Consider the following 57,671-nt stretch of genomic DNA (forward strand, 5'->3'; position numbering starts at 1 on the left):
GGTAGTTTTCAAACGCAATATGTTAAGTGAAAATACAGTTGCGATGGATGTGCAAAACACAAAGAAAATGGTTGCCAAGTCAAATGCATTTCAAACGAACGGCACGGTCCTTCAAGTAAAACGTTCCCCGGATTTAATCGTTTCGGACAATCAGTTTTACGGCAATATTTTAACGATACGTTCTGATCAAGATCGGTTACAGCTTGCTAATAATTTTTATGATGATTATAGTGGACATGATTATGACGGGGACGGTATTGGTGACACGGCTTATATTGCAACGAATTCATTTGGACAATGGCTGGTGAAAAAGCCGGTGTATCAGTATTTTATGGAATCACCGAGTGTCATTGTACTGAACATGATGGACACAGAGGTAACAGGAAATCATGCACTTATTGTGACGGATGACCGTCCGAACATGATGAAAAATTCGTTTGAATGGTCATGGAATATCAATGGTGTACAACTTTTATTCAGTAGCATCGTATTAGTAGCAATGCTTGTAGTGAGGAGAAAATTAATATGAAACTTAGCCGAATTTTACTGGTAGCGATGAGCATTCTTTTTTTAGCTGCCTGTAGCGAAAAAACGTATGAGCCGCGCGCGGTCAACCCTGAAACCGATGTGTGCCAAATTTGTAATATGAGCATTACCCATGTGGATTATGCCGCGCAGACTGTTCTTAAAAATGGGGATCCGATTGTCTTTGATGATTTAGGTTGTTTAATGGATTACATTTTACAAAATGGTGAAGGGGACATTGGTGCGAGCTATATTCGTGCAACGAATTCTTCGGATTGGCTGAATATTAAAGAGGCGGTCTATGTGTACTCGAAGGATTACTGGACACCGATGAATTACGGTGTGCTGGCGTTTTCTTCGCAAGACGAAGCCGAAAAATATATGAATGAGGAGCCAGGTGAGCTACTTCAATATGATGATTTACTCACGCTGAACTGGGGCGTACATGAGCACGAATGAACGGACAAATGATTTTACTCGAATGTAAACAGTTATTACGTAGCCGCTGGATTCAAATCGTCACATTGCTCTTTGCGATTGTGTTTAGTGCGATTTTAATGATTCAGCATTTAGCCCTGCCAAGTACGGGTGGTTTCACGCGTCAAACCGCATCACTGTTAAATATTTTATTGTTTTTACTGCCATTATTTATGTTGACAATCGGGAGCATGAATCTTGCCAGTGACAAGGAAGCAGGCTGGCTCGGACTTTTATCGACGTATCCATTAACAATGGGGCGTTATGTTGTGACGAAATATATTGCACTGTGTCTTGTATTTTCAGCTATTAGTATCGTGGTGTTCGCGGTGGCGCTTTTTGTGGGCAGCTTTTTTGGTGGTCTGAAATTACCTGCCTTCGCGGTCTATATTACGGTGCTGATTATTGTAATCTTTAATGCCGTGAGTGTACTGCTCGGAACGTTAGCGAAATCGCGTTTACACGCACTAGCGATTGGGCTTGGTACATGGTCGGTTGTCAGCTTATTATTTTCCTATATTATGATGGCGATTGGTACCGTCTCCTCAGAAGCGTTATTAAAAAAACTTGTAATCATTATGATTCATGTCAATCCGCTTGAATGGATTCGTTACGGTTACTTTGTTTTTTCTGAGCAAACTGCTGTGTTAGGGCCAGCATTTTATGGCATGTCGAAATTTTATTCTTCACCACCAGGCTTCGTTATTTTCGGCGTTATTTCATTATTTTGGGTGGTGCTGTCGCTAATGCTATCGACAATTTTACTGAAGGTGAGAGGAAAACGCGTATGACGATTGAATTGCACAACGTAACGAAGGCGTTTAAAGGCGGGCGCGGGATATTTGATGTCAGCTTTTCTTTAAGGCCTGGGCATATTACGGCTCTTGTTGGTTCAAATGGTGCAGGGAAAAGTACGATTATTAATATGCTTACGAATTTATTAAAGCCTGATCAAGGGACGATTGAACGGAGCTGTAACGATGTACGTTATATGCCGGATGATATTAGCTTTCCGGATACATTGACAGCAGAAGAAATTATTAAATTTTTAGGCGGCTTAAAGCAAGTTTCACCTAAAAAACAAGAGGCAATCTTAAAACAAGTTGGATTAGCAGATGCGAAAAATATGAAGGTGGGCCAATTTTCTAAAGGGATGCGCCAGCGTTTAAATTTAGCGCAAAGTTTAATGGGGGATAGTTCACTCTATATTTTAGATGAGCCGACAAATGGCCTCAATCCGTACTGGATTGCACAGGTAAAGGTGATGCTCGAGCAGCAGCGCGATAATAATCAAATGGTGCTATTTTCAACGCATTTACTGAGCTTAGCGGAGGAAATTGCAGATGAGGTTGTCTTGATTCATCATGGAAAAATTTTGGCAACTGGTTCAATAGAAGACTTGCTAAGTGAATATCGTTGTCAAACACTAGAGCAGCTTTGGTTGCAGCTAACGAATCAAGGTGTTGTGCAATGAGGAAATGGTTAATCGGCATTGCTGTTGCCGTTGTCATCGGATTTGTCGCTGTGGAATTGGGTTCTACATTTCAGGATTCACAGCAGCGTGAAATCGTTCGTTCTGTTCAAGCGACGGACTTTACACTGCCAACACTTGATAATAAGGAACAATCGCTTTCTGAGGCACGTGGAAAGGTCGTCATCTTAAACTTTTGGGCATCATGGTGTGAGCCATGTAAATCCGAAATGCCACACTTCCAAACCTATTATGAACAGCATCAAAAAGATGTTGAGATTCTCGCAGTGAACTTCACAAAAAAAGATCAAATCACCCAGGTAAAAAAATTCATAGAACAGCATGAGTTAACGTTTCCAATTTTACTAGATGAAATAGGAGAAACAAGCGTAATGTATGGTGCCTTTGCATTGCCGACAACCATTATCATCGACCGAGAAGGTAAGATTGTTCATGAAATTTTAGGGTCGTTGGATGAAGCGTTATTAGACGAATATATCGAACCCTTACTAAAAAAAAAGGCGCTACTTCAACATGTGAAGTAGCGCCTTTTTTTAATAATTATGCATGTGTAGCAACATTAAATGTGCTATTGATTTTTTGCATAATTTGCTTTTGAACTTGTGTTTTTGATTGCTTTAATGCAAGCTCTAACACATCATAAATAAGCATTGAGATTTGGTGCAGCATTTGTGTGTCTTGAGAAGCAAGTTTTTTATCTTGCTGCTGTAAGGCAAGCTCTTTACGTAACAGTGTATTCATAAGCTGTGCGATTTCAAGGTGATTGTTGCGGTTTAAGATTTCATTGTGGAAACGTTGGCGATTTGTATTACGATCGTCCCATTCGTTAGCATCATTAGCGAATGTGTCCATAATTTTACCAGCTTCTTCAGACGTAATTAGTCTTTCAAGTTGAGAATTATCACTTTCAACTGGGTGATAAAGGGTAACGCCTGGTCGTAATTTAGATTGTAGGACATAGTACTGCATCGGCGTTCCAGTAAAGTTTTGTTCTACAATGCTATCAATTTGACAAATACCGTGAGATTTATAAAAAGTAAGGTCACCAATTTTGTACATTTTTTATCTGCCTCCAAAATGTTGTTATCTACTATTTTAATTGAAAAATGATTTTGCGTCAACTAAGTTGACTTTGTAGTAGAATACATTTGTAATCACCTAGTTGGTTTAGTATGATTCTTGAGAATGAATTGATTGGACGTTAGGAGTGTTATCGATGATTGATTTAATAGAACTACTCTATCGACAACATAAACAGTTGCGCTATGCGGCAGAGATGATGTGGAATGACAAATTTGAGCTACATTTAACAAGCTCAGAGTGGTATGTTTTAAAAAGTATTGCTGAAGGAAAAGTGACGGTTCCTGAGTTAGTGGAGCAATTAGATATTACAAAGCAAGGGGTACACAAGTTTTTACAGGCCCTTCAAGATAAAGGGCTGATTTCAACTGAGCTTATCCAAGGGGCAAAACGTCAGAAAATCGCCCATTTAACGGATCGAGGAAAAACAGTCATGTGTAAAAGTTTAGCACTGGACAATGAAATTTCAGAAAAAGTACGTTCTTCTATTGGCAATGAACAATATGAACAGCTTATTTCGATTTTAGGAAAACCGTTAATTCTTAAATAAATTGACACCTTTTGTTGGAACGGATCGTATTACTACAAAAGGAGTGGTGTGCTGTGAACGAAAAAGAGAAAGAATTTGTGACAGAAGAGCATATTGCAACGCGTAATAAGTTTCGGACGATCGGTCCACTTATTTTAGGAGCTGGCGTCATCTGCATGTTGATTAGCTTAATCGATTTTTTTACATTTGACCCGTTTTATGAAGAACCGAAATACTTTTTCTTAGGCTTTGTCGGACTACCACTTATGGCAATCGGATTTTCATTAACGAGCCTTGGGTACGGGGCGAAAGTAGCAGCCTATCAAAGTCGTGAGATGGCACCGGTCGCAAAGGACACGTTCAGTTATTTAGCAAATGAAACGACCGACAGTGTTGAAAAAATTGCACAAGCCGCTGCGAGAGGGAAAAGTAAAGTCGTCGAGGCGAAGCAATGTAGTAGTTGCCACGAATTAAATAAAATCGACGCGAAGTTTTGTAATGAATGTGGAAAAGCGATGTAAATGAAAGAAGTGCCTGAGTTTGATTTCAGGCACTTCTTTTTGATTGGATAGGGTTTTTAAAGAATCCCTTTATCTGAAAAAACAGCATCAACACCGAGCTGCTGCATTTGCTGCGTGATCTTCTCGTCATTGACCGTATAAGCACGAACCGTCATACCTTGTTTAATCACACGCTGGATAATCGAGCGCATGCCGTAATAATACGGAATATGAATGGCGTTACAATTAAATTGGCGCACATAATCTTCAAGATTAATAATGAGTGAAGCAAATAATAGAGCACAGTCGACGCTTGGCATCATTTGCTGGAAACGCATGATTGTTTCATGGTTAAACGATGAAACAATAACACGGTCTTTTAGTTGAAAGGCCTCGATTTGATTGGCAACGAGCATTTCAATGCCCGGGTATTCAAAGACATCGGATTTGATTTCGATATTGATTTGATGATGGGTGTTTTTAAAAATTTCAAGGACTTCTGCAAGCGTCGGGATTTGTTGCCCCGCGAATTCGGGTGAAAACCATGAACCATAGTCAAAAGTGCGCAGCTCCTCAAGTGTCATATCCTTCACAAAACCTTTGCCATTTGACGTGCGGTTAATCGATTCATCATGAATAACAACTAACTGGTTATCCTTCGTTAAATGGACATCAAATTCCACACCCCAACAATCGAGCTTGGCTGCTTGTTGAAAGGCAATCAATGTGTTTTCAGGATAACTGGCACTTAGTCCACGGTGAGCAAGAGTTTTCATAGGGCGGTCTCCTTAGCGTTCGCAAGCGATGCCATCATTGTCACGATCGCTCTTTTTGTTTAGTTTGTAAACTTCAGCTGAAACGAATGGAGCATGGTTTGTTTTGCCGCCAACATTTTTTACCTTTGCATCTTTTGCCACGCCGCCTTTATAAACAGCATTTAATGCTGTACAGTTTTTATAGGCTATAGCCTTCACTTTTGTATTTGCCTCTGCTTCAATTGTTGGAATCGACAAGCCTCCGATTAACGCAACACTGAGTAAGATTGGGGAAATATACTTTTTCATGTCAAAAACCTCCTGAATTGTTCAATTTCCAATAGTTTATCATAAAAAGAGTGAATTCACAGAAATTTGCGAATTCACTCTTACTTGAATGTTATAACTCCGTATCTTTCCCTTTTCCTAAAAGCTTATTCGACACAACGAGCCCAATTGCACCAATGACGATAAACGAAATTGAGCGAATGAGGATGTCGAGTGCAGATAAGTCAAAGAAAATCATTTTGACGATGCCGAAAAATAGCAGCCCAATCCCAGTAAGCTTTAAGTCTCGGTAGCTACGTTTGGCCGCTAAAAACAGTGCGAGGCAGGACGCAATGAAAATGGAAACGGTATTTAAGATAACAGCGGTACTCCAGTTAATTAACTCATGGAAATTCATAAAGTTCGTTAAACTAAAGAGCGCAAAAATTGAAATAAGGGTACTGGCAATCAGTAGTTTTTCGGTATTTTGTTCTAAAATGTGCGCGTAATTTTTATAAATGGCCCCGTGTTTCCAGACATCTACTACAATAGCCCAAGCGAGACCGATATAAAGAAGGCGCATCATGAAGGCGATACTGACTGCTTGTTCGTCTACCCACACACTCGATAACATTGTAAGTGCAGCCACCGCGTAAACCGTAGCTGCGATAAGTGGCAATAGACTACCGACTACATCACGCTTGATAAGTAGTAGCGCGACAAAGGAAATCGCAATCCCCGCGTACACTAAATACGTCATCAAATGATTCGGCATATACGCTGCATCAATTTTCCAAATATAAATCAGTGCTGCCACATAAATGAGTACGGGCCAAACATCTTGTTGGATCACCAGTAGCTTCGATTGGTTAATAGTCGCATTTTTCGTTCGAAGAAATGCGCGGTACAGCAGCACTAGCATGATAATAACCAAAAGATTCGTCACATGTGAGATGGACATAAATGGAGAAACCTCACAGAAGGCAAGCACGAATAGTACAAGCATCGTAAAGACAAAGCTATATACAAATTTCATAAAAGTAATCGCATGCTTTATCGCGAGCATTAACCCCGCAAACGCCACAGTGACAAGTAATAATAAAATCACATCACGAGACAAATCGAGCTGTGCAATTAAATTGAGCAAAGTAAGCACTGTTAATGTGGCTACAACATCAAATAGCATCGTAGTTTTTCGTTGCCATAGCACGTTCGTCACGAAACATAAAATACCAAGCATAAGAAGTAGCGCAACTGAACGCATCGCTTCTTGATTGACTAGCATACTATTGATTGCAACGAGCACCGCTATCGTAAAGCTAAAAAGTAGGCTTGCGTGCCATTTACTTTTGGTGTTAGAAATGCGCAAGAAGCTTGCTAAAAATACGCTATATAAAAGCACAATAGCGAATACAAAAAATTCTACCTGTTCCACATGGAAAGTGGAAACAATGATAAGTGCTAACAACGAAAACACCAGACCAATAGAAAGTGCGTTCTGTTGTTTGTATTTTACAATAACAATTTGCACGACAATAAATAGCAAGACAACAAAAATGCCAATAATGACCGCACTAAATGCCATATATTCCAGTAAATACGGTAGCAGTAGGGAAGTAAACACAACAAGCACGGTTAATGCCTCGTTTTCTTTTACATAGCTGATCCATACACCGTACACGATATAAAGTAGCGCAATGATAAGCGCTGCATAAAGACCGAGCACATCATACAAAATGGCACCGGCAGCAGTTGTTAAAATCCCGACGATAAATGCGCCACCATAAAGCGAAAGGGCGACAACCCGCGATTTTTGCTTTTTCTCCATGAGCAATGCACAAGCAGCTAAACCGAATGATAACGCAAATCCAGCAATGATTTTGATACTATCCGATAAAATGCCATAATCACTGACAAGTTTTAAGCCCCATAATACGCCGAGTACTAAAATGACCATAAAAATTCTAGGGAGTGCACGTGTCAGTGTTTCTTCAAGTGAACGTTTTTCCTGTACTGGCTTTGGTTCAACCGGCTGCACAGGTGCTACTTTTACACGAACATCCTCCTGTTTTGGCGAAATTGGTGTCACTACTGGTAGTTCTTGTTCTTCTTTGACAGCAGGTTCTAAGTACACGTGTTGCTTTAAATGCTGCACTTCACTACGTAAATTCCGAACTTCCTTTTCAAGCGCACCAATTCGCCTTAACAGATTCTCTTCTTCTTTCATGGCATTCAACCTCTCTTAAATGTTGTTCTTTGTTATACGTAAACCCGTTTAGAATACAAAAGCGAATTCACAAGGGAGGATGTGAATTCGCTATGTATTATCCCATTATATTGTAACCGCTATCGATATAAATCGTTTCGCCTGTTACACCACGAGATAAGTGACTTAGCATCACAATCGTCATGTCGGCCACTTCCTCTTGATTGGTGTTGCGTTTAAGCGGTGCGGTTTCCTCGATTTTGTGCAAAATTTGGTTGAAACTTGGTACACCTTTTGCGGCTAATGTACGAATCGCCCCAGCAGAAATCGCATTGACACGAATATTATCTGCACCAATATCTGCTGCTAAATAGCGCATTGACGCTTCTAATGCTGCTTTTGCGACACCCATCACGTTGTAGCCATCAAGCACGCGTTCAGCACCTAAATAAGACATCGTGACGATTGAGCCACCTTCCGTCATATAAGGTTTTGCCGCTTTTGCGACTGCGATTAATGAATACGCGCTCGTATCTTGCGCAAACGCATAGCCTTCGCGTGATGTTTCTACAAAGCGATTACGTAAATCCTCAGCATGCGCAAACGCAACCGAGTGCACGATGCCGTGAATGACGTTAAACTCGTTGCCAATTGTTTCGAATGCCTGTGCGATACTGTCGTCACTATTGACATCACATTCAACGATTGCTGTTTTATGTTCTGTGTAATTCGCGATTTGTTTTTCGATTTTTCCTTTTGAACGTTCTTTACGATAGGTGAAAATCACATTTGCACCTACATCGAATAGTCGCTTTGCAATGCCCCAAGCAATACTGCGCTCATTGGCAACTCCCATCACGACAATATTTTTTCCCTTTAATTGTAACAAATCCATCATGACACCCCTGTATAATAGTTATTGTTAGTACCTACTACTAATAATAACTATAACATTGAGTAATCGAAGTGTAAATCATTTTCTTAGACAAATTAAAAAACGATTTCTTGAAAAATCTCAAGAAATCGTTTGTGTACAGTTATTCAAATTTTAATGCGTCGCCTTCGAATGACTCGTCTGCAACCTTGATTGAATCTGTTGGGCAGCCTTCAACTGCATCTTGCATGTCTTCTAGTAGATCCTCTGGAACTTCAGCAGTACCCATGTTATCATCTAAAATAACGATTGCAATTCCTTCGTCATCATAATCATAAATGTCAGGTGCAGCAGCGCCACAAGCGCCACAAGCGATACAAGTATCTTTATCTACGATTGTATATTTTGGCATTGTTACCTCTCCTTTGTACGTTCGCTTCCGTAAAGCTCTTATTTATTCTAATTGTGTTCTTCACACATTTCAACCTAATACTACGAAAATGAGGGATTTGATTTGCTAATTCAACAAATTCTTTTAAAAGTCTTACATATTTTTCAGCAGGAGCGCACCGTATCTGCAGCCTTTCATCTATTAAAAGGGAAACGCTCTGGTCAAACAATTCAAGATGTGGGGCTTTATAAATTGTACCCGTTTTTTGGTCTTTTACCAAAATTAACACGTCAAAATTTTGAGCAGCACATCGATTTACTGTTTGCAAAAAATTATATTGATATTGATGAAAATGGCTATTACAAGATGAGTGAACAAGGACAAGCGCTCGCCAAACAGCCGCTAGATGTAACCTTTGATAGCTGGCATTATCGGGGCAATGAGCACGTATTTTTCGGACGATTATCACTTGTCGTACAAAGTTTGTCACATCAAATCAATAACCAACAAGCATTTATTCCGATTGAACGTAATGAGCAAATTCAACATTGGGTGCGTCAATTTTTAATCGCCAATCACTTTCAACACCGAACGTTACAGCCGTTATTATATGATGAAATGTCTTTGAGTTTAGAAAAGCTTTCGATAGAGGAAAACGTGAAAGAGCTTTTAATGTACCGTTTAACTGGCTATAACGAGCCCGGCTTTACATGGCAGCAGCTGGCGTTTGGCTATCAGCTGCAGGAAATGGATGTACAGCTCATGTATATTAGTGGCTTACACGCATGGTTAATTGAAATTGAACAACAGAAACCGACCTATCCGCTTCTTGCAAAAATGGCTGAAAACATTCGTGTGGAAGCGTTACTAACCAATTCTGCTCTTGAAACGGCCCAACTGTATAAAAAGGGACGTTCACTTGAAGAAATTAGCCATATCCGTCGTTTAAAAATGAGTACGATTGAAGATCATGTTGTGGAAATGGCCATGAATGAGCCGAACTTTTCCATTGATGATTTCGTCCCACTAGAAGCGCAACAGCAAATTCTACAAGCGATGGAAGACTATGAAACAAAGCGTTTAAAAACATTGAAAGAAATTTTACCGCATGTCAGTTATTTTCAACTGCGTATCACGTTGGCGAAGGGAGCGACAACCGCATGAATGTAGAAGCCACACTAAGGCAACAATTTGGTTATGAAACATTTCGACCGGGACAGCGTGAAATCATTGAAGCACTAGTTGCTGGACAAGACGTTGTTGCGATTTTACCGACGGGTATGGGGAAATCGCTCTGTTATCAGCTACCAGGCTATATATTTACAAAGCCGGTACTCATCGTATCGCCACTATTATCTCTCATGCAAGACCAAGTCGACCAGCTAAAACAGCGCGGTGAAAAGCGTGTTGTCGCGCTCAATTCATTTTTAACCCCAGACCAGAAGCGGTATGCCCTGCACTTTTTGCATGAGTACCGGTTTATATTTGTGTCGCCTGAAATGCTGTTGCAGCCGCAAGTGAAAGCCCGGATTGAACAAATGGAGCTGTCACTCATTGTGGCAGACGAGGCACACTGTATTTCGCAGTGGGGCTTTGATTTTCGTCCGGATTATTTGCGCATTGGTGAAGTGTTGCCACAACAAAAGCGTCCACCAATTTTAGCGTTATCGGCAACAGCAACGGAATCGGTATTGCAGGACATTCAGCATTATCTACAGATGCAAAAGCCGTTTCATTATATGCATTCGGTCAACCGTGAATCTATTTATTTAGTGAAAAAGACATTTTCAATGAAAGAAGAGAAGATTGATTGGATTGTCGATCATGTTTCAAAAACTGCGGGACCGGGCATTATTTATACGCAATCGCGTGCGAAAACAGAAGCAATTAGCTTGCTACTATTAGAAAAAAATATTGCCGCCGCTGCCTACCATGCAGGGAAAGACGCGCAGGATCGGCAATTTATTCAGCAACAGTTTTTAACGGATAAGCTAGAATGGATAGTTGCGACAAATGCATTTGGAATGGGTGTACATAAAGAGAATGTTCGCCAAATTATTCATGAAACAATGCCGGCAACCTTATCGAATTACATGCAAGAAATTGGTCGTGCTGGACGTGACGGCAAAGACGCCGTTGCTTTCTTACTGTATGCAGATGGAGACGAGCAGTATGCGAAGTTTATTGCAACCGAGGACTTACCGAAGGATGCACATATTGACCGCTTCATGCAGGTAGTAGCAAGTGGCGAGCAGCCGAATGTGTTACTGACGCGCGGCGAACTGTCAGAAGTTGCATTTCGCGTATTAAATTACTGGCTTCAGCAAGAATCACCGGAACTTGTGAAAAAACGCATGCAAGAGTTACAGTTTAAGAAATTTGCAGAAGTGAAGCACGTATTAAAATTAATCGAAAGTACAGATTGTATGCGCGAGCAGGTGGTTCAATACTTTGGACAAGTACTTGAAGAAAAACAAGAGAACTGTTGCACCAATTGTGGGATTCAGGAGGGTGCGTTTTTAGCAGAGCGTAAGACGCAAGAGCAAACACAAATGACTACTTGGCAACAACGATTACAGCAAATATTGCTACGAAACTAGTAAACTTAAGGTGAACCGTTTACTTTTTTGTAGAAATTCGTCATAATATGTGTAAATGTTTTAGTAGTTGGAGGGTTGAATAGGCCATGACAAAAGAAGATTACCGTGAAAAGGTAGAAGAACATCGTCAAGAGATTGACTTACATAATGAGTCAGGTTCGAAATTGTCGCGTGCGAGCCGACATCAGAAAAAAGGTAAGAAAAAACAATCGAATCCAGTTATGAAGCTACTAGTCTTTATCTTAATTTTCATTCCATTAAGTATTTTAGGCTATGTGTGGCTCTTTTATGAACCAAGCGCATCAGAGGCTGGAAAAGTAGCTGTGGAAGATAAGAAAGATGATGTCGTTGTAGAAATTGTAAAGCAAGATTCGGATTCAGCAAAAGCTGCGGCTGAAGATAATGAAGATAAAGATGAAAAACCAGATGCAGAGGCTGTGAATAAATCCGAGGCAGAAAAGCAACGTTTAGCTGCTGAAGAAGCAAAGATTGCTGAACAAAAATTAGCAAAAGATAAAGATGTAGCAGAGGCCAAAAAAGCAGAAGAGGCTCAAAAAGTAGCCGCGAAAAAAGCAAAAGAGCTAGAAGAAAAGAAAAAAGCGGAAGCAGCGGCAAGTGCAGAGCAAAAAACACATACCGTACAATCGACGGATAATTTATACCGTATTGCCATAAAATATTATGGAGATGGTAGCCCTGCTAGTATCGCAAAAATTAAAGCGGCAAATAATCTAGGCTCAGATAGTATTTCCACTGGGCAAGTGTTAATTATTACGCCTTAAAGGTTTATTTCTTTTAGCTGTATAGTGAATTAGGAAAAGACGAATCGTGAATGCGCTCGTCTTTTTCTTATTTGAATTGGAGGTAGGCATATGGTTGTTATCACATTATTGGCGCTCGCTTGCCTAAGTGTTTTACTGTATATGTGGAAGCAGGCGTGTGAAAATAACGTTCGTATGCATGAAGTTACGGCAACTGGTCATGGTGAACCAGTGCAATTATTTTTTATTTCAGATACACATGCTCGAAAAATCAATAAAAAGATGATTGAATCCATACCAGGTAAGGTGGACGCAGTAATTATTGGCGGCGATTTTGTCGATCGTCGTACGTCGCAACAAACATTGCTTGAGAATATTCGACTGTTAAAAACGCTCGGTCCGGTTTATTTTGTGTGGGGCAACAATGACATGGAAATTGATGAACAACTCTTACGTAAATTATTTTCGCAGCATAACGTCACTTTGCTAGAAAATGAAGTGGTGCAAATAGGAAAGCAGCAAGATTTTTATTTAAGCGCGGTTACTTTTAGCCCAGACAAAGAAAATATTAAGCGTGCCCTAGCAACATGTAATTTAGAGAAAACGGCGTTTATCGCCCATAACCCAGATTTGTTTAAAAAAGTGCATAGTCAGTTCAAGCCGTTAGTAAGTATTGGTGGACATTTACACGGAGGACAAATTCGCCTCGGGAAATGGGGCATTCAACCCCATGGCTATTTTAAGAAGGTTGGCAATCGCTACGAGCTTGTCAGTAATGGCTACGGTACAACGTTGCTACCACTTCGACTAGGTGCAAAACCGGAATGCCATATCATTCAAATAAACTTTGAATAAACTAAACGCAAGTAGAAAAATAGCAGTATAATAAATGCATTGAACCAATTTAAGGAGATGTTACTATGCAAAAAGTAGAAGCCATCATAGTTGGGGGAGGCCCCTGTGGTTTATCTGCTGCGATTGAGTTGCAAAATATCGGTTTAACACCGATTGTTATTGAAAAAGGGAATATCGTAAATGCAATCTATAATTACCCAACACATCAAACGTTTTTTAGTACGAGTGAAAAGCTAGCGATTGGCGATGTGCCGTTTATTATTGAAGAGCGTAAACCAAAACGTAACCAAGCCCTTGTTTACTATCGTGAAGTGGTAAAGGCGAAAAAGATTCAAGTTAATCGTTTTGAAGCCGTACAACGTGTTGAAAAACACGGGGACCTATTTACGGTTACAACGGATAAAGAAACGTATGAAACACCGTATGTTGTCATTGCAACAGGCTATTATGACAATCCGAACTATTTAAATCTTCCAGGCGAAAACTTACCTAAAGTACATCATTATTTCAAAGAAGCGCACGAATTTTTTGATTTACATGTTTTAGTGATTGGTGGAAAAAACTCTGCCATTGATGCTGCACTCGAATTAAATAAAGCAGGCGCACATGTAACGGTTGTCTACCGCGGTGAAGACTATTCACCAAGCATTAAGCCTTGGGTGTTACCAGAATTTTTAGGCTTAGTACGTGAAGGTGAAATCGCGATGCATTTTAATACAAATGTCAAAGAAATCCGCGAGCAGGAAGTTGTACTTGATGTCGATGGGATTGAACAAACTATAGCAAACGATATTGTCTTCGCGATGACGGGCTATCACCCAGATCATAGCTTTATTCGTGCAATGGGCGTAGAGATGGACGAGGAAACAGGTCGCCCAACATTTGATGCTGAAACAATGGAAACGAATGTCGACAATTTATACATTGCCGGAGTATTAGCGGCTGGTAATAATGCCAATGAGATTTTCATTGAAAATGGTCGCTTCCATGGGGGCATGATTGCCAATAAAATTGCACAGCAAATGAAATAAGAGGTGAATGTATTGAAAAAAAAAGTGGCGTTAATTACAACAGGTGGAACGATTGCCAGTACACGTAATGAGAAAAATAAATTAGAATCAGGCAAGCTTGATGGCAAGGCAATTTTAGCGATGTGTCAGCTTGAAAACGAGATGGATATTGAACTAATTGACTTATATCAAGTGCCATCGATGCATATGACCTTTGATAATTTAAATCAATTAAATAAAACGATCCAACAAGTATTTCAAGATGAATCGGTGAGTGGCATTGTTGTTACACATGGGACGGACAGCTTGGAAGAGACGGCGTACTTTTTAGAGTTAACGATACATGATACGCGTCCGGTTATTGTAACCGGTTCACAAAAATCACCGGGCGATATCGGCACAGATGTCTATTCGAATTTACGTAATTCTTTACTTGTTGCCTCAAGTGATGAAGCGAAAAATATCGGGACATGTGTTGTGTTTAATGAAAAAATTATTCACTCAAAATATGTGAAAAAGGTCCATTCTTCAAGCATTAACGGCTTTGGTGCAATTGGCTATGGCATGCTTGGTTTTATCGATAATGATGAGGTCGTTATCTATCAAAAGCCGACGCATAAAGAAGTTTATGCCATTCAAGAAAGTTATCCGGTAGTAGAGATTGTCTTAGCCTATTTAGGAGCAAGCTCGATCATGTTAGATGCTTTAGTTGAAGCGGAAGTAGATGGTGTGATTCTTGTTGGTGCAGGACGCGGACAAGTGACACCCAAGATGACAAGTGTGATTGAAAAGCTCTGTCAAAAGGGCGCAAAGGTCGTGCTAACTACGTCTACAGAAGAAGGACGCGTTTTCCCAACCTACGATTACTATAGCAGTGCCAATAATTTAAAAGATAGCGGTGTATTAATGGGTGGCGATTTTGACCCGAAAAAAGCACGTTTGAAACTCTTATTAATGCTGGCAAATGGAAATACAGACTTTGATACGTTTATGCATTAACTCATGAAAACTCAGCTATTGTGGCTGAGTTTTTTGCTTTATCTAGGCTAAAGCGCTTTTGTTCTGGGATTTAAGTATCAAAATCTTGTGATACTTCACCTCACTGAACTAATAGTGCTATAATAATTGTAGTTTATTTTTAGGAGAAGGGGGCCTGGTGACATGTTCATACTTGTATCTGCAGCAATTGCACCGGGTTTGGCCCTACTCAGTTATTTTTATTTACGCAATCAAATGGACACCGAGCCAAGACGTGCACTTTTACATGCTTTTATTTATGGGGCGATTATTACATTCCCAGTCATGTTCATTCAATTTGTGTTACAAGAAGAACAAACATTTACCGATCCATTTTTTATTAATGTCATATTTACGAGTACATTTGAAGAAGTGATAAAGTGGCTGATTATTTTTGCCGTGATTTTGCGTCATGTGGAATTTGATGACCCGTATGATGGCATATTATTTGGCGCTGCGGTATCACTCGGATTCGCAACGGTAGAAAATGTCATCTATTTATTGTCATACGGTATTGATCAGGCGTTTATGCGTGCGCTCTTACCGGTTTCAAGCCATGCGTTGTTTGGCGTTGTAATGGGCTATTATTACGGGAAAGGGAAGTTCTCGAGTGATGAAATTCAGAAGAAGTATATATTCTTGGCTTTAGTAGCGCCGATGGGATTACATATTATGTATAATTCGATTTTAATGCTTGAAGACAACTTTATTTATGTCATGCTGCCGTTTATGTTGTTTTTATGGTGGTTTGCCTTACGTAAAGTAAAGCAGGCGCATGAGCATTTAATTGAGCATTTATCAAAATATCATGAACGGTTCTGATATACCTGGGCGGAAAGTATTTACTTTTCGCCCAGTACTTCGTTCATATGTTATTTAACCGCTTTAGGGCGGTGTTTTTGCGGTGGTCAGAAGTAAGAACGAATGCTAAGTTTGTCACATCCTGTGACAAACTTAGCATTCATGACCAGCATCGTGCTGGCCTCCATCCTCGGCGCAAAAGGTATTGTCCAGAAAACATTCTGGACAATACCTTTCTCTATGTATAAGATTTATTTTTTTCACCATCCTACGTATAAAGGAGTGTTTGATGTGAAAAAAATTGTTTTGTTAGGCATGTTGTTCGCGCTATCACTTGCACCAACGAGTTCAGCCTTTACGAATCAAGAAATCCAGCGCGGTGCATTTGGAGATGATGTCATTGAACTACAGGCCAGATTGCAGTATATCGGTTTTTATAATGGCGATATTGACGGCAAATTTGGCTACGGGACGTATTGGGCTCTTCGAAATTTCCAAGAGCAGTACGGGTTGCCGGTTGACGGAATTGCAGGGCAAACAACAAAGGAAAAATTACTGAATAACTCAGATTACGACGAAGCCTATGTGCAAAAGCAAATTCGTGCAGGCAATCGTTTTACGCATTACGGCAATTCCCCGCTCGATCAGCAAGTAAAGGAAGGGGGCGGTTCGAATTCAACTACTTCGATGCAGCTACCACCAGGTTATAGCGAGCAGGATTTGCAAATTTTAGCGAACGCGGTGTACGGAGAATCGCGCGGTGAACCATACGAAGGGCAAGTGGCGGTTGCTGCAGTCATTTTAAATCGTTTAGAGTCTCCAGAATTTCCAGATACGATTTCTGAAATTATTTTTCAACCATTAGCGTTTACTGCGGTTGCGGATGGACAAATTTGGCTGACACCAAATGAACGTGCAAAACAAGCGGTACTCGATGCGATTAACGGATGGGATCCTTCCGAAAATGCACTGTATTATTTCAATCCAAAAACGGCAACGAGTAAATGGATTTGGACAAGGCAGCAAATCAAACAGATTGGCGAACACATTTTTTGTGTATAGGCAGGTGACATGATGAGAAGTTTAACCTATTTATTGGGATTATTTGTTGTTATTTTAGCCTTTGTGTCCATTGATTATTACAATCAAAACAAGCAGCTTGAGCGTGCTGTATACGCTACGCAGACGCGTGATTTCTCAGCCGCTACAGAAAAATTATCCTTGCTGCATACAACGGTTGAGCAATCATTACTTTTTAAAGATGAAAAAACGTTGTCAAATGAACTAGATTCGATTTGGCGGATGAGCAGTGAACTTCGAAAATCTGTTGCCAATTTACCATTGCAGCAGGATGTACAAAATGATTGGATGCGTTACTTAGGTAAAGTTGGTGACAATGCCAAGCAAGCCGCTAATAGTGGGGATTACACCGAGTGGCAAAACAAAATGGGGACAGTCGCAACGAATTTGCAAGCCTTTGCTGAAGAATGGAATGTCGCAACAGTCGCCTTTTATAATAATGATACAGATTTAAAGAAATGGACGAATAATCAAAAGCTAGAGCTCGGCGATTCACCATTTGTTAATGTCTCGAAGCAACTGAAGTCCTATAATGAAACGGATTTCCCGCTAACGGCGAGTGAATCAGATTATGAAAAAAAGCGAGACTTACAGCATTTAAAAGAGCAAAAGATTACGAAAAGCGAGGCCATCCAAACGTTTAAAATGTATTTCCCTCATATTGATGATGCCATCGTAACGGTTTCAAAAAGTAAGGATGATGCACCATACCCGTTTTACCATATTCAATATGTGCGCGGTGCCAGAATTGGCTATGCGGATATTACAGAGAATGGCGGGCACTTGCTGTCATTTTTAATGGAGCGTCCGGTGACAAAAAATCCGAGGTCGCATGAGGAAATCACAACAGCTGCACAAAACTTTATGAAACAGGTAGGCTATGAAGACGTGACGTTAAGTGAATCGCGTGAAAATCACGAAGCGTGGCACTTTGTCTTTACGCGCACGTTAGACGACGGCGCACTTGTTTACCCAGATAGTATTCAAGTGAAAGTAGCGAAGGATAACGGTGAAATCATGGGAGTCAATGCGATGGAATATATTCAAGAAGAAACGATTCCAACGCAAGCTGAGCTACCGATTCAGTGGGAAACCTTTTTTGCAGATCATGTGACAGTAGAGGAAGTGAAGAAAATTTATACGGCCAATGCTGCACTGGAACTACGCAAATGCTATGAAGTAATTGCCCGTGTAAATAATGCGAAACAAGACACATTTCGAATTGTCATTGATAGCGAAAAACAAGAGGTACTAAAAATTGAAAAATTATACTAAGGAATTTGAAAATTTCCTTTACAGTCTCTAGTATAAATATCCATCCCGTGAGATAATAGTGGTAATTATCGGATTGGCGGGAGAGGCAAATGGAACTAAAACTTGGTACTCAATTGATATTAGAACCTACTTACACAGAACGCAACGAAAAATTCCGTTGCCGTGTAGTAGAAAAAATCGGAAACATTATTTATATTGATTATCCGATTAATTTACAAACAAATAAGACTGCATTTTTAATTGATGGCGCGCAATTTCGTGGTTATTTTAATACAGAAACAAAGGAAAGTTATTGCTTCAATACGGAAGTTTTAGGCCGTAAAGGGGGCAATATCCAAACGATCATGCTAGCGTGTCCGCCAAAAGATGAGTTTATCAAAATTCAGCGTCGTGAATATGTACGCGTCGAGACGCCAGTAGATATTGCGATTGAATTTGAAGGACGCAACTATCAGTTTGTTGCTGAAGATATTAGTGCGGGTGGTACAGCGATTCACATTAAAACACCAGTTGGCTTTACAGAGGGCGACGAAGTGCAGCTAGTGGCGGTCTTGCCGTTTTCAAATGGAGACATACGCTATATAGAAACGAAAGCAATTGTCGTTCGGATTTTTGAGCGAGATCAAATGCAAGTGGCATCGATTCGCTTTACTGATACAGATGATATAGATCAGCAGCACATTGTTCGCTTCTGTTTCGAGCGCCAAGTGTTAATTCGTAAAAAAGAATTAAATGAATTATAAAAAATAAGGAAAGCGTACTTTGAAAAGTTTTTTCAAGGTGCGTTTTTTCATTGTAAAATAAGGTATATGAATTAATTAATTTTATGCAATATGATACAATATCAACGGAAAGTAGGGATTATTTTATGGTGAAAAAAATTCAAATTGCAATTGACGGTCCGGCAGGGGCAGGTAAAAGTACAATCGCAAAAATCGTAGCGGAAGCACTTGGTTTTACATACATTGATACCGGTGCAATGTATCGCGCGGTAACGTATAAAGCGTTAAACGAAAACATACAATTACATGACGCTGGAGCAATCGAAGCCATGCTACAGGAGACAACAATCGCATTAAAGCCTTCAGAGCAAGGGCAATTAGTATTTGTTGACGGAATCGATGTGTCACAGGCGATTCGTTCAAACGAAGTGACATCGAATGTATCGGAAGTGGCAGCACATGCAAATATTCGCGAGATCTTAGTAGCGATGCAGCAAAAGTTAGCAGCTGATGGTGGGGTTGTCATGGACGGCCGTGATATCGCAACACATGTGTTGAAGACAGCAGAGCTAAAAATCTTCATGTCTGCAACAGTAGAAGAGCGTGCACGTCGTCGTTTCTTAGATAACGAACGTCGCGGGATTGAGTCAACAATCGAATCTCTACAACAAGAAATCGCATTACGCGACAAGTTGGATAGTGAGCGTGAAGCGTCGCCGTTAATTCAAGCTGAAGATGCATTATTTTTAGATACAACAGAGCTATCGATTGACGAAGCAGCACAAGAAATTTTAAAGCTTGCACAGCAAAAAATGCATTAATCTGGCGCTCATTTAATGCGCAAGTGAGAAATTTCTGAAAACAAAGGGATATATTTTGTTTTTGTGGAACTTTTCGAATAAAATAAAAAGTGGAATATGCGAAGGAGGGTTACATATGTCTGAGGAAATGAATTTAGGGTCAAACCAGCAATTTCAAGAAGGAGATATTGTAAAAGGTGTTGCTGAAAAGGTAGATGAAAAGTCAGTAACGGTTTCGATTGAGGGTGCACCTTTCGACGGAATTATACCGATTAGCGAACTTTCAAGCTTACACATTGAAAAAGCTTCTGATTTAGTTTCAGTTGGCGATCATTTAGATTTAATGATTACAAAGGTAGAGGAGGAGAATTACGTACTTTCTAAGCGTAAGGTCGATGCGATTTCTGCATGGGATCAGCTTGAAGTGAAATTCAAATCCGGTGAAGTGTTTGAAGCAGAAGTAAAAGATGTTGTAAAAGGCGGGCTTGTCGTCGATTTGGGCGTGCGGGGCTTCGTTCCAGCTTCACTTGTTGAAGATTATTTTGTAGAAAACTTTGATGATTACAAAGGCAAAACATTGAGCTTTAAAATTACAGAATTAGATAAAGAAAAAGGCCGTTTAATTTTATCGCACCGCGCCGTTTTAGAAGCGCAAAAAGCTTCGAAAAAGCAGCAAGTCATTGATACGATTCGACAAGGCGACATTTTAGAAGGTACTGTCCAGCGTCTAGCGAACTTTGGTGCTTTCATCGATTTAGGTGGCGTCGACGGGCTTGTGCACATTTCACAAGTGGCACATGAGCACGTAGATGATGTATCAAAAGTGCTTTCAGAAGGCCAAGCTGTGAAAGTGAAGGTGCTTTCGATTGATCCAGCAAATGAACGTATTTCGTTATCCATTAAAGATACGTTACCTGGACCATGGACGGACATTGAACACAAAGCAGCAAAAGGGTCTATTCTTACGGGTACGGTAAAGCGCTTAGTAACATTCGGCGCGTTTGTGGAATTATTCCCAGGCGTTGAAGGACTTGTGCACATTTCACAAATTTCACATAAGCACATCAATACACCTCATGAAGCGTTAAAAGAAGGTCAAGAGGTGGAAGTGAAGGTGCTTGAAGTGAGTGAAGGTGAAAAACGCCTAGCGCTAAGCATCAAAGCGTTACAAGAAGCAGAACAGGCAGACGAAAACTTCGATTATGAGCTACCAGAAGAAAATACTGGCTTCTCATTTAGCGACGTTATTGGCGACCAGTTAAAAGGCTTTAAATAATACACGTAAAATACAATCTTTCTCTAATAAGAGAGAGGTTGTATTTTTTATTCCGTATAAAGTTGTTGTTAGAGGGAATATATACACCCCGCATAAATTTATTAAATTGCTGAATTGGTGGGCCTCGCAAACGGCATTAAAGACAGTAGTATGGACATGTACCAAGTGGCCATAATGCTGTCATGCCGTAGCCCATCAATAAAAAAGTAAGACTTTATTCAAACATCACTCATATTGATAAAAAGCCAAATACATTTCGAATAGTGTGAAAAAATGATATAATGGACGAATTCGTGTATAATACAAGAAGATAGAGTTTGGAAGGATGAAGTACAGATGACAAAACCAGTAATCGCCATCGTAGGACGTCCGAACGTAGGTAAGTCGACAATCTTTAACAGAATCGTCGGCGAACGTGTATCAATCGTGGAAGATATTCCAGGTGTAACACGTGACCGTATTTATAGTTCGGCTGATTGGCTAGCACATGAATTCAATATTATCGATACAGGCGGTATTGATATTGGAGACGAACCATTTTTAGAGCAAATTCGTCAGCAAGCAGAGATTGCTATTGATGAAGCAGATGTAATTATTTTCATGACAAATGGTCGTGAAGGTGTAACAGCAGCGGATGAGCAAGTAGCAAGAATCTTATATAAAACAAAAAAACCAGTTGTCTTAGCTATCAACAAAGTCGACAACCCTGATATGCGTCATATGATTTATGATTTCTATTCATTAGGTTTCGGTGAGCCTTGGCCAATTTCAGGTTCACACGGTTTAGGTTTAGGGGATTTATTAGACGAATGTGCGAAACATTTCCCAGACCAAGATGAAGAAAACTATGACGAAGACACGATTAAATTTTCATTAATCGGTCGTCCAAACGTAGGTAAATCATCATTAGTAAACGCATTCCTTGGTGAAGATCGCGTAATCGTAAGTGAAATCCAAGGAACAACGCGTGACGCAATTGACTCACCGTATTCATTTGATGGACAAGAATATGTCATCATCGATACAGCGGGTATGCGTAAAAAAGGTAAAGTATATGAAACGACTGAAAAATATTCAGTATTACGTGCATTACGTGCCATCGAACGCTCTGACGTTGTTTTAGTTGTTCTGAATGCGGATGAAGGTATTCAAGAACAAGACAAAAAAATCGCGGGTTATGCGCATGAAGCGGGTAAAGCGATTGTGATTGTTGTAAACAAATGGGATGCGATTGAAAAAGATGAAAAAACAATGAACCTGTTCACTGAACAAATTCGTGAGCATTTCTTATTCTTAGATTACGCACCAATCGTCTTCGTATCAGCGAAAACGAAACAGCGTGTACGTAACATCTTACCGATCATTAGACGTGTAAGTGAAAATCACGCAATGCGTATTCAATCATCAATCTTAAATGAAGTAATCGAAGACTCTGTAGCACGTAACCCGGCGCCAACAGATAAAGGCAAGCGTTTACGTATTTACTACGCAACGCAAGTGGCAATTAAACCACCGACATTCGTTGTGTTCGTAAATGAACCAGAAATGATGCACTTCTCATATGAGCGCTTCTTAGAAAATCGTATTCGTGAAACTTTCGATTTCGAAGGTACACCAATTCGTTTAATTACACGTGCTCGTGACTAATAATAAAAATGGCGCTAGTTTATGAAAATGAACTAGCGCTTTTATTTCATATGGATTTGACTTAAAGCGGAATCATTTTAAGTGAAATTGGGGGTTATTTAATGGAAAATGTAGTAGTTTTAGGGGCCGGTTCTTGGGGGACGGCACTCGCAATCGTATTAGCTGAAAATGGACATAACACATTAATTTGGTCGCATCGTGAGGACCAAGCAACAGAAATTAATGAGCACCACACAAATAAAAAGTATTTACCAAATACCACGTTACCGCAAAACTTAAAGGCAACAAGTAACCTAGAAGCAGCAGCGAAACACGGTTCAACAATTGTCATGGCGGTGCCGACAAAAGGCATTCGCGGGGTATGTACGGAAATTTCACAATACATCGAACAGCCCGCATTATTCGTGCATGTATCAAAAGGCATTGAGCCAGATTCGTTAATGCGTATTTCAGAGTTTATGGAACAAAGCTTAGCAGAACATGTGGTCAGTGATCTTGTCGTATTATCAGGCCCTTCTCACGCAGAAGAGGTTGTCTTACAGCATCCAACAACGGTTACGGCAGCTTGTAAAAACTTAGCAGCAGCTGAAAAAGTACAAGACTTATTCATGAACCATTATTTCCGCGTCTACACAAATGACGATGTTGTGGGTGTAGAAATCGGTGGCGCACTAAAAAACGTCATTGCACTAGCTGCAGGGATGATCGACGGCTTAAATTACGGCGACAACGCCAAAGCAGCACTCATTACACGTGGCTTAGCGGAAATTACGCGCCTTGGTGTCAAAATGGGCGGTAATCCATTTACGTTTGCTGGATTAACGGGTATGGGTGATTTAATCGTTACTTGTACAAGTGTGCACTCACGTAACTGGCGTGCAGGCAATATGCTTGGTAAAGGCATGAAGCTTGATCAGGTGCTTGAAGAGATGGGCATGGTCGTAGAAGGTGTACGTACAACGAAAGCGGCACATCAATTAGCCCAGAAATATGATGTAACAATGCCGATTACGTCAGCGCTTTATGAGGTGTTGTTTAACGACATCGAGCCAAAAGTGTTAGTGGAATCATTAATGCACCGTACGAAGAAAAGTGAAATTGATGAAATGAGTTAATGGAATAGATTTAGGAGGAACACGTTGCCAAGTTTTTGGCAGCGTGTTTTTTTGTTGGAGTTCTGAAAATTAGAAATAATGATTTTAACGACTACTAGGAAACTCAATTAGTCGTTTGTTTATTATTATACATGTTCAAAATTCATAAATTAAAAGTAGAAAGAGGTAAAGAGGTATTCAAGTTTTGATGCCTTCATTAGATATATGAATTTGAACATACCTCCATATTTTTATACTATTAAAGCACTCTATTAAAGAATCTAACCCCATCCCTAAGCAGAGTGGCGCGGAGTGAAGGCGGCAGACTCCTGCGGGAACAGCACGCGCGTAAAATCCATTTTTTGTGCCACCGTCAGAGGCACAAAAAATTAGTTGAAGCCGTGCCCGCGGAAAGCGTCCGCCGTAACGCAGCAGAACGGACTTGTTTACAAGAGCTCACTCGTTCATACCAACTTTATAGCAAACACCGCCATAAAATTTCACAATTTGTCACAAATCAGGAGGTGTATCACGACACCTTCTGTATTTTTTTGACTAAAAAGGCTATAATTATTACCGGAATGAACGTGAAAATAATAGAAAGGCGGTTTTAACGTTGCAACACCTTATGCAATTGAATCCATCAGCATTTATTTTAGCATCGGCGCGCGGACCACTTGCGACCATGCATGCACTTGATGTCATGTGGGTGTCGTTTTATTCAATCGGCTTACTGCTTGTGTCATTGTTAATTATTTCGGCAGTTCGCAAATGGGTACATAATGTTTTATTATCCTTCCTTTTAAAATTAGTCGCGTATGTCATGTTTTTTATCGGAACGCTATTAATGGTACTCGTTATTTTAACGTGGCCTAACTAATGAAAGAGGGATACATATGAAAAAGTTCACGAAATGGCTTGTCGCCCTTTCCTGCGTCATCGTGTTGTTAGCAGGCTGTGGCTCACCAACAAACTTTGATCAGTCAAGTATGCGTCCAGATATCGACATGCTTGCGGGCGTGCAGCGTGCGGTACTTGAATACCAGCAAGACACCGGGGTATTACCAATCAAAACACGTGATGAAGATACCGATATTTTTATTAAATATTTAATTGATTTTGAAAAGCTTGTACCAAAATATATTGGCTCACCGCCAGCGAATGCGTATGAAAAGGGTGGGATTTTCCAATACATGATTTGGGATGCAGAACAAAATCCAACGGTGAAATTAGTCGATTTACGTACACCAGAGCGTATGCGTGAAATCAAAATTCGCTTTAGTGCAACGAAATATCCACAGTTTAAAGATAAAGTGCAAGAACATGTGTATACAATCAACTTTGAAAATATCGGCTATAAAGAAGCAGTAACCGTAAATAGTCCGTATTCTAATAACCAGCTGCCATTTATCGTGACGGCTGAAGGTGAAATTTATATTGATTATTCAATGGATTTATATACGTATATGAAGGAAAACAACATTACTGCGCAACCGGGTGAGGATATTCGCGAAATTTTAGTCGACAACTTCCCTGTTGTTCCGGCGTATTCACTACCTTATACCGTAGATGAAAATAATGAACCTGTAATCGACTATGACCCAATTAATAAATAACGTTAAAATCTCGCATGCTTGTGCGAGATTTTTTTTCATAGAATAGAGATTTTCCTCATATCGTGGTAGTGAGCAATTTTGTTGTTTACTAGCGTTAAAAAAGGGGGCAATGCGATGAGCGAGCAAATTTTTCAACAGTTAGCACTACGCACGAATGGTGATTTGTATATTGGAGTAGTAGGTCCAGTGCGTGTGGGGAAATCGACGTTTGTGAAAAAGGTGATGGAAGGGGTTATTTTACCGAACATTGATAACGCAGAAGATCGTATGCGTGCAATGGATGAATTGCCGCAAAGCTCGCCGGGTCCGGTGATTATGACGTCGGAGCCGAAATTTGTACCGGCACAAGGTACGACGATTACATTCGGCCAAAGTGGAATTCCGATGCGTGTACGACTAGTTGATTGTGTAGGTTATGTGATTGACGGGGCAAAAGGGTATGAGGATGAATCGGGTCCGAAATTTGTGCAAACACCGTGGCACAATGAGGCGATTGCTTTTCAGGAAGCGGCCAAAATCGGCACAGATAAAGTCATTCGTGATCATGCGAATATCGGTATTGTCGTTACAACAGATGGTACGGTAAATGGGATGAGCCGAGCAGCTGCTGCAAAAGCGGAGGCTGAAATTATAGATCAGCTTACAGATATCGGTAAACCTTTTGTTATTGTATTAAATAGTACAACGCCAAATAGTGCCGAAACACAGTTGTTGCGTAATCAGTTAATCGAAGCATATGAAGTACCGGTGATTGCAACATCGATTACTAATATGCAGCTAAGCGATATTATGCATGTGCTTGAAGAGGCCTTATTTGAGTTTCCGGTGGCAGAAATTCGTGTGGAAAAACCAGATTGGTTGGATGTGCTAGACCCAGATCATGTATTAAATGAAACGTTAAGCTTTGCGAGTACACAATTGCAAAATGATTTCATGAAGATTCGTGATGTCGAAGAAGCGAGTTCATTTTTACAACAAATCGATTTTGTCGAAAGCTGTTCGGTAGAATCTATTGATGCAGGATTAGGTGTCGCAACTTTACGTGTGACGATTCATAATGATGTGTATAAAGATGTTTGTAAAAATTGGCTTGAAACGCCTGTGGATTCGAAAAAAGATTGGCTGCTCTTTATTAAAGAGGCGGCAGAGGCAAAGCGTGCACAGCAGCGTTTCCGTGAAGCGATTGAAGAAGCAAAGGTTGATGGCTACGGTGTTACACTGCCAATGATGGATGAATTTGATCCGAGTGAGCCTGAGTTAATTTCACAAAATAACTTTTACGGGGTACGTATGAAGGCGGTAGCACCGAGTTACCATATTATTCGTATCGACATGGAAGCTGAATTTTCACCATTAATTGGCTCTGAGTTTCATAGTCAACATTTACTAAAGGATTTAAAGCATGCCTATGATTTCGATCGTAACGCTCTATGGCAAACGCAATTGTTTGGGACGCCATTACATGAAGTGCTGACAGAAAGCATTCGCTATAAAATGACAAGCGTGCCGACTCATGCAAAAAATCGGATGCGTTTAATGCTAGAGCGAATGATTAATGAGGGAGAAAGAGGCTTAATCACGTTTATACTTTAAAAAAATAGGCTATAAAGATAGCAAGAATACTTATGCAGGATAGCTCACTTTCTAGGTGATTTGTCCTGTAATTTATGTTTTTTTGTAAAAAAAGTTAAAATCTCATCAAAACATGAAGGAATTCAGTTGCGTAGCGGTTTTCTGTGTGTTAGTCTTGTTACAGGATTGATTCAAGACCCTTTGAGAGGAGGTGGATGGTGTGAATAAAACAGAATTAGTAAACTCAGTTGCTGAAGCGGCAGGTCTTTCTAAGAAAGATGCTTCAAAAGCAGTTGAATCTGTATTTGAAACGATTCAAGAAGCTCTTGCAAAGGGTGACAAAGTACAATTGATCGGTTTTGGTAACTTCGAAGTACGTGAACGTGCGGCTCGTAAAGGTCGTAACCCACAAACAGGTAAAGAAATCGAAATCGCTGCTTCAAAAGTACCTGCTTTCAAACCAGGTAAAGCACTTAAAGACGCTGTAAAATAATACAGCCTCAAGAGTTACATAGAGTAGCTTCCAGAGAGATTCTGGAAGCTGCTCTTTTTTGTTTCCATTAAATATTCGACAGAAATGTAGAATTGTCGCATTATTTTGCGGATAATGCATTTTTCTGCAAGAACTCTGCTAAAAATAGTAGAACTGTTTTGAACTTACGCGCCATATGTGCTACGATTCAAGGGTATGTATTCTTGTAAGAAATCTAAAATAAACGAAGATAACAACTAACTTTACATAAAAAACGTTTTGGTTTGTAGGAGGAAGTTTTTTCATGGCAAATGTCGATTTAAAGAAGATTGAAGAAGCAGTTAAAATGATTTTAGAAGCAGTTGGTGAAGATGTTGAGCGTGAAGGTTTACTAGATACGCCAAAACGTGTTTCGAAAATGTATGCAGAAATGTTCAGCGGCTTAAACGAAGATCCACGTGAATTTTTCAGTACGGTATTCCATGAAGATCACGAAGAATTTGTATTAGTAAAAGATATCGCCTTCCATTCGATGTGCGAGCATCACTTAGTACCGTTTTACGGGAAAGCGCATGTTGCGTATATTCCAAAGGACGGAAAAGTAGCAGGCTTAAGTAAATTAGGTCGTTGCGTGGAATCTGTTGCACGCCGTCCACAATTACAGGAGCGTATTACATCAACGGTAGCGGATACAATTATGGAAATGCTTGATCCAAAGGGTGTTTATGTAGTCGTAGAGGCCGAGCATATGTGTATGACGATGCGCGGACTTAAAAAACCAGGTGCAAAAACGGTAACAGCTGTAGCGCGCGGTCTATATGAAACAGATGATGTAAAACGTAACGAAGTCATTACGTTCATTCAAATGAATTAATTCAATATATGGTATGATAGAAAAAGAATTCAAGACGTGGGGAGAACGAAAAAAATGGCACAACCAGATTATATTATTATCGAAGCTGAAGAAGATGGCGTACATGTAATTGGGTTAACTCGCGGCACAGATACTAAGTTTCACCATTCAGAAAAATTAGATGCTGGCGAAGTGATGATCGCGCAATTTACCGAACATACTTCAGCGATGAAAATTCGTGGGAAAGCGAAAATTCATTCGATACACGGCGTTGTACAAAGTAAAAAATAACCAAATACATGGCGTATTTGAAGCTTGAAAACAGTGAAATGGAGTAATTCTATGAGTGCAACATCTATTACACAATCTGTTCGAACGTTACAATCAAATATTTATCAGCATGTTCATCATAGAGCATTACGACAAAATGTTGGACAACCTACATTGCAAGAGGAGCAATTATTTTTTATTCAGCTACCATTTCTAAGTGAAACACCGATGAACGCTGAACAAATGACAAGTGCGGTTGCGGTAGGGATTGTACATGCATCGCTACAAGAGCATGAGAAAGTAAAAGAGACCGAAGCAACGTCAAAAGAGCAGCAATTAACGGTGCTTTCAGGCGATTATTATAGCGGTCGTTATTATCAAATTTTAGCTGGAGCAGGTAATGTTGCTTTAATTCAAAAGCTTTCGCAGGGGATTATTGAACGTTGTGAGCACCAAGTACGCGTTTACGAAAAGCCTTGTACATTAGCGGATTGGATTGACAGCTTAACGGTCATTGAAAGTAAATTGATTGAGCAATTTTATGCGGTTTACGGCTTTACACATTACGTAGAGCTTATGAAACAAACGCTCACAGTAATTCGCATACAACAAGAGTTAAACGCCTTACAACAAGGCGCATCTTGCTTTTTACACAAGGCATATACATTAAATGAGCAAGCATTTTCAGTAGAGGCTCTTTGTGAAGCGCTACAGCAGCAAGTACAAATGCGTCAACAGCAAGTACATGCGTTGTTACAGGCTTCTACACTACAAGAAGAGCTGAAGCAGAAAATCGTGCAATATATCACGGCTTAGTGAAACAAGAGAGGTTTTGAAAACATGGCAAAATCGAAAGAAGAGCGCGTTCATGAAGTGTTTGAGAACATTTCTGACAGCTACGACAAAATGAACTCCGTCATCAGCTTCCAAATGCACATCGGCTGGCGTGAAGATACGATGAAGCGTATGGACGTAAAAAAAGGTTCAAAATGCTTAGATGTATGCTGCGGTACAGCAGACTGGACAATCGCTTTAGCGAAAGCAGTAGGCGAAGAGGGCATGGTAAAAGGGTTAGACTTCAGTGAAAACATGTTAAAGGTCGGGAAAGAAAAAACGGCTGACATGAAAAACATCGAACTAATCCATGGCAATGCGATGGAATTACCGTTCGAGGACAATACATTTGATTACGTAACGATTGGCTTTGGCTTACGTAACGTACCAGATTACTTGCAGGTATTACGTGAAATGAACCGTGTCGTAAAGCCTGGTGGAATTGTGGTATGTCTTGAAACGTCACAATCTGAAATTCCGGGGTACCGTCAGTTATTCCGTTTTTACTTTAAATACGTGATGCCAGTGTTTGGCAAGCTATTTGCGAAAAGTTATAAGGAATATTCATGGCTACAAGAATCAGCAAATGAATTCCCAGGCATGAAAAAATTAGCGCAAATGTTTAAAGAAGCGGGCTTACAAAATGTCACATACAAGCCATATAGCGGTGGGGCAGCTGCTATGCATATGGGCTTTAAAAAGAAATAATAGTGGGAGTAGGTTTTGACGCGTGGAAAAGATGAAACTAAAAATGCTATATGCGGATATTAAATCAGATATAGAAATCATCGAAAACGAATTAGAACAAGCGTTGAATTCATCTTCACACATATTGAATGATGCCTCTATTTATTTACTACAAGCCGGCGGGAAACGTATTCGCCCGGTATTTGTGCTACTTAGCGCCAAGTTCGGTGACTATGATATCGAGCGCATGAAGAATATCGCGGTACCATTAGAGTTAATTCATATGGGATCATTAGTCCATGATGATGTCATTGATGATTCAGACATGCGTCGTGGTCGCGAAACGGTAAAAGCACAGTACAACAACCGTGTGGCGATGTATACGGGGAACTTTATTTTCGGTAAAGCACTACAATACGTAACGGATATTGAAAACCCACGTGTGCATCAAATTTTAGCGAAAACGATGGTGGAGTTAGTAAATGGAGAGGTCATTCAAATCGAGGATAAGTTTCGTTTAGATCAACATTTGAAAGATTATTTCCGTCGCATTAAGCGTAAAACAGCGCTGTTAATTGAATCGAGCTGCGAGCTAGGTGCGGTTGTGAGCGGAGCGGATGAAAAAATAATTGGTCACTTAAAACGCTACGGCTATTTTGTGGGCATGAGTTTCCAAATTATTGATGATATTTTGGATTTCACCGCTACGGACAAGCAGCTAGGAAAGCCTGCAGGAAGCGATTTAATGCAAGGGAATATTACGTTACCGATTTTACTAATGAAGGACGATCTACGCTTACAGCCGCTGTTACAGAAGGTGGCTACGCATGGATTAACCGAACAAGAGCGCCAAGACATGCTCGTGCTTGTTCGTAAGTCAGCTGCGATTAAAGAAGCAACAAAAATTAGTAATCTGTATTTACAAAAAGCATTAAAAGAAGTAGAAGCGTTACCAAATCATCCGATGAAAAAGAAATTGCGCGATATTGCTTTATATATGGGTAAGAGAAAATCATAAATTTTTCAAGCAAATTTCGGTATTACTCTAATATTTGTTGCAGTTTGGACATAGTTTTGGTAATATTTATCGGTAGGTGTAAAACCTTTTACTCAAATTTAGGGAGTGTTTTATAATGGCAATCGAAAAAACTTTTTTAATGGTTAAACCTGATGGCGTAGAACGTCAAGTAGTTGGAGATATCGTTGACCGCTTTGAACGTCGCGGTTTCGTTTTACGTGGAGCAAAATTAATGGTAGCTTCTCGTGAATTAGCTGAAGCGCATTACGCTGAGCACGCTGAGCGTCCATTCTTCGGTGAATTAGTAGACTTCATCACTTCTGGTCCAGTATTCGGTATGGTTTGGGAAGGCGAAAACGTTATCCAATTATCTCGTATCATGATGGGTGCTACAAAGCCTGAAGAATCTAACCCAGGTACAATCCGCGGTGACTACGCTGTGACTTTATCTCACAACGTTATCCACGGTTCTGACTCTTTAGCTTCTGCTGAACGCGAAATCGGTTTATGGTTTGGCGAAGGTTTAGCTGAATAATTTAGACTTTACAAAAAGCTATCACTTTATGTGGTAGCTTTTTTTTCTTGCCATGAATTAAGTAATACTAAAATTCATACTTGATAATGTTATAATGTATCTGAATAATGAAACTATATTGAAAATCAAAACGTATAAAAATTATTGGTTGTAGATGAGGAGGATATGTATGTGGGTTTGGGCTATTGTATCGGTAATGGCGGTTGGAGCGATAGCAGTTATTACAGAAGCACGCAATGAAAGTAAGCGTATTGATGTGAAGAAATTAAATAAAGAAATTGAGTTGGAAAAATTGCGTCTTGAAAATTTTGATAGAGAAACTGAAAAAATGCGCTTAGAGTTGGAACATTCAAAACAACTAATGTTAGAGCACAAGCAAAAATAATTTTTTACATAACAAAAGCTAATTAAAAGGAGTGGTCAATATGTATTTTTGGGTAATAATTATGGTTATTGCAATAGTAGGAATTTTATCTGATACGTACACTAAAAATAAAAAAATCGAATTAAAGAGAATCGACAAGGAAATTGAACTCGAGCGTCTACGTCTTGAAAATTTCGATAAAGAAACCGAAAAAATGAAATTAGAATTAGATTATACAAAACAGCATTTAATAGAAACGAAAAAGCCATCTAAATAAGGGAGTGTGTTCGTACGTATGGAAGATATCATCATTTTGTCTATTATTTTTGGTTCAGGTGCTTTAATTGCGTTAACGGCTATTCTTACAGCTCATAAACGGTCTAGTATGAAGCTACAAATAAAGCAGCTAGAGGTTGAAGCGCAACTAGAACAAATTCGATTGGAAAGCTATCAGTTTGAAACGGAAAAAATGCGTCTGGAACTTGAACATTCGAAGCAGCTTTTACTGGAAACACGTAGGGACTAGTTAATTCTATACAAATGCTATTTCAGAATTTAGGATAATCGGCTATAATAGGCATACGAAACATGAGGGGAAAGATGAACCAATGTCAGATTATGAACAGTTTATAGAGGGCATTAAGCGTAAAACGGGCATTGATTTAGCTCTTTATAAAGAAGCACAAATGAAACGCCGATTAACATCTCTTTATGAAAAAAAGGGTTTTAAAAATTTTGTTGATTTCTTTAATGCATTAGACAAAGATCGTGATTTAATGAATGAGTTTTTAGACCGCATGACGATTAACGTATCGGAGTTTTATCGTAATGGTAAGCGCTGGGAAGTATTGCAAAACAAAATTTTCCCGATGCTACTTCAAACTAACAAGCGCCCGAAAATTTGGAGTGCTGCGTGTTCAACGGGTGAAGAGCCGTATAGCTTAGCAATGGTACTGTCCCAACATTTACCGTTATCGCAAATTAGCGTTCAAGCAACGGACTTAGATGAAAATGTTATTCAAAAGGCCAAGCTCGGTTTATATCCAGAGCGTTCGTTAGCAGAAGTACCAAAAGATGTACAAGCGAAGTACTTCGAACAAGAAGGCCAGTTTTATAAAGTAAAAGATGAAATTAAGCGTACGGTTACGTTTAAAAAGCATAACCTGTTAAAAGATAATTATGATTCAAACTTTGATTTAATCGTTTGCCGAAATGTAATGATTTACTTTACAGAAGAAGCAAAGGATCAAATTTATGATAACTTCAGTAAAGCACTACGTCCGGGTGGGATTTTATTTGTAGGTTCTACGGAGCAAATTTTCAACCCAGCACGCTACGGCTTTGAAGTAGAGGATACATTCTTTTATCGAAAAAAATAATAATTGATTGATTTTATAGATGTCGTGAAAGCAGAACGTCAAATTGAATTTTGAGGCTCGAATAAATGCGCTTTTCGTACAGTCACGAAAGGCGTATTTTTATTGAGAATAACTTTGTATAAAGTTTTTCCTACGTCTAGGCTAAAGCGCCAGCCACTCGAGCTTTTCGGTCCCGCCTTCGAAAATGGTTAAGCATTTACTTTCTAGTCGAGGCTTACAGGGAGCTTTAGCGCTTTTGCCTTGCTTATTCAATTGTTCCTTGTTTTGCTATCCCGTGCATTATTTTTTAAGTAAAACGTTCAGAATATTCTAAAATAGTGGATAACTGCTCGGAAATGCTACTGCTATTTGAAAATAAATATGTTATAGTGAAAATTACATACTTTAGCGAGTTGAAGGGAGAAAGTGTTTATGCGTTATTTAACAGCAGGTGAGTCACACGGACCACAATTAACGACAATTATTGAGGGGTTGCCGTCACTTTTACCAGTTACAGCAGAAAAAATTAATTACGATTTAAAACGTCGCCAGGGAGGCCATGGCCGGGGGCGTCGTATGCAAATCGAAACAGATACAGTAGAAATCGTTTCCGGTGTTCGTCACGGTAAAACGTTAGGTTCACCCGTTGCTTTAATCGTAACAAATGACGACTGGAAGCACTGGACGAAAATCATGGGGGCAGAAGAGCTACCTGAAGATATCGATCCAAACGAAATTAAGCGTCAAATTTCACGTCCACGTCCAGGACATGCGGATTTAGTAGGTGGCATGAAATACGGTCACCGCGATTTACGTAACGTGTTAGAGCGTTCAAGTGCGCGTGAAACAACAGTGCGTGTAGCCGTTGGTTCAGTTGCCAAGGCGTTATTAAATGAACTAGGGATTTCAATCGTTGCACACGTAACAGAAATCGTTGGTATTAAAGCAGATGCCGCGCTATTAGAAGGCAAATCAGCAGACGAAATCCGTACGATTGTGGAAGAAGATCCATGCTATTGCGTAGACCCAGAAGCTTCAGCGAAAATGGTAGAAGCCATTGATGAAGCAAAACAAGCGGGCGATTCAATCGGTGGTGTAGTCGAAGTCATTATCGAAGGTTTACCAGCAGGTATTGGCTCATACGTACATTACGATCGAAAGTTAGATGCAAAGCTTGCCGCAGCGATGTTAAGCATCAATGCCTTTAAAGGTGTTGAGTTTGGTATCGGCTTTGAAATGGCCCGTAAAAAAGGCTCAGAAGTACATGATGAAATTATTTGGGATGAAGAAAAAGGCTATACACGTACAACAAACCGCCTAGGTGGATTAGAAGGTGGTATGACGACTGGTATGCCAATCGTGGTACGTGGTGTCATGAAGCCAATCCCAACATTATATAAACCACTACAAAGTGTGGATATTGAAACAAAAGAGCCATTTAAAGCAAGCGTAGAGCGCTCTGATAGCTGTGCAGTACCAGCAGCATCAATCGTTGCTGAACATGTTATTGCCTGGGAAATTGCAAATGCAATCGTCGAGCAATTCCATAGCGATCAATTACCGCAATTAAAAGCGCAATTAGACGCAATGCGTGCGTACACGAAGGAGTATTAATATGAAAATTCCAGTTCGTGCTGCATCCCATTCTTATGCTGTTACGATTGGGAAAGGCATATTAAACGAAGCGGTTACTTCATTACAAGAAGTGTTCGCAAAAGCAGATAAAATCATTGTGCTAACAGACGAAAATGTCTGGGCAGCACAACAAAGCTATTTTGAAGCAAATTTCCCGCACGCCTTTCACGTGTTTGTGATGCCAGCAGGCGAGGCTTGTAAAACATTTGATAACTACAATACAGTTCAAACATTTTTACTAGAGCAAAAATGTACACGAAAATCACTGGTCATTGCCTTTGGTGGTGGTGCGGTTGGGGATTTAGCAGGCTTTGTTGCTGCGACTTATATGCGCGGGATTCCGTTCATTCAAGTACCGACAACGATTTTAGCGCATGACTCAGCGGTTGGTGGCAAAACAGCCATCAACCACGCGCTTGGCAAAAATATGATTGGCGCGTTTTATCAGCCACAAGCGGTCCTTTATGATACGAATTTTTTACAAAGCTTAAGTGAAAAAGAAGTACGTTCAGGTATGGCCGAAGTGATTAAGCACGCATTAATTTCTGATTCACAATGGGTCGAGGAATTACTCGAAGGCGAGCATGTAACCGAGCTACCTGAAGAGCTACTTGCCAATTATTTAGCGCATGGCGTGCAAGTAAAGGCAAGTATCGTGGAGCAAGATGAAACCGAGCAATCGGTGCGCAAATATTTAAACTTGGGTCATACGTATGGTCATGCAATTGAGGCTGCTGCGGGTTATGGCAAGGTTGCTCATGGTGAAGCTGTGATGATTGGGTTAGTGTATTGCTTACTACTGAGCGAGCGTTACGGCAAAATCAATCATGAATTCACGAAACGCTTCTTACACTTTGCTGAGGAAAATGGTTACCCATTTGACGCAGTACATGACTTTACATTTGATACGCTAGCAGAGTATTTAATGAAAGATAAAAAAGCAGACTACGGACAATTACAGTTTGTGTTATTAGATACAATTGGCAAGCCATTTGTTCAAAAAGTTGAATTAGCCGAGTGCAGAGAAATTGATGAACAACTAAGACAGTTACTAACGGAGGTGCAAGCATGATTCGAGGCGTACGCGGTGCCATTACGATTCCAGAAGATAAAGCGGAATACGTGTGGGGCGAGACAGCTAGACTTGTGAGAGAAGTAGCACAGAAAAATAACATTGCACCAGAAGATATTGCATCGATTACGATTTCAACAACGCCGGATATTCGTTCGGCGTTCCCAGCAAAATCGGTGCGTACGATGGAAGGTTGGCAATATGTGCCGATTATGTGCATGCACGAAATGGATGTACCCGGTGCGCTTCCATTATGCATTCGCGTGTTACTCCATGTAAATACGAATACACCACAAAAAGAAATCCATCATATTTATTTAGAAGATGCAGTAAAACTACGACCAGATTTAGTGAAATAGGTTAGTACGAGGAGACGTTGATCATGAAGTGGAAACAACAATTATTCGGCATGCAAGCCTACAAACCAGGTAAGCCGATGGAGGAAGTAAAAAAAGAATTCGGATTAGATGAAGTGGTAAAACTCGCTTCGAATGAAAACCCATTCGGTAGCTCACCAAACGTAAAAACATTTTTACAAGGTGACGCATCCAATCACGCAATTTACCCAGATGGCTACGCACAAAGCTTACGTACCGATTTAGCAAACTTCTACGGTGTTGCAGAAGAAGAGCTGATTTTAGGAAATGGTTCAGATGATTTAATCGCAATCATTACACGTGCTTTACTTTACCCAGGGGTGAACACAGTAATGGCGGACCTTTCTTTCTCTCAATACTGGCATAATGCAGAAATTGAAGGCGCAGAAGTACGTAAAGTGCCAATGCAAGCAGGCGTCCATGATTTAGATGCGATGCTTGAAGCGATTGACGAAAATACGTCAGTTGTGTGGGTATGTAATCCGAATAATCCAACTGGAACACTTGTATCTGACGAAGCATTAAGTGCCTTTTTAGCGAAAGTGCCAAGTGATGTGTTTGTTGTGTTAGATGAAGCGTACATCGAGTACGTTAATGACCCAGCTTACAAAGATACACTTCATTATTTCCGTGACTATAATAACTTAATTTTATTACGTACATTCTCAAAAGCATATGGTCTTGCATCATTCCGTGTTGGTTACGGAATTGCACAAGCAGATGTGATTGCCAAGCTAGACCCAGTACGTGCACCGTTTAACAATACAATTTTAAGTCAAAAGGTCGCGCAAATCGCATTAGCTGACCAAGACTATATTCAAAATTGCCGCGTTCAAAACGAGGCCGGTAAAAAACAATACGTAGCATTTTGTGAAAAACACGGCTTAAACTACTTCCCGTCTCAAACAAACTTCGTGATGTTTGAAGTAAAAGCAGATAGCGATGTCGTCTTCCAAGAATTAATGAAGCGCGGCTTTATTATTCGTAGTGGGGCGGCACTTGGCTTAGATGGCTATATCCGCGTGACAATCGGAACAGAAGCGCAAAATGCGAAGTTCTTACAACTGCTTGAGGAAGTATTAACGGAGCAAGGAGTATTCGCATGACACGCAATGTTTTCGTAATCGGACTTGGGCTAATCGGCGGATCCGTGGCATTAGCTCTACAAAAAGCGCCGCATACGAAAGTGTTTGGCTACGACTACCATGAACAGACAAGACAATTAGCTAGCACATTGCAGGTGGTACACGAAGTTGTAGAAGATCCGGCTGAATTTGCCAAAGAAGCTGATGTGATTATTTTTGGAACACCGGTAAATATTACGCTGGATTTTATGGACCAGTTAAAAAGCTGGGAATTAAAAAAAGGTGTGATTATTACCGATACAGGTAGTACAAAGGCGCAAATTATGGAAAAGGCACTCGAGCTACGTGAACTTGGGATAACGTTCATAGGTGGTCATCCAATGGCCGGTTCGCATAAAAGTGGGATTACCGCTGCTAAGCCGTATTTACTTGAAAATGCGTATTATATGCTGACGCCAATTGAAGGCGAAGAAATCGAAAAGCTTGCAACACTCGATAGCTTGCTGAAATTTACGCTAGGGAAAATGGTCGTTGTCGATGCGAAAGCCCATGACCATATGACAGCTGTTGTTAGCCATTTCCCGCATATTATTGCCGCGTCACTTGTGCATCAGTTAAACGTTGAAAAGAAGTCGTATCCGATGACGTCTTCACTAGCAGCAGGAGGTTTTCGTGACATTACGCGTATTGCTTCGTCAAATCCAGCACTATGGCGCGATATTACGATGCAAAACCGGAAAGAACTCGTTGGTCAGCTAGATACGTGGTTAGACGAGATGAGCCGTGTGCGTGATCTTTTAGATTACGGAGACGGTGAGGCAGTAGAATCTTACTTTAGTGAAGCACGTGATGTCCGTGATAGCTTACCAATCGCGAATGGCGCATTGTACATGCCCTATGATTTGTACGTGGATATTCCAGACTATCCAGGTGTCATTTCAGAAGTGACGGGCTATTTAGCAGAAGATAATATTAGTATTACAAATATTCGCATCGTGGAAACACGCGTTGACGTATTCGGGATTTTAGTGATTAGCTTCCAAACGAATGAAGACCGTGAACGCGCAGCGAAGTGTATTGAAAGTAAGGCCAATTACGAAACACATATTTCTTAAACTCAACATCTCGCTTTTTAAGGCGAGATGTATTTTTCTAAGGGGGCACTATGTATGAGTTCAAAAGTATTGCAATATAATAACCCGACACTAGTTGGTGAGATTACGGTTCCTGGTGATAAATCGATTTCGCATCGCTCAGTGATGTTTGGCTCGATTGCAAAAGGCAAAACGACCGTAAGTGGCTTTTTACTAGGTGAAGACTGCTTAAGTACAATTGACTGCTTTAAAAAGCTTGGTGTTGAAATTGAAGTAGATGGGACGAATGTGTCAATTGAGAGCCCCGGTATGGATGGTTGGGCAGAGCCGACAGAAGTGTTATACACAGGGAACTCTGGTACTACGACTCGTTTGATGTTAGGGATTTTATCCGGCACAAAATTACATACGGTGATGACAGGTGATGCATCGATTGGCAAGCGTCCAATGCGCCGTGTAGCGGATCCACTTCGTTTAATGGGTGCACAAATCGCAGGACGTGAAAATGGTCAATTTACCCCTTTAGCGATTCAAGGTGGCACACTTCAGGCAATTGACTATACCATGCCAGTAGCGAGCGCACAGGTAAAGTCCGCCGTTTTACTAGCAGGGCTTCGTGCAAATGGAACAACGATTGTGCGTGAAAGTGAAGTCTCTCGTGACCACACAGAGCGTATGCTACGTCAGTTCGGCGCGGAAATCGATGTAACGGACGGTATTGTCTCGTTTAAAGGCGGTCAAACGTTAACAGGTACGCATGTTAACGTACCGGGGGATATCTCTTCGGCCGCGTTCTTCTTAGTAGCGGGTTCGATTACACAAGGCAGCCGCATCGTTCTAGAAAATGTTGGGGTCAATGAAACGCGCGACGGCATCCTCGAAGTACTGAAAAAAATGGGTGCAAAAATGACTGTCCAAGTTGACGATGAAAATGCAGCAGAGCCAACAGCAACAATCACTATCGAAACGTCTGAATTAACAGGCACGACAGTTGGTGGATCCATTATTCCACGTTTAATCGACGAAATTCCAATTATCGCGTTACTTGCAACACAGGCAAACGGTAAAACAATTATTAAAGACGCAGAAGAGCTAAAAGTAAAAGAAACAAACCGCATTGATGCGGTTGTTAATGAATTAAAAAAACTAGGTGCGAACATCGAAGCAACTGACGATGGCATGATTATCGAAGGCCCAACACCACTTACAGGCGGCGCACTAAAAACATACGGTGACCACCGCATTGGTATGATGGGCGCAGTCGCAGCATTAGTTGCTAAGGGCGCAGTCGAACTAGACGACGCAGACTGCATCGCGGTAAGCTACCCAACGTTCTTTGAGCATGTAGAGAAGCTCTTGAAATAGTACGTTAAAAACCACTTCTTAATTGAGGTGGTTTTTTTGTTTCCGATAAATAAGTATTTCGCATCATTTTTCAGAATATTCAAAATGTAGTGGAATTTCCATTTATGTAAGGTTATTATGAAATAAAGTTTCAAAAAAGGGTGTTTATTATGAAAGATGCGTTGACTAGAATTCAAATGGTATATAACAATTTGAAACCAACTCAAAAACAGATTGCAAAATTTATGTTAGAAAATCCACAAACCGTTATAAATAGTTCGATTAAGCAAGTGTCCCAGGCGTGTAACTTTAGTGAGGCTACGATTGTACGCTTTTGTAAGGAACTTGAGTTTGAGGGCTTCAAAGATTTAAAAATGGGTGTTTTCACCTCGATTAATTTACAAAAAGAAACTTTGCAAGAAGGTATTCATAAACAATTGTTAAAGGATTCTAGTATTGAAGATTCCGTCGCTATAATTTCTCATAATAATCAGCAAGCAATTTTAGATATGGTGAAGCTCGTTGACTATGAAAAGTTAGAAAGTGCAATTGAATTATTATATGGTGCCCGGTCGATTTGTATTGCAGGTGTAGGGGCATCTGCACTTGTAGCACAGGATTTTTTGCTGAAATGTCAACGAATTAATAAGCATTGTGAAGCCTTACTTGATATGCATCAAATGCTTGTGAAATCTGTACATTTAACTGAAGGAGATGTACTATTTTTGATTACCTATTCAGGAGAAACACCTGAAATTATCGAATTTGCTAATTTAGCAAGGAAAAAAAATATTCCGATTATTGCTTTAACAACATTTAAGTTGAATACAGTGCAGTCATTGGCGACGGTTAATTTATATGTATCGGCAAGTGAAGCAAATGAACGAATTGGCGCTACATCATCACGAATATCTCAACTTAATATGATTGATATTTTGTTTACATGTATTGCACGTAAAGCTTACGAACAGTCAGTACAAATGTTTAAAGAAACGAAGGCAATTATTCAAAGGGGGGTAAAGTGATTGATTCGTGAAATTGTTCAGCAAGGGATAATAGAGCAACTTTACACTGGGGCCGTTTATAGCATTTGGAAAAATGGAAAAGAACAAGCAGTTGGAGCTGTAGGTATCGCGGACCGACAAACAAATGAAGCTATGACTATACATCATGTTTATGATTTGGCAAGTGTCACGAAGCTATTCACGACGACGTTAATACTGCATCATGTCTCTAAAAAACGCCTTACATTAGATGATACACTTGCTTCTTTTCAGATTGGACCCACCGAAATTGAAGATATAACTATTAGACAATTGCTAATGCACAATTCTGGTTTACTTGCCTGGTATCCGTTTTATGAACAGAACATGCGAGGATTAGCATTTGAAGAAATTGTTCAGCGGATCCCTCATATTCGCCCATATGCACCAGGGGAAATGGTTTACAGTGATATAAATTTTATGCTTTTACGTACGGTTTGTGAACGTATTGATAGCCGAAAATTTGAACAACAAATTGAATTTATTTTAAATGAAATTGGCGATGAGGATGGATTTTTTGGCCAACCATCCAATGAGCAGTTAGTGGTAGCAACAGAATATGGTAATAAAATTGAACATAGAATGTGTGATGATCGAGGGTTTACGTTTCAATATTGGCGTACACAATCTTTACCAATAAAAGGTGAAGTGAATGATGGAAATTGTCATTATTATTTTAATGGCGTGTCAGGTCATGCAGGGTTATTTGGTTCAAAAAATACATTATTAAAACTAGGGCAGTTGTATCTTAAAGGAGGTGGTTCACTCATTGATGCTGAGATTGTGGACAAAGTGATTATGGATGAAGAAAATGGAAGAACGTTAGGATTCAGCAAAGAGGGAATGTTTAGCAAAGGGCTTGGTCATACAGGCTTTACAGGAACAATGCTATACATGGAGCCAAGTAGTAATTCAATTCTTGTTTTACTAACAAATCGCTTACATGTTGATACACCTAGAGATATTAGTGGAATTCGTAAAAAGATTATTGATTTGATTCATTAACGGAGGGGTTTCTTTGAAAAAATATTGGATAATTCTTTTTAGTATGTTAATCACGATTTTATTGGTAGCTTGTTCAAGTGATGATTCTAGTGTATCAACAAATTCTCCAGCTTCTGTTGATTCTGAAGAAAATACGGATAACGTAGCATCCGACAATTCAGCAGCAACGAGTGAAATTAAAATTGCTAATGACCAGGAACCAGCAGGATTAGATCCTCATAAAGTTCCAGCGGCTTCATCTTCACGAATTTATTCTCAAATGTATGAAGGTCTTTTATCTTTCGATGAAAACATGAAGATCATAGGGAGCTTAGCGACAGAGTGGAATCAAGAGAATGAAACAACATATGTATTTAAATTAAAACAAGGTGTGACATTCCACAATGGCCGTGAAATGAAAGCGGAAGATGTAAAATATAGCTTTGAACGTATTTTAGATGAAAATACAGCATCACATATTCGGTCATACTTTGCAGATGTAGCGTCAATTGAACCACTTGGTGCTTATGAAGTGAAATTTGTATTAAGCAAACCGAATGCTACGTTTTTATCAAATTTAACGCATGGAAGTGCGGTTGTTGTAGCAAAGGAAACAGTGGAAGCAAATGGAGATCTACAACAAAAAGCAGATGGAACAGGGCCTTTTAAATTAGAGCAATGGGTTCCAGATAATAACGTAACTTTAATTAGGAATGATGCTTATCATGTTGATAGTGAGCCGAAAGCAGCGAAACTAGCATTCTATACAATGACTGAAGAATCAGCTCGTTTATCAGCGATTCGTACGGGAGAAATTGATTTTACAACGATTTCAGCAAAATCCACAAAACTTTTAGATGGAAAAGCAGATGTTAATATTATTCCATATCAATCACTAGAATATAGCTATGTAGGTTTCAATAATGCCAATGCACCCTTAGACAATGAAAAGGTTCGCCAAGCATTAAGCTTAGCTACAGACCGAGAAGCAATTTTAAAAATCGTATGGAATGGTGAAGGATTAGTTACAGGGCCAGTTGCACCATCAATGGGTGATTGGGCAATTGATGTACAAGCACAAGATTTATATAAAACAAATGTTGAAAAAGCGAAAGCATTATTAGCAGAAGCGGGGCTAGCAGATGGCTTTGACATTACAATTACAACCGCTTCAACATATCCTGACATGGTGGATACCGCGCAGCTATTACAACAACAATGGAAAGAAATTGGCGTAAACGCAACAATTAAACAAATTGAATGGGGCGAGTATGTTGATACTTGGAGTAATAAAACAGCAGACATTTTAATTGGTCGAAACACTTCGGGGATTGATCCAGATCGTGCATTAAATTACTTCTTCAGTTCAACAGGTTCTGCAAACGTTTGGAATTTCTCAAATCAAGCATATGACGATTTAGTAGCGAAAGGATTAGGGACTACAGATGAGGCAGAACGTAAAAAAGTATATGCAGAAGCACAAGAAATGTTAATTAATTTATCGCCAAATCTATTTTTAGTATCTCCGAAAAACTATGTAGCGGTACGTAAAGACATTTCAGGATATACACCATATCCGCATAATGCGTCTGATTACAATAATGTTGAAAAAAAATAATAGAAATTCAATAGAGTGGTAGGGCATCCTAGCACTCTATTTTTTTAAAGGGGATGAAATCGAACAATGACAAGCTATATTATTCGAAGATTATTCATGCTTGTTCCAGTGTTATTTGGCGTCTCGATTTTTATCTTTTTGATGATGCGTGTTGTACCGGGGGATGTAGCACAAACGATTTTAGGTACAGACGCAACGCCACAAGCACTTGAAGTTTTACGTAATCAATTTGGCTTAAATGATTCCTATTTTAAACAATATGTAAACTGGATGGGCGGTGTGTTGACGGGGGATTTTGGCGAATCCATGCGTAATGGTCGTGAAGTGCTTCCAGAAATAATAAATCGTTTTAAAATAACGTTTGAATTAACAATCATAGCAGCAATAATTTCTTGGATCATTTCAATTCCTCTTGGTGTATTAGCTGCAGTAAAACGTAATAGCGCAACGGATATTACGATTCGTACGATTTCACTATTCGGTGTATCCATTCCTAACTTTGCCTTTGCAACAGTATTGCTATTAATACTAGCGTTGTTTTTCAATTATAGTCCACCAATTGGTTATGTCAGTCTTTTAGAGAATCCACTAAAAAATTTAGAAATTATGTTTTTACCTTCGCTCGTACTTGGTATGACCATGGCAGCTGCCGTTATGCGTATGACACGTTCTTCTGTGTTAGAGGTGTTAAGACAGGATTTTGTTCGAACAGTTCGTGCTAAAGGGGCAAAAGAAAGAGTTACCATCTTTAATCATGCCTTACGTAATGCACTTATTCCTATTTTAACTATCATTGGGATGCAAGTTGGTACCCTTTTAGGCGGCGCGGTTATTATTGAACAAATCTTTTCATTGCCAGGCTTAGGTCAATATGTTCTAACGGGAATAACGCAACGTGATTTGACTGTAGTACAAGGGAGTGTTTTATTTATTTCATTTGTATTTGTCATGATTAATTTAATTGTTGATATTTTATATGCATACTTAGACCCGCGTATTAATTATAAATAAGGCTTGGGGTGAAAGAGATGAAAGAATTTGCAAGTCAGTTAGTTAAAGATAAAGTGGGATTAATCGGAGCAATTGGCATTTTACTAATTGTAATTGTAAGTCTATTTGCATCTGTTATTGCTCCATTCTCACCAGAAAAAATGTATACGGATGCCATTTTACAATCACCCAATGCTACATACTTTTTTGGTACCGATGAATTTGGGCGAGATATTTTTTCTCGTATTATTTATGGTGCACAAGTATCGGTAAAAGTAAGTGTAATTGCGGTTGGCATTGGAGCTACTCTAGGATTAATATTTGGACTTATTAGTGGATACTTTCAAGGGAAAGTCGACAGTATCATTATGCGGGTAATGGATGTACTATTTGCATTTCCAGATATTTTACTTGCATTAGCTATTGTCGCAGTTTTAGGAGCAAATATTACAAATACAATGATTGCCATCGGGATCGTGTTCACACCAGTATTTACAAGGACTGTACGCGCGGCAACAATATCAATTAAGGAAAATGAGTACATTCAAAGTGCTGTAGCAATTGGAGTTCGTCCATTTCAAATCATTATTCGTCATGTGCTTCCAAACATTATTGCGCCTTTTATTGTTCAAGTTACGCTTGCTTTATCAGGCGCAATTTTAACTGAAGCGGCACTGAGCTTTTTGGGGTTAGGGGTACAGCCACCCAATCCTTCGTGGGGGAGTATGCTAAATGAAAGTAGAACTTATATGGAATTTGCGCCATGGACAATTATTTTTCCAGCAGCTGCAATTGTAATTACGATTTTTTGTTTCAATTTATTAGGGGATAGCCTGCGAGATATTTTAGATCCTAAAATGAAATAGGAGGAATACGATGGCAGAAATAAAGCGAGTGTGAATATATCCGTTGCAACAGAGGCACTTAAGCAACAACAAAATAATATTGATGAGGCAATTCAGTGGCTTAAAGGGGGGGACTGAATAATGTATGGAATTGGTGTAATGTCAGGAACTTCATTAGATGGGTTAGATATTGTTTGTATTGATCTAGTGGCCTATGAAAAAAATAAGGAAATTACCTTAGTTGCTAGTAAAACGGTTGATTATGAGATGAATTTTAAAGAACAATTATCTGAGCAATGCCATAATCACACAGCTTCCTTAGCAAAAATTACAATGATGAATGCCTATTTAGGACAATTTATTGGTGAACAGGTGATACAGTTTTTACGTGAACAGCAACTATTAGTGGAGAAAGTAGCCTTTATTAGTTCGCATGGTCAAACGATTTTCCATGAACCTGTTGGCGCTGAGGGAATATTCGAGATTCCTTCAACATTACAAATTGGTGATATTTCATATATTTCAGAGGTGACAAGATTACCGGTAATTGGTGATTTTAGGACTGCAGATATGGCGGCTGGTGGCCAAGGTGCGCCATTACTATCATTCTTTGACGCAAACTTTTTATATTCAAGTTCAGCAGGGCGAGCTATTCAAAATATTGGTGGAATCGGAAATGTGACGTTTGTATCAAAAGATGAGAAAGCGCCAGTAATTTCATTTGATACAGGGCCGGGAAATGTCTTAATTGATAGCGCCATTCAAAAGCTAACAAATGGAGAGAAGAAATTTGATCAAAATGGAGAAATGGCTAGAAAAGGCACTATCCATGAACAGATCGTTGAACAGTTGATGCAACATCCCTATTATGAAATGCCGTTGCCAAAAACAACAGGACGTGAACTGTATACGACTCATTATTTGAATGAAATAGTAAATGAAATGAAAGGTGCTTCAACAGAGGATATTCTTGCAACATTAACAGCTTATACAGTTGAAACGATTAAGCAGAGCTATGGGCGTTATTTGCCGCTTGAGCAAATCGATGAGATTTATATTAATGGTGGAGGTAGCCTAAATGGTTATTTGATGGAGTTATTAAAACAAGCATTTCCTACAAAAAAGGTAGCTCCTTTAGATGGGTTAGGGGTCCCTGCTGTCTGGAAAGAAGCGATTGCCTTCGCACTTTTTGGTTACAATACTATGCTTGGTATACCAAATCAATTACCTTCTGCCACAGGAGCTAGGCGTGAAGTGGTTATGGGAAAAGTCGCGTATTGCGATGGGAATCCATTGATGCGATTTCAAAAATTACGAGGTGAGACGTAATGGGAATTTTACTAGCTATTGAAAATTTAACAATCGCAGTTGGCAAAAAATCACGTAACGAACCACTAGTGAAAAATGTTTCGCTGCAATTAGAAGAGGGCAAAACCTATGGCATTGTTGGAGAATCTGGAAGTGGTAAAAGTTTGACGTCTTTATCCATTTTAAATTTATTAGATGATAAATTAGCAATTTCAGATGGACGAATTGAATTTGCCGATAAGGGAAATTTACTGACATTAAAAAAGGATGAGTTACAAAAAATCCGGGGTAAGGAAATTTCGATGATTTTCCAAGAGCCGATGACAGCGCTCGATCCAATGTATACGATTCAGTATCAATTATTTGAAGTATTAAGGTTTCATAAAAAACTATCAAAAAAACAAATGTATGACCAAGTACTTGAAATGTTAAATGCTGTTGGAATCTCAAGACCAGAAAAAGTATTAAAAAACTACCCGCATGAGTTATCGGGTGGTATGCGACAACGTATCATGATTGCTATGGCATTATTATGTAATCCGAAATTGTTAATTGCGGATGAGCCAACAACGGCACTTGATGTTACGATTCAAGCTCAAATTTTAGAGCTGATGAAAAGTTTAAAACAACAATACCAATCGACAATTTTATTAATTACGCATGATTTAGGTGTCGTTGCTGAAAGTTGTGATGATGTTGCGGTGATGTATGCAGGGCAAATTGTTGAAATTGGGCAGGTCGCAGAGATATTTGATCATCCGAAGCATCCATATACGCAAGGCCTACTAAAAGCGGTGAATAGCATTGATAACCAAACAAAGGATTTATATGCGATTCCAGGAAATGTACCAACGCAAGATGAATTCAATTCAGGTTGTCGATTTGCTTCAAGATGTCCAGATGTGATGGAGCGCTGTTGGAAAGAAGTACCGACGAGCGAACAAATATCGCAAAGTCATACCGTGAGATGTTGGGCGGTTGATCAAGGGGGCGTATCGAATGAACCATGAAGCAATTATAGAGCTTAAAAATGTAAAACAGTATTTTCCGATTAAGGGTGGCGTATTTAAACAGGTAGTTGGTCATGTACGAGCAGTTGACGATATATCGATTGCGATAAAGGGACAGGAAACATTAGCATTAGTAGGAGAAAGCGGTTGTGGTAAATCGACAACAGGTAAAATGATACTACGACTCCTTCAACCGACAGCTGGCGAAATTTTGTATAATGGGCAAAATATTTTAGCACTCTCCAATTCACAATTTCGTGATTTAAGAAAGGAGATTCAAATTGTTTTTCAAGATCCATATAGCTCGTTGAATCCACGTATGACAGTAAAACAATTACTATTGGAACCGATTTTGACACATAAATTAATGTCAAAACAACAGGCGGAAATTGAAGTTAACGAAATCATAAGAAACGTAGGCTTAACCGAAAAAAGCTTATCTAAATACCCACACGAATTTTCTGGTGGACAAAGGCAGCGTATAAGTATTGCGCGCGCGTTAGTACTGAAACCAAAGTTTTTAGTGTTAGACGAGCCTGTTTCCGCATTGGATGTATCCATTCAAGCACAAATTTTAAATTTATTGAATAAATTGCAGCATCAATATCAATTAACCTATTTATTTATTTCGCATGATTTAAATGTTGTTCGCCATGTGAGTGACAGAATTGCAGTGATGTATTTAGGACATATTGTAGAAATCAGTACCGCTCAAGAACTATTTGAAAATCCGAAGCATCCGTATAGCCAAGCGCTCATTTCGGCAATTCCTAAAAAGCATCCCAATGATTTTGTAGAGCGTATTATTTTAAAGGGGGAAATTCCAGACCCTTCAAATCCGCCAACGGGCTGCCCGTTTCACACACGCTGTCTTTATGTACAAGATCAATGTAAAATAGGCGGAATTTCAATGGTTCAGTTAAATGAACATCACCATGTAAAATGCATTCTATACAATGATGAAAAAAGCTAGCTACTCTAAAGGACCAACTCAATGTTTATTGATCGTATTGTAAGTGGGTGTCCCGAATATTAATTCTGGGCTCCCACTTTTTGTTAAAAGAAAAATAATAGAAGAAACAGACGGTTTTTCTTGAGCAAAGCGGCGTAGTCATGTAGCATGATATTGAAACCAAAGAAAAAGGTGAACGATTTTATGGAACAATTATTACAAGCGATTCAAGAAGGCGACATTCAATTAATCAACCAACAACTTGAATCATTTTTAGTAGATTCAGAACCGGCTGCACAATATGAAGTGGCTGAGGCACTGGTACATTTTGGATTTGTAACCGAAGCAAATCAAGTATTTGAACATTTACAATTTTTATTCCCAGAAGAGGCACAAATTGCGATAGATCGTGCAGGAGTTTTAATCGAATTAGGCGAAGAAGATGAAGCATTAGATTTATTAATGGCTGTATCGGACGAAGCGCCTGAATACCCACAAGCGTTACTTGTATTAGCGGATTATTATCAAATGCAAGGACTATTTGAAGTAGCCGAGCAACGCATTAATGAAGCACTACAGCTATTACCAAATGAGCCATTATTACAATTTGCAAAAGCGGAATTATTATTCGAAACAGGTCGTTTTGCGGAAGCAGCACGTATCTATGAAGAATTGTATGCCGTGGACAAGAAGTTTGCAGGCACGATTTTAGCACAGCGCCTAGCAGAAGTTTACCGTGCAGGTGCGGCTTATGAATCAGCGCTTGATTACTATATGGAAGCACTTGAAGAAGAAGTAACGGCTGATTTATTATTCGGCTCAGGCTATGCAGCATTCCAAACACAAAAATACGACTTAGCGATTAAGCAATTAGAAGATTTAAAAGAACTTGATCCAGATTACTTCTCTGCTTATTTACTATTAGCGGAAAGCTATGCGATGCAAGAAGATAATAAGCGTGCTTTAAAAGTCATTCAAGAAGGCTTAAAGCGTGATGAATATGATAAATCACTGTTCTTATTTGCGGGGAAAATGGCGCTTAAAAATAGTATGCCAACCGAAGCAATCGACTATTTATCACAAGCGATTGCCCTTGATCCGGAGTATATGGAAGCGATTATGGTGTTAATGTCTGTCTATAGCCAGCAAGAAAGCTATGAAGAAATTATTTCACTATATGAGCAATTGAAGCAATATGACTTTGAATGGGTGTCATTATCTCCATTTGTCGCGAATGCATATAACGAAGAAGAACAGTTCGATAAAGCATACGAAATTTATAAAGAGGCATATACTGAGTTTAACGAGGACGTTGAATTTTTAGAGAAATATTGCTTATTCTTATTGGAAGAAGGTAAACGTGAAGAAGCAAAACAAATTGCGACACGTTTAGTTCAGTTACAACCTACTGAACAGCAATGGATTGACCTGTTAGAGCGCTTTGAGTAAAGGGAGGATCGCATGTTGACTTATTCCGTACCACTCAATGAAAAAAAGGCTTTCATTCGATGGTTTTTAAAAAACTTTCAATTAAAACGACGCGAAGGGGTATGGATACTCAATTATTTATTGAGTAACGACGAATTGCTCGAGCATGTGCATTTTGTTGATGAAGCGCATTATTGTCCGCGCGCGATTGTCATGTCAACAGTGGATACGACGAGCATCCCGTTCCGTTTTTATAAAGAGAATATTATGACGTCAGATGCAGAAAAGGCATTTCATGATTTACGCCTAAACACTTCTGAAGAAATCTATTTCCAATTAAATTTCCCAAGCATACCGCCAGATCCTCTGTATTTGGCGGTACTTGAGGAAAATCCATATGTTCCGGAATTATTCATTCCTGAAAAGGACCGAATTGCGGCGCAACAATTATTGGAAAATAGTGTTTTAGCGTTTCAAGAGCAACTTTTGTTAAAGCAAATTGACGAAGCACTGGATGCGGGAGATAAAGAACGATTTTTTGAGTTATCGAATTTACTACAGGCGTTGAAACATACGAAGTAGTTTTTTCTTTGTCACTCGTGTAAAAAATGACTTTTATAGAAATAATAGGTTAGTAGCGTGTGGATTGATGTGATGAGCAAACGATCCACATTTTACTAATGTAGTAGAGAAAATAATGAGGATAGGCTTCTAGGAGGAAATAAAATGATTTATAAAGTAAGTGATGTTGAGCAATTTCAAGCACAAAAAGAATTTATTGATACAGCGATAGTGCCATTAGTACAATTAGATTTTTCTGAGCTTGGCATGAAGCAAACAGGCTCTGCGTCTGAATATTTAATGTCATTGACAACATTTGTTGAACAACAATTTCGTGGCCGTTTAATGCTTTTACCACCATTTTCATATACAAAATTAACGAAATCTTCGGAATTAGCTATTACCATTGAAAAAGAATTGAAAGAAGCGGGGTTCAAATCGGTATTATTTATGACATGTGATTCGGAATGGACAGAGCTAAAAGAGCAATTGAATATTATATGGTTGCCAGCAATTCCTTTAGAATCTATGGACAAGACCGTGAAACAGCGTATTTTAGAAGATCAGCTGAAGCAAGTGATTCCCGTATTAACTTCTGTATGGGTTAATTAACCAATAGTACTTTCATCAAATGTTCACAATATACACAATTGGAAATGAATGCTATATTGACCAACTTATTCACATGATATATCATAGATATGTCCTAGTTATTTACTATTTTTAAAAGTATGTCCGTTGGACTGACCTTTTAGTAAGAGGGGGGAAAAGGATGAGTAAGAATCGAGTTACAAGACGTCAATTTTTAACCTACTCAATTACTGGAGTAGGTGGATTCATGGCTGCGGGTATGTTAATGCCTATGGTTCGTTTCGCAGTTGACCCAATTCTTCAAACGAAAGAAGAAGGGGATTTTGTATTAACGGCACAAAAAGTAGCAGAAATCACGGATGCACCAGTTAAAGTTGACTTCTCGTATGAGCAAACTGATGGTTGGTATAAATCAGAGGTTTCAGATGCAGCTTGGGTTTACAAAGAAGGCGACCAAATTATCGCGATATCACCTGTATGTAAACACTTAGGTTGTACGGTAAACTGGGCTGGTGACTCAGCACACCCAGATCAGTTCTTCTGTGCATGTCACGCAGGTCGTTATGAAAAAACTGGTAAAAACGTAAAAGGTACACCGCCACTTGGACCACTTGATCAATATGAAGTGGATGAAAAAGACGGCTTCTTAATGCTTGGGAAAAAAATCGCAAACACACACAGTTAATTAAGTTAGGGGGAAGACATAAGTGCTAAACAAAATTTATGATTGGGTCGATGAACGTTTAGATATTACTCCTATTTGGCGTGATATTGCCGACCATGAAGTACCAGAGCACGTTAACCCTGCCCATCACTTCTCAGCATTCGTATACTGTTTTGGCGGATTAACATTCTTCATTACAGTTATTCAAATTCTATCAGGTATGTTCTTAACGATGTATTACGTACCAGACGTAGAAAATGCTTGGAAATCAGTTTATTACTTACAAAACGAAGTAGCGTTCGGTGAAATCGTTCGTGGTATGCATCACTGGGGAGCTTCACTTGTTATCGTCATGATGTTCTTACATACACTTCGTGTGTTCTTCACAGGTTCATTCAAGAAACCTCGTGAATTAAACTGGTTAGTTGGTGTAGGTATCTTTGCAGTTATGTTAGGTTTAGGTTTCACAGGTTATTTATTACCTTGGGACATGAAAGCGTTATTCGCAACTAAAGTAGGTATCGAAATCGCAGCCTCAGTTCCGTTTTTAGGTGAAACAATTAAGATTTTACTTGCTGGAGATTCAACAATTCTTGGTGCGCAAACGTTAACACGTTTCTTTGCAATTCATGTATTCTTCTTACCAGCAGTATTATTCGCTTTATTGGCAGTTCACTTTATCATGATCCGCCGACAAGGTATTTCAGGTCCTCTATGATCTGAATTGATTTGTATGATTTACTAAAGGAGGGGACAATATGCAACGCGGAAAAGGTATGAAGTTCGTAGGCGATTCACGTGTAAAAGCGACTAATCGTATGCCGAACGTGCCCAAAGATTATTCCGAGTATCCTGGGAAAACAGAAGCTTTCTGGCCTGACTTCTTATTAAAAGAATGGATGGTTGGTGCGGTTTTCTTAATTGGTTATTTATTATTAACTGTCGCTCACCCTTCACCACTTGAAGGTCCGGCAGATCCAACTAACGCATCTTATATTCCGTTACCAGACTGGTATTTCTTATCAATGTACCAATTATTAAAATACACATATGCTTCTGGTCCGTATAACGTAATCGGAGCTATGGTTATTCCTGGTATCGCATTTGGTGCATTAGCATTAGCACCATTCTTAGACACAACGCCTGAGCGTCGTCCATCAAAACGCCCATTGCCAACAGCATTTATGTTATTAGCAGTAGCTGCACTTATTTATACAACTTGGGAATCTGTTGAAGCTACTAACTGGGAAGCGGTTGATGCACAAGGTGAAATCACTGCCAAGCATTTAGGTTTATTACCAGATGTAGAAGTGGATGAAACGTCTGAAGGTTATGAGATTTATCAAGCACAAGCATCATGTATCGGATGTCACGGTGGCGACTTAGCTGGTGTGTCTGGTCCAATGCTATTAGGCAATGAATTAACTGCTGAAGAAGTAGCAGAAGTAATCGCAAATGGCCGTGGTGGTATGCCACCTGGTACATTTACAGGTACTCCTGAAGAGTTACAAACTTTAGCAGACTTCATCGCTGGCTTAAAAGAACAATAATTTCACTTAAAAAAGAGGGTCCATTGTGACTCTCTTTTTTTCAATATTTCAATTTAATTCAGTGGGGTTTAACGAACACTCGAAAAAAGTCTGGACGCAATTTCGCCGAGGCGTAATTGATCATGGTTAGAATACTTGCGTAACAATGCTTTCGGTATATAATTAAAGACGTAAGTAAACTTACGAAGTTGCACAAAATACATAAAAATGAAAATGATTTTCATTACAAAATTCAAAGGAGATTATATGAAAGCATATGTACTGCAAGCCTGGTATTTCATGAACCATCGTGCCTTTTTAACACTGTTATTAGTGATCAATGTATTGGGTACGGTTTATGGATACTATTGGTATAAAGGGCAACTGTCCATTACGGAACCGATATTTTATATTTTCGTTCCGGATTCACCGACTGCAAGTTTGTTTTTCTGTTTTGCGATAGTTGCCTGGTTAATTGGACGAAACTTCAAGCTTATGGAGGCACTTGCACTTATTACGCTTATTAAATATGGGTTATGGGCCGTAGCGATGAATTTATTAACGTTTGTGGAAACGGGGGATTTAAGTCCTGTCGGCTGGATGCTGGTTGCGTCACATTTTTTAATGGCGGTACAAGCCGTACTTTACTTGCCGAATTACCGTTTCACAAAGTGGCACGTGCTAGTTGCGGCGATTTGGACGTTGCATAATGACGTTATTGACTATTTATTTGGGCAAATGCCGATTTATCAGGTCATTAATAATTATCCGAGTCACATAGGTTACTTTACGTTTTGGTTATCAATCGCCTGTATTATGCTGGCTTATTTAGAAAGTACGAAGCGTGAATATTTGCAACAGCGCTAGAAAGCCTTTAAAATTAAGGAGAATTGTAAGATATAGAAAGGAAGTTCGAAAATGGGGATTATTGTATACTTTATCATCATTATGCTGTTACCGTTATACGCGCAAATGAAAGTAAAAAGCACGTATAAAAAGTTTTCTAAAGTACCAGCTGAAAAAGGGATGACAGGTGCTCAAGTAGCACGTTACATTTTAGACCAGCATGGTTTAACAGATGTACGTGTTGTACCAACACAAGGTTTTTTAGCAGACCACTACAATCCGGCAACGAAAACAGTAGCGTTATCAGAAGATAATTACTACAACTCGTCAATTGCAGGGACATCTGTAGCGGCGCATGAGGTTGGCCACGCGATTCAACACGCTGAAGCTTACTCATTCTTAACGTTACGTGCTAAATTAGTGCCAGTAGCTAACTTCTCGTCGAATGCATCATGGATTTTCGTGTTAATAGGTATTTTTGCATCTTCTTCAGGTTTCTTGTTATTAGGGATTGTGTTGCTTCTTGCGGGTGTTATCTTCCAAGTAGTAACATTACCAGTCGAGTTTGATGCCTCAAAGCGTGCCATGAATGAAGTGGTTGCATTAGGTATTATTAATAATGGTGAAGAACGTTCAGCGAAAAAAGTATTAAATGCAGCGGCAATGACATATGTAGCGGCAGCAGCAGTTGCTATTCTAGAGTTATTACGTTTAATTTTAATCTATACTGGTATGACAAGTTCAGACGATTAATACAATAAAAGGAGTTCGGCGATGATGCCGAGCTCCTTTTTGAGCTAAGAAGGTATAAATTTTAACACCCTAACACTGGCTAGGCATTCGCGCCAGCCCCTCGGTCATTTCGGTCCCGCCGTCGAAAGTGATAAAACGTTCACTTTCTAGTCGGGCCCTCCAATGCCTGAGGCTCACACGACGTGAGTCATTTCGGTCATGCCACATGGATGTGGCGCTTTGACCGATCGGGGCTAAAAGGGCGCGAATGCGCTTTTATTAATGAATCGGTTGTTTTTTATCGTCTAATGTAAAGCCTTCACCGGCTACGTCTCGCACGTCCATGATCGAAACAAAGGCATGTGGATCAACTCGGTGAATGATAGATTTCAAACGGACAAGCTCATTGCGCGACACGACACAGTATAAGACATCACGGTGCTCTTTTGTAAAGTGACCATGGCCATCAAATACCGTCACGCCGCGTTCCATATTTTTTGAAATTAAATCGGCAATTTCATCCGATTTTAATGAAATGATAAATGCCCCTTTTGCTGTGTATGCGCCTTCTTGTACTAAGTCAATCACACGTCCACCGACATAAACTGCAACTAATGTATACATCATCGAACGGGCATCTAAGAATGTTGCCCAAGAGATGAGAATCACGAAAAAGTCAAAGCCAAACATCGTTTTCCCAATGCTCCAGCCTAAATATTTGTTCGCTAAGCGCGCTAAAATATCGACCCCACCAGTTGTCCCACCAAAGCGGAAGACAATCCCTAGACCGACGCCGACAAATACCCCAGCAAATAACGAGACGAGCAGTAAGTCGTCTTGTAAATTCATGTTGACTTCATACTTTTGGAAGATTTTCAAGAAAACCGATACGCTAACTGTCCCAATGATTGTATAAATAAATGTGCGTTTACCAAGTAGTTTCCATCCTAAGATGAACATTGGAATATTTAATAGCAAATTCATTAATGCTGGGTCCCAATTTAGTGTAAAATATAAAATAAGTGTAATACCACTAAAGCCGCCTTCGCCAAGCTGGTTTTGCATATTAAAATGTACAAAGCCAAAGCTAAAGAGAGCAGTTCCGATGAGGATCCCGATAATGTTTTGTATTTTAATGCCCTTCATTGTTATCCTCCTAATACGAATGTACGAAATTTTGTGTTCAAGTAGTAAAAAGCTACATTTGTTATTATGTTAGATTTTTGCACGTTTTACAACATCCATTGCATAATAATAACAAGGACAGATTTTTCGGGTTTCGTTAGCGTATAAAATAACTTGTATTAGAAAAAAGGAGTTTTTGTAATGACGATTAAAGTAGCAATTGCCGGTGCACGTGGCAAAATGGGAACAGAGGCAGTACATACTGTAATGAAGCATGAAGCGATGGAATTAGTCGCCGTATTAGATTACAAAGAAGTTGGGGAGACATTAGCTGATTTAGAGCAATTTCCAGCGTCTTATGAAGTGCCTGTTTATACAGATTTAGATAAATTAGTTGCCGATACAAAGCCTGATGTGTTCGTAGATTTAACGAATCCACATCTAGTTTATGAGCGTACAAAAGCGGCCCTTTTACATAATGTTCGTCCAGTTGTCGGTACAACAGGCTTTACAGACGAGCAGTTACAAGAATTAACGGATTTAGCGAAGGACAAAAAGATGGGCTGCATCATTGCGCCGAATTTTGCGATTGGTGCTATTTTAATGATGAAATTTGCAAAAGAAGCGGCAAAATATTTCCCGGATGTAGAAATTATCGAAATGCATCATGACCAAAAGCTTGACGCCCCATCAGGAACTGGTATTAAAACCGCACAAATGATTAGTGAAGTGCGAAAAGCAAAACAGCAAGGGCATCCAGATGAACAAGAAACACATGCAGGCGCGCGCGGTGCAGATTACGAAGGCATGCGTATCCATTCAGTACGTCTTCCTGGTTTAGTTGCGCACCAACAAGTATTATTTGGAGGAACAGGTGAATTATTAACGATTCGACATGATTCCTTAAATCGTGGGAGTTTCATGGGCGGAATCGCGTATTGCGTTGAAGAAGTGATGAAACGTAATTCGTTAATTTACGGCTTAGAGAATATTATTTAGAAACGAGATGATCTTATGAAGATTGCATTAATTGCGCATGATCGTAAAAAAGACAATTTAATTCAGTTTGCCATTGCCTACCGTGATATTTTAGCGGAGCATGATTTATATGCAACCGGTACGACCGGAACAATGATAGAAGCAGAAACCAAATTACCGATTACCAAATTCCGTTCAGGTCCACTTGGGGGAGATCAGCAAATTGGTGCGATGATTGCCAATAATG

General features: G+C 39.6%; 66 protein-coding genes (2 of these 66 only partly in view). 59 read left to right on the plus strand and 7 right to left on the minus strand.

The features are described 5' to 3' along the window. The 5 genes in view from NSQ62_RS05725 to NSQ62_RS05745 are tightly spaced (each overlapping or abutting the next) and all read left to right on the plus strand, a layout consistent with a single transcriptional unit that may run on beyond the window. Positions 1 to 529, plus strand: partial view of a NosD domain-containing protein gene (locus NSQ62_RS05725; protein WP_341322970.1) — the 3' end only. It extends 797 nt beyond the left edge of the window; the window shows 529 of its 1,326 coding nt (coding positions 798-1,326); its start codon lies beyond the left edge, outside the window; its stop codon occupies positions 527 to 529. Then, positions 526 to 984 (plus strand): nitrous oxide reductase accessory protein NosL, encoded by a 459-nt coding sequence (locus tag NSQ62_RS05730; RefSeq protein ID WP_341322971.1) that lies wholly within the window; start codon positions 526 to 528, stop codon positions 982 to 984. Before NSQ62_RS05725 ends, NSQ62_RS05730 begins: the two co-directional genes overlap by 4 nt. Next, a complete protein-coding gene (locus NSQ62_RS05735; RefSeq protein ID WP_341322972.1) occupies positions 981 to 1,793 on the plus strand; it encodes an ABC transporter permease subunit in 813 nt (270 codons plus the stop codon). Before NSQ62_RS05730 ends, NSQ62_RS05735 begins: the two co-directional genes overlap by 4 nt. Beyond that, positions 1,790 to 2,476: an ABC transporter ATP-binding protein gene (locus NSQ62_RS05740; protein WP_341322973.1), complete on the plus strand. Its 687-nt coding sequence runs from the start codon at positions 1,790 to 1,792 to the stop codon at positions 2,474 to 2,476. Before NSQ62_RS05735 ends, NSQ62_RS05740 begins: the two co-directional genes overlap by 4 nt. Further along, on the plus strand, positions 2,473 to 3,018 hold the full coding sequence (locus NSQ62_RS05745) for a TlpA disulfide reductase family protein (protein WP_341322974.1): 546 nt from the start codon (positions 2,473 to 2,475) through the stop codon (positions 3,016 to 3,018). The genes NSQ62_RS05740 and NSQ62_RS05745 overlap by 4 nt, the downstream gene beginning before the upstream one ends. 16 nt (positions 3,019 to 3,034) lie before the next feature. Here the strand turns inward: NSQ62_RS05745 and NSQ62_RS05750 are convergent, their stop codons facing one another. Beyond that, positions 3,035 to 3,553: a CarD family transcriptional regulator gene (locus tag NSQ62_RS05750; protein WP_341322975.1), complete on the minus strand. Its 519-nt coding sequence runs from the start codon at positions 3,551 to 3,553 to the stop codon at positions 3,035 to 3,037. A gap of 157 nt (positions 3,554 to 3,710) precedes the next feature. Between NSQ62_RS05750 and NSQ62_RS05755 the strand changes: the two genes are divergently transcribed. Both NSQ62_RS05755 and NSQ62_RS05760 read left to right on the plus strand, forming a co-directional pair. Continuing rightward, the gene (locus NSQ62_RS05755; protein WP_341322976.1) at positions 3,711 to 4,124 is read left to right on the plus strand and encodes a MarR family winged helix-turn-helix transcriptional regulator; all 414 of its coding nucleotides are present in this window, start codon (positions 3,711 to 3,713) and stop codon (positions 4,122 to 4,124) included. 53 nt (positions 4,125 to 4,177) lie between these two features. Further along, the gene (locus NSQ62_RS05760; protein ID WP_341322977.1) at positions 4,178 to 4,624 is read left to right on the plus strand and encodes a zinc ribbon domain-containing protein; all 447 of its coding nucleotides are present in this window, start codon (positions 4,178 to 4,180) and stop codon (positions 4,622 to 4,624) included. A gap of 56 nt (positions 4,625 to 4,680) precedes the next feature. Here NSQ62_RS05760 and NSQ62_RS05765 read toward each other — a convergent pair whose 3' ends face one another. The 5 genes from NSQ62_RS05765 to NSQ62_RS05785 all read right to left on the minus strand — a co-directional run bounded on the left by NSQ62_RS05765 (position 4,681) and on the right by NSQ62_RS05785 (position 9,117). Beyond that, on the minus strand, positions 4,681 to 5,379 hold the full coding sequence (locus NSQ62_RS05765; protein WP_341322978.1) for a glycerophosphodiester phosphodiesterase: 699 nt from the start codon (positions 5,377 to 5,379) through the stop codon (positions 4,681 to 4,683). A 12-nt stretch (positions 5,380 to 5,391) separates the two neighbouring features. Next, on the minus strand, positions 5,392 to 5,667 hold the full coding sequence (locus NSQ62_RS05770; protein ID WP_341322979.1) for an excalibur calcium-binding domain-containing protein: 276 nt from the start codon (positions 5,665 to 5,667) through the stop codon (positions 5,392 to 5,394). 91 nt (positions 5,668 to 5,758) lie between these two features. Next, the gene (locus NSQ62_RS05775) at positions 5,759 to 7,852 is read right to left on the minus strand and encodes a DUF2339 domain-containing protein (RefSeq protein ID WP_341322980.1); all 2,094 of its coding nucleotides are present in this window, start codon (positions 7,850 to 7,852) and stop codon (positions 5,759 to 5,761) included. 97 nt (positions 7,853 to 7,949) lie between these two features. Continuing rightward, positions 7,950 to 8,729 (minus strand): SDR family oxidoreductase, encoded by a 780-nt coding sequence (locus tag NSQ62_RS05780; RefSeq protein ID WP_341322981.1) that lies wholly within the window; start codon positions 8,727 to 8,729, stop codon positions 7,950 to 7,952. A 139-nt stretch (positions 8,730 to 8,868) separates the two neighbouring features. Next, entirely contained in the window at positions 8,869 to 9,117 is a 249-nt protein-coding gene (locus NSQ62_RS05785) for a ferredoxin (protein WP_341322982.1), read from the minus strand. Positions 9,118 to 9,219: 102 nt separating this feature from the next. On the opposite strand from NSQ62_RS05785, the gene NSQ62_RS05790 reads away from it, so the two are divergent. The 50 genes from NSQ62_RS05790 to NSQ62_RS06035 all read left to right on the plus strand — a co-directional run bounded on the left by NSQ62_RS05790 (position 9,220) and on the right by NSQ62_RS06035 (position 55,342). After that, positions 9,220 to 10,260: a helix-turn-helix domain-containing protein gene (locus NSQ62_RS05790; protein WP_341322983.1), complete on the plus strand. Its 1,041-nt coding sequence runs from the start codon at positions 9,220 to 9,222 to the stop codon at positions 10,258 to 10,260. Beyond that, on the plus strand, positions 10,257 to 11,696 hold the full coding sequence (locus NSQ62_RS05795) for an ATP-dependent DNA helicase RecQ (RefSeq protein WP_341322984.1): 1,440 nt from the start codon (positions 10,257 to 10,259) through the stop codon (positions 11,694 to 11,696). The genes NSQ62_RS05790 and NSQ62_RS05795 overlap by 4 nt, the downstream gene beginning before the upstream one ends. A gap of 86 nt (positions 11,697 to 11,782) precedes the next feature. Continuing rightward, positions 11,783 to 12,478 carry a LysM peptidoglycan-binding domain-containing protein gene (locus NSQ62_RS05800; protein ID WP_341322985.1) on the plus strand — a complete coding sequence of 232 codons (696 nt, stop codon included), beginning with the start codon at positions 11,783 to 11,785 and terminating at the stop codon, positions 12,476 to 12,478. A gap of 90 nt (positions 12,479 to 12,568) precedes the next feature. Further along, the gene (locus NSQ62_RS05805) at positions 12,569 to 13,312 is read left to right on the plus strand and encodes a metallophosphoesterase (protein ID WP_341322986.1); all 744 of its coding nucleotides are present in this window, start codon (positions 12,569 to 12,571) and stop codon (positions 13,310 to 13,312) included. Between the two features lie 65 nt (positions 13,313 to 13,377). After that, positions 13,378 to 14,343, plus strand: a complete 966-nt coding sequence (locus NSQ62_RS05810; protein WP_341322987.1) for a YpdA family putative bacillithiol disulfide reductase — start codon at positions 13,378 to 13,380, stop codon at positions 14,341 to 14,343. Positions 14,344 to 14,355: 12 nt separating this feature from the next. Beyond that, entirely contained in the window at positions 14,356 to 15,321 is a 966-nt protein-coding gene (locus NSQ62_RS05815) for an asparaginase (RefSeq protein WP_341322988.1), read from the plus strand. A gap of 162 nt (positions 15,322 to 15,483) precedes the next feature. Next, a complete protein-coding gene (gene prsW, locus NSQ62_RS05820) occupies positions 15,484 to 16,161 on the plus strand; it encodes a glutamic-type intramembrane protease PrsW (protein ID WP_341322989.1) in 678 nt (225 codons plus the stop codon). Positions 16,162 to 16,455: 294 nt separating this feature from the next. Next, on the plus strand, positions 16,456 to 17,202 hold the full coding sequence (gene sleB, locus NSQ62_RS05825; RefSeq protein WP_341323892.1) for a spore cortex-lytic enzyme: 747 nt from the start codon (positions 16,456 to 16,458) through the stop codon (positions 17,200 to 17,202). Between the two features lie 9 nt (positions 17,203 to 17,211). Next, complete coding sequence (locus NSQ62_RS05830) at positions 17,212 to 18,495, plus strand: PepSY1/2 domain-containing protein (RefSeq protein WP_341322990.1); 1,284 nt, start codon at positions 17,212 to 17,214, stop codon at positions 18,493 to 18,495. Positions 18,496 to 18,584: 89 nt separating this feature from the next. After that, positions 18,585 to 19,238: a flagellar brake domain-containing protein gene (locus NSQ62_RS05835; RefSeq protein WP_341322991.1), complete on the plus strand. Its 654-nt coding sequence runs from the start codon at positions 18,585 to 18,587 to the stop codon at positions 19,236 to 19,238. A 125-nt stretch (positions 19,239 to 19,363) separates the two neighbouring features. Then, positions 19,364 to 20,038 (plus strand): (d)CMP kinase, encoded by a 675-nt coding sequence (cmk, locus tag NSQ62_RS05840; protein ID WP_341322992.1) that lies wholly within the window; start codon positions 19,364 to 19,366, stop codon positions 20,036 to 20,038. Between the two features lie 115 nt (positions 20,039 to 20,153). Beyond that, entirely contained in the window at positions 20,154 to 21,293 is a 1,140-nt protein-coding gene (gene rpsA, locus NSQ62_RS05845) for a 30S ribosomal protein S1 (protein ID WP_341322993.1), read from the plus strand. A 336-nt stretch (positions 21,294 to 21,629) separates the two neighbouring features. Then, positions 21,630 to 22,940, plus strand: coding sequence for a ribosome biogenesis GTPase Der (der, locus tag NSQ62_RS05850; RefSeq protein ID WP_341322994.1), 1,311 nt, complete (start codon positions 21,630 to 21,632; stop codon positions 22,938 to 22,940). Positions 22,941 to 23,041: 101 nt separating this feature from the next. Then, positions 23,042 to 24,055 (plus strand): NAD(P)H-dependent glycerol-3-phosphate dehydrogenase, encoded by a 1,014-nt coding sequence (locus NSQ62_RS05855; protein WP_341322995.1) that lies wholly within the window; start codon positions 23,042 to 23,044, stop codon positions 24,053 to 24,055. Between the two features lie 595 nt (positions 24,056 to 24,650). Then, positions 24,651 to 24,914, plus strand: coding sequence for a DUF2768 domain-containing protein (locus tag NSQ62_RS05860; protein ID WP_341322996.1), 264 nt, complete (start codon positions 24,651 to 24,653; stop codon positions 24,912 to 24,914). A gap of 16 nt (positions 24,915 to 24,930) precedes the next feature. After that, positions 24,931 to 25,650 carry a hypothetical protein gene (locus NSQ62_RS05865; protein ID WP_341322997.1) on the plus strand — a complete coding sequence of 240 codons (720 nt, stop codon included), beginning with the start codon at positions 24,931 to 24,933 and terminating at the stop codon, positions 25,648 to 25,650. A 114-nt stretch (positions 25,651 to 25,764) separates the two neighbouring features. Beyond that, a complete protein-coding gene (spoIVA, locus tag NSQ62_RS05870; protein WP_341322998.1) occupies positions 25,765 to 27,243 on the plus strand; it encodes a stage IV sporulation protein A in 1,479 nt (492 codons plus the stop codon). A gap of 199 nt (positions 27,244 to 27,442) precedes the next feature. Beyond that, positions 27,443 to 27,715 carry an HU family DNA-binding protein gene (locus NSQ62_RS05875; protein ID WP_108712207.1) on the plus strand — a complete coding sequence of 91 codons (273 nt, stop codon included), beginning with the start codon at positions 27,443 to 27,445 and terminating at the stop codon, positions 27,713 to 27,715. Between the two features lie 283 nt (positions 27,716 to 27,998). Further along, on the plus strand, positions 27,999 to 28,568 hold the full coding sequence (gene folE / locus NSQ62_RS05880; RefSeq protein WP_341322999.1) for a GTP cyclohydrolase I FolE: 570 nt from the start codon (positions 27,999 to 28,001) through the stop codon (positions 28,566 to 28,568). Positions 28,569 to 28,622: 54 nt separating this feature from the next. Beyond that, positions 28,623 to 28,838, plus strand: a complete 216-nt coding sequence (gene mtrB / locus NSQ62_RS05885; protein WP_341323000.1) for a trp RNA-binding attenuation protein MtrB — start codon at positions 28,623 to 28,625, stop codon at positions 28,836 to 28,838. Positions 28,839 to 28,889: 51 nt separating this feature from the next. Continuing rightward, entirely contained in the window at positions 28,890 to 29,633 is a 744-nt protein-coding gene (locus tag NSQ62_RS05890; RefSeq protein WP_341323001.1) for a heptaprenyl diphosphate synthase component 1, read from the plus strand. 24 nt (positions 29,634 to 29,657) lie between these two features. Beyond that, the gene (locus tag NSQ62_RS05895; protein WP_341323002.1) at positions 29,658 to 30,359 is read left to right on the plus strand and encodes a demethylmenaquinone methyltransferase; all 702 of its coding nucleotides are present in this window, start codon (positions 29,658 to 29,660) and stop codon (positions 30,357 to 30,359) included. A 22-nt stretch (positions 30,360 to 30,381) separates the two neighbouring features. After that, a complete protein-coding gene (gene hepT / locus NSQ62_RS05900; protein WP_341323003.1) occupies positions 30,382 to 31,356 on the plus strand; it encodes a heptaprenyl diphosphate synthase component II in 975 nt (324 codons plus the stop codon). A 115-nt stretch (positions 31,357 to 31,471) separates the two neighbouring features. After that, positions 31,472 to 31,891 carry a nucleoside-diphosphate kinase gene (ndk, locus tag NSQ62_RS05905; RefSeq protein WP_341323004.1) on the plus strand — a complete coding sequence of 140 codons (420 nt, stop codon included), beginning with the start codon at positions 31,472 to 31,474 and terminating at the stop codon, positions 31,889 to 31,891. A gap of 169 nt (positions 31,892 to 32,060) precedes the next feature. After that, positions 32,061 to 32,276: a hypothetical protein gene (locus tag NSQ62_RS05910; protein ID WP_341323005.1), complete on the plus strand. Its 216-nt coding sequence runs from the start codon at positions 32,061 to 32,063 to the stop codon at positions 32,274 to 32,276. A 40-nt stretch (positions 32,277 to 32,316) separates the two neighbouring features. Further along, on the plus strand, positions 32,317 to 32,532 hold the full coding sequence (locus tag NSQ62_RS05915) for a hypothetical protein (RefSeq protein ID WP_341323006.1): 216 nt from the start codon (positions 32,317 to 32,319) through the stop codon (positions 32,530 to 32,532). Positions 32,533 to 32,550: 18 nt separating this feature from the next. Then, entirely contained in the window at positions 32,551 to 32,781 is a 231-nt protein-coding gene (locus NSQ62_RS05920; RefSeq protein WP_341323007.1) for a hypothetical protein, read from the plus strand. Between the two features lie 82 nt (positions 32,782 to 32,863). After that, positions 32,864 to 33,634: a protein-glutamate O-methyltransferase CheR gene (locus NSQ62_RS05925; protein ID WP_341323008.1), complete on the plus strand. Its 771-nt coding sequence runs from the start codon at positions 32,864 to 32,866 to the stop codon at positions 33,632 to 33,634. A gap of 411 nt (positions 33,635 to 34,045) precedes the next feature. After that, positions 34,046 to 35,227, plus strand: coding sequence for a chorismate synthase (gene aroC, locus NSQ62_RS05930; RefSeq protein ID WP_341323009.1), 1,182 nt, complete (start codon positions 34,046 to 34,048; stop codon positions 35,225 to 35,227). A gap of 1 nt (position 35,228) precedes the next feature. Beyond that, the gene (aroB, locus tag NSQ62_RS05935; RefSeq protein WP_341323010.1) at positions 35,229 to 36,320 is read left to right on the plus strand and encodes a 3-dehydroquinate synthase; all 1,092 of its coding nucleotides are present in this window, start codon (positions 35,229 to 35,231) and stop codon (positions 36,318 to 36,320) included. Beyond that, positions 36,317 to 36,679 carry a chorismate mutase gene (gene aroH, locus NSQ62_RS05940; RefSeq protein WP_341323011.1) on the plus strand — a complete coding sequence of 121 codons (363 nt, stop codon included), beginning with the start codon at positions 36,317 to 36,319 and terminating at the stop codon, positions 36,677 to 36,679. Before aroB ends, aroH begins: the two co-directional genes overlap by 4 nt. 23 nt (positions 36,680 to 36,702) lie before the next feature. Then, positions 36,703 to 37,803, plus strand: coding sequence for a histidinol-phosphate transaminase (gene hisC, locus NSQ62_RS05945; protein WP_341323012.1), 1,101 nt, complete (start codon positions 36,703 to 36,705; stop codon positions 37,801 to 37,803). Continuing rightward, positions 37,800 to 38,897, plus strand: a complete 1,098-nt coding sequence (locus NSQ62_RS05950; RefSeq protein WP_341323013.1) for a prephenate dehydrogenase — start codon at positions 37,800 to 37,802, stop codon at positions 38,895 to 38,897. Before hisC ends, NSQ62_RS05950 begins: the two co-directional genes overlap by 4 nt. A gap of 54 nt (positions 38,898 to 38,951) precedes the next feature. After that, a complete protein-coding gene (aroA, locus tag NSQ62_RS05955; protein ID WP_341323014.1) occupies positions 38,952 to 40,241 on the plus strand; it encodes a 3-phosphoshikimate 1-carboxyvinyltransferase in 1,290 nt (429 codons plus the stop codon). A gap of 149 nt (positions 40,242 to 40,390) precedes the next feature. Then, complete coding sequence (locus tag NSQ62_RS05960; RefSeq protein ID WP_341323015.1) at positions 40,391 to 41,245, plus strand: MurR/RpiR family transcriptional regulator; 855 nt, start codon at positions 40,391 to 40,393, stop codon at positions 41,243 to 41,245. Continuing rightward, entirely contained in the window at positions 41,246 to 42,268 is a 1,023-nt protein-coding gene (locus tag NSQ62_RS05965; RefSeq protein ID WP_341323016.1) for a serine hydrolase domain-containing protein, read from the plus strand. A 13-nt stretch (positions 42,269 to 42,281) separates the two neighbouring features. Continuing rightward, positions 42,282 to 43,865 (plus strand): ABC transporter substrate-binding protein, encoded by a 1,584-nt coding sequence (locus tag NSQ62_RS05970; RefSeq protein WP_341323017.1) that lies wholly within the window; start codon positions 42,282 to 42,284, stop codon positions 43,863 to 43,865. A gap of 66 nt (positions 43,866 to 43,931) precedes the next feature. Beyond that, complete coding sequence (locus NSQ62_RS05975) at positions 43,932 to 44,876, plus strand: ABC transporter permease (protein WP_341323018.1); 945 nt, start codon at positions 43,932 to 43,934, stop codon at positions 44,874 to 44,876. Positions 44,877 to 44,893: 17 nt separating this feature from the next. Continuing rightward, positions 44,894 to 45,721, plus strand: coding sequence for an ABC transporter permease (locus NSQ62_RS05980; protein WP_341323019.1), 828 nt, complete (start codon positions 44,894 to 44,896; stop codon positions 45,719 to 45,721). 120 nt (positions 45,722 to 45,841) lie between these two features. Beyond that, positions 45,842 to 47,029 (plus strand): anhydro-N-acetylmuramic acid kinase, encoded by a 1,188-nt coding sequence (locus NSQ62_RS05985; protein WP_341323020.1) that lies wholly within the window; start codon positions 45,842 to 45,844, stop codon positions 47,027 to 47,029. Continuing rightward, positions 47,029 to 48,018: an ABC transporter ATP-binding protein gene (locus NSQ62_RS05990; protein WP_341323021.1), complete on the plus strand. Its 990-nt coding sequence runs from the start codon at positions 47,029 to 47,031 to the stop codon at positions 48,016 to 48,018. Before NSQ62_RS05985 ends, NSQ62_RS05990 begins: the two co-directional genes overlap by 1 nt. Then, on the plus strand, positions 48,008 to 48,991 hold the full coding sequence (locus NSQ62_RS05995) for an oligopeptide/dipeptide ABC transporter ATP-binding protein (protein WP_341323022.1): 984 nt from the start codon (positions 48,008 to 48,010) through the stop codon (positions 48,989 to 48,991). Before NSQ62_RS05990 ends, NSQ62_RS05995 begins: the two co-directional genes overlap by 11 nt. Positions 48,992 to 49,174: 183 nt before the next feature. Continuing rightward, positions 49,175 to 50,419: a tetratricopeptide repeat protein gene (locus NSQ62_RS06000; protein WP_341323023.1), complete on the plus strand. Its 1,245-nt coding sequence runs from the start codon at positions 49,175 to 49,177 to the stop codon at positions 50,417 to 50,419. A gap of 15 nt (positions 50,420 to 50,434) precedes the next feature. Beyond that, positions 50,435 to 50,980 carry a ReoY family proteolytic degradation factor gene (locus tag NSQ62_RS06005; RefSeq protein WP_341323893.1) on the plus strand — a complete coding sequence of 182 codons (546 nt, stop codon included), beginning with the start codon at positions 50,435 to 50,437 and terminating at the stop codon, positions 50,978 to 50,980. 144 nt (positions 50,981 to 51,124) lie between these two features. Next, positions 51,125 to 51,571 carry a YpiF family protein gene (locus tag NSQ62_RS06010; protein WP_341323024.1) on the plus strand — a complete coding sequence of 149 codons (447 nt, stop codon included), beginning with the start codon at positions 51,125 to 51,127 and terminating at the stop codon, positions 51,569 to 51,571. Positions 51,572 to 51,731: 160 nt separating this feature from the next. Beyond that, positions 51,732 to 52,235 (plus strand): ubiquinol-cytochrome c reductase iron-sulfur subunit, encoded by a 504-nt coding sequence (locus tag NSQ62_RS06015; protein ID WP_341323025.1) that lies wholly within the window; start codon positions 51,732 to 51,734, stop codon positions 52,233 to 52,235. Between the two features lie 22 nt (positions 52,236 to 52,257). Then, positions 52,258 to 52,932, plus strand: coding sequence for a cytochrome b6 (locus NSQ62_RS06020; RefSeq protein WP_341323026.1), 675 nt, complete (start codon positions 52,258 to 52,260; stop codon positions 52,930 to 52,932). A 40-nt stretch (positions 52,933 to 52,972) separates the two neighbouring features. After that, entirely contained in the window at positions 52,973 to 53,764 is a 792-nt protein-coding gene (locus tag NSQ62_RS06025) for a c-type cytochrome (RefSeq protein WP_341323027.1), read from the plus strand. Positions 53,765 to 54,010: 246 nt separating this feature from the next. Then, on the plus strand, positions 54,011 to 54,610 hold the full coding sequence (locus tag NSQ62_RS06030; protein ID WP_341323028.1) for a DUF1405 domain-containing protein: 600 nt from the start codon (positions 54,011 to 54,013) through the stop codon (positions 54,608 to 54,610). A 51-nt stretch (positions 54,611 to 54,661) separates the two neighbouring features. Next, positions 54,662 to 55,342 (plus strand): zinc metallopeptidase, encoded by a 681-nt coding sequence (locus tag NSQ62_RS06035; protein ID WP_341323029.1) that lies wholly within the window; start codon positions 54,662 to 54,664, stop codon positions 55,340 to 55,342. 258 nt (positions 55,343 to 55,600) lie between these two features. Here the strand turns inward: NSQ62_RS06035 and NSQ62_RS06040 are convergent, their stop codons facing one another. Beyond that, complete coding sequence (locus NSQ62_RS06040; RefSeq protein WP_341323030.1) at positions 55,601 to 56,467, minus strand: YitT family protein; 867 nt, start codon at positions 56,465 to 56,467, stop codon at positions 55,601 to 55,603. Positions 56,468 to 56,647: 180 nt separating this feature from the next. On the opposite strand from NSQ62_RS06040, the gene dapB reads away from it, so the two are divergent. Both dapB and mgsA read left to right on the plus strand, forming a co-directional pair. Continuing rightward, complete coding sequence (gene dapB, locus NSQ62_RS06045) at positions 56,648 to 57,445, plus strand: 4-hydroxy-tetrahydrodipicolinate reductase (RefSeq protein WP_341323031.1); 798 nt, start codon at positions 56,648 to 56,650, stop codon at positions 57,443 to 57,445. A 15-nt stretch (positions 57,446 to 57,460) separates the two neighbouring features. Continuing rightward, positions 57,461 to 57,671 carry the 5' portion of a methylglyoxal synthase gene (gene mgsA, locus NSQ62_RS06050; protein ID WP_341323032.1) on the plus strand. It continues 194 nt past the right edge of the window, so only the first 211 of its 405 coding nucleotides appear in the window; it begins with the start codon at positions 57,461 to 57,463; its stop codon lies off the right edge, out of view.

It is taken from the genome of Solibacillus sp. FSL H8-0523 (assembly GCF_038051985.1).
Classification (GTDB): domain Bacteria; phylum Bacillota; class Bacilli; order Bacillales_A; family Planococcaceae; genus Solibacillus.

Coding starts and splice junctions, on each gene's coding strand:
- NSQ62_RS05730 (WP_341322971.1), top strand. CDS start 526: ATGAAACTTAGCCGAATTTTACTGGTAGCGATGAGCATTCTTTTTTTA.
- NSQ62_RS05735 (WP_341322972.1), top strand. CDS start 981: ATGAACGGACAAATGATTTTACTCGAATGTAAACAGTTATTACGTAGC.
- NSQ62_RS05740 (WP_341322973.1), top strand. CDS start 1,790: ATGACGATTGAATTGCACAACGTAACGAAGGCGTTTAAAGGCGGGCGC.
- NSQ62_RS05745 (WP_341322974.1), top strand. CDS start 2,473: ATGAGGAAATGGTTAATCGGCATTGCTGTTGCCGTTGTCATCGGATTT.
- NSQ62_RS05750 (WP_341322975.1), bottom strand. CDS start 3,553: ATGTACAAAATTGGTGACCTTACTTTTTATAAATCTCACGGTATTTGT.
- NSQ62_RS05755 (WP_341322976.1), top strand. CDS start 3,711: ATGATTGATTTAATAGAACTACTCTATCGACAACATAAACAGTTGCGC.
- NSQ62_RS05765 (WP_341322978.1), bottom strand. CDS start 5,379: ATGAAAACTCTTGCTCACCGTGGACTAAGTGCCAGTTATCCTGAAAAC.
- NSQ62_RS05770 (WP_341322979.1), bottom strand. CDS start 5,667: ATGAAAAAGTATATTTCCCCAATCTTACTCAGTGTTGCGTTAATCGGA.
- NSQ62_RS05775 (WP_341322980.1), bottom strand. CDS start 7,852: ATGAAAGAAGAAGAGAATCTGTTAAGGCGAATTGGTGCGCTTGAAAAG.
- NSQ62_RS05780 (WP_341322981.1), bottom strand. CDS start 8,729: ATGATGGATTTGTTACAATTAAAGGGAAAAAATATTGTCGTGATGGGA.
- NSQ62_RS05785 (WP_341322982.1), bottom strand. CDS start 9,117: ATGCCAAAATATACAATCGTAGATAAAGATACTTGTATCGCTTGTGGC.
- NSQ62_RS05795 (WP_341322984.1), top strand. CDS start 10,257: ATGAATGTAGAAGCCACACTAAGGCAACAATTTGGTTATGAAACATTT.
- NSQ62_RS05800 (WP_341322985.1), top strand. CDS start 11,783: ATGACAAAAGAAGATTACCGTGAAAAGGTAGAAGAACATCGTCAAGAG.
- NSQ62_RS05805 (WP_341322986.1), top strand. CDS start 12,569: ATGGTTGTTATCACATTATTGGCGCTCGCTTGCCTAAGTGTTTTACTG.
- NSQ62_RS05810 (WP_341322987.1), top strand. CDS start 13,378: ATGCAAAAAGTAGAAGCCATCATAGTTGGGGGAGGCCCCTGTGGTTTA.
- prsW (WP_341322989.1), top strand. CDS start 15,484: ATGTTCATACTTGTATCTGCAGCAATTGCACCGGGTTTGGCCCTACTC.
- sleB (WP_341323892.1), top strand. CDS start 16,456: ATGTTGTTCGCGCTATCACTTGCACCAACGAGTTCAGCCTTTACGAAT.
- NSQ62_RS05830 (WP_341322990.1), top strand. CDS start 17,212: ATGATGAGAAGTTTAACCTATTTATTGGGATTATTTGTTGTTATTTTA.
- NSQ62_RS05835 (WP_341322991.1), top strand. CDS start 18,585: ATGGAACTAAAACTTGGTACTCAATTGATATTAGAACCTACTTACACA.
- cmk (WP_341322992.1), top strand. CDS start 19,364: ATGGTGAAAAAAATTCAAATTGCAATTGACGGTCCGGCAGGGGCAGGT.
- rpsA (WP_341322993.1), top strand. CDS start 20,154: ATGTCTGAGGAAATGAATTTAGGGTCAAACCAGCAATTTCAAGAAGGA.
- der (WP_341322994.1), top strand. CDS start 21,630: ATGACAAAACCAGTAATCGCCATCGTAGGACGTCCGAACGTAGGTAAG.
- NSQ62_RS05855 (WP_341322995.1), top strand. CDS start 23,042: ATGGAAAATGTAGTAGTTTTAGGGGCCGGTTCTTGGGGGACGGCACTC.
- NSQ62_RS05865 (WP_341322997.1), top strand. CDS start 24,931: ATGAAAAAGTTCACGAAATGGCTTGTCGCCCTTTCCTGCGTCATCGTG.
- spoIVA (WP_341322998.1), top strand. CDS start 25,765: ATGAGCGAGCAAATTTTTCAACAGTTAGCACTACGCACGAATGGTGAT.
- folE (WP_341322999.1), top strand. CDS start 27,999: ATGGCAAATGTCGATTTAAAGAAGATTGAAGAAGCAGTTAAAATGATT.
- mtrB (WP_341323000.1), top strand. CDS start 28,623: ATGGCACAACCAGATTATATTATTATCGAAGCTGAAGAAGATGGCGTA.
- NSQ62_RS05890 (WP_341323001.1), top strand. CDS start 28,890: ATGAGTGCAACATCTATTACACAATCTGTTCGAACGTTACAATCAAAT.
- NSQ62_RS05895 (WP_341323002.1), top strand. CDS start 29,658: ATGGCAAAATCGAAAGAAGAGCGCGTTCATGAAGTGTTTGAGAACATT.
- ndk (WP_341323004.1), top strand. CDS start 31,472: ATGGCAATCGAAAAAACTTTTTTAATGGTTAAACCTGATGGCGTAGAA.
- NSQ62_RS05910 (WP_341323005.1), top strand. CDS start 32,061: ATGTGGGTTTGGGCTATTGTATCGGTAATGGCGGTTGGAGCGATAGCA.
- NSQ62_RS05915 (WP_341323006.1), top strand. CDS start 32,317: ATGTATTTTTGGGTAATAATTATGGTTATTGCAATAGTAGGAATTTTA.
- NSQ62_RS05920 (WP_341323007.1), top strand. CDS start 32,551: ATGGAAGATATCATCATTTTGTCTATTATTTTTGGTTCAGGTGCTTTA.
- NSQ62_RS05925 (WP_341323008.1), top strand. CDS start 32,864: ATGTCAGATTATGAACAGTTTATAGAGGGCATTAAGCGTAAAACGGGC.
- aroC (WP_341323009.1), top strand. CDS start 34,046: ATGCGTTATTTAACAGCAGGTGAGTCACACGGACCACAATTAACGACA.
- aroB (WP_341323010.1), top strand. CDS start 35,229: ATGAAAATTCCAGTTCGTGCTGCATCCCATTCTTATGCTGTTACGATT.
- aroH (WP_341323011.1), top strand. CDS start 36,317: ATGATTCGAGGCGTACGCGGTGCCATTACGATTCCAGAAGATAAAGCG.
- hisC (WP_341323012.1), top strand. CDS start 36,703: ATGAAGTGGAAACAACAATTATTCGGCATGCAAGCCTACAAACCAGGT.
- NSQ62_RS05950 (WP_341323013.1), top strand. CDS start 37,800: ATGACACGCAATGTTTTCGTAATCGGACTTGGGCTAATCGGCGGATCC.
- aroA (WP_341323014.1), top strand. CDS start 38,952: ATGAGTTCAAAAGTATTGCAATATAATAACCCGACACTAGTTGGTGAG.
- NSQ62_RS05960 (WP_341323015.1), top strand. CDS start 40,391: ATGAAAGATGCGTTGACTAGAATTCAAATGGTATATAACAATTTGAAA.
- NSQ62_RS05975 (WP_341323018.1), top strand. CDS start 43,932: ATGACAAGCTATATTATTCGAAGATTATTCATGCTTGTTCCAGTGTTA.
- NSQ62_RS05980 (WP_341323019.1), top strand. CDS start 44,894: ATGAAAGAATTTGCAAGTCAGTTAGTTAAAGATAAAGTGGGATTAATC.
- NSQ62_RS05985 (WP_341323020.1), top strand. CDS start 45,842: ATGTATGGAATTGGTGTAATGTCAGGAACTTCATTAGATGGGTTAGAT.
- NSQ62_RS05990 (WP_341323021.1), top strand. CDS start 47,029: ATGGGAATTTTACTAGCTATTGAAAATTTAACAATCGCAGTTGGCAAA.
- NSQ62_RS05995 (WP_341323022.1), top strand. CDS start 48,008: ATGAACCATGAAGCAATTATAGAGCTTAAAAATGTAAAACAGTATTTT.
- NSQ62_RS06000 (WP_341323023.1), top strand. CDS start 49,175: ATGGAACAATTATTACAAGCGATTCAAGAAGGCGACATTCAATTAATC.
- NSQ62_RS06010 (WP_341323024.1), top strand. CDS start 51,125: ATGATTTATAAAGTAAGTGATGTTGAGCAATTTCAAGCACAAAAAGAA.
- NSQ62_RS06015 (WP_341323025.1), top strand. CDS start 51,732: ATGAGTAAGAATCGAGTTACAAGACGTCAATTTTTAACCTACTCAATT.
- NSQ62_RS06025 (WP_341323027.1), top strand. CDS start 52,973: ATGCAACGCGGAAAAGGTATGAAGTTCGTAGGCGATTCACGTGTAAAA.
- NSQ62_RS06030 (WP_341323028.1), top strand. CDS start 54,011: ATGAAAGCATATGTACTGCAAGCCTGGTATTTCATGAACCATCGTGCC.
- NSQ62_RS06035 (WP_341323029.1), top strand. CDS start 54,662: ATGGGGATTATTGTATACTTTATCATCATTATGCTGTTACCGTTATAC.
- NSQ62_RS06040 (WP_341323030.1), bottom strand. CDS start 56,467: ATGAAGGGCATTAAAATACAAAACATTATCGGGATCCTCATCGGAACT.
- dapB (WP_341323031.1), top strand. CDS start 56,648: ATGACGATTAAAGTAGCAATTGCCGGTGCACGTGGCAAAATGGGAACA.